The 57,671-nt window shown below is 37.7% G+C and carries 47 protein-coding genes and 1 riboswitch (1 of these 48 running past the window's edge); of the genes, 29 read left to right on the forward strand and 18 right to left on the reverse strand.

Translation table 11 applies throughout. The features are described 5' to 3' along the window. Positions 1 to 564 precede the first annotated feature (564 nt). The 3 genes from dpaL to H5084_RS05085 all read right to left on the reverse strand — a co-directional run bounded on the left by dpaL (position 565) and on the right by H5084_RS05085 (position 2,884). On the reverse strand, positions 565 to 1,737 hold the full coding sequence (dpaL, locus tag H5084_RS05075; RefSeq protein ID WP_182689737.1) for a diaminopropionate ammonia-lyase: 1,173 nt from the start codon (positions 1,735 to 1,737) through the stop codon (positions 565 to 567). A gap of 100 nt (positions 1,738 to 1,837) precedes the next feature. Beyond that, entirely contained in the window at positions 1,838 to 2,218 is a 381-nt protein-coding gene (locus H5084_RS05080) for a RidA family protein (RefSeq protein ID WP_182689738.1), read from the reverse strand. A gap of 9 nt (positions 2,219 to 2,227) precedes the next feature. Next, entirely contained in the window at positions 2,228 to 2,884 is a 657-nt protein-coding gene (locus H5084_RS05085) for a transcriptional regulator (RefSeq protein WP_182689739.1), read from the reverse strand. Positions 2,885 to 3,273: 389 nt separating this feature from the next. Here H5084_RS05085 and H5084_RS05090 point away from each other — a divergent pair, with 389 nt between their 5' ends. The 6 genes from H5084_RS05090 (at position 3,274) to H5084_RS05115 (ending at position 11,714) form a co-directional block, all read left to right on the forward strand. Beyond that, positions 3,274 to 4,422: a M20 aminoacylase family protein gene (locus H5084_RS05090; RefSeq protein WP_182689740.1), complete on the forward strand. Its 1,149-nt coding sequence runs from the start codon at positions 3,274 to 3,276 to the stop codon at positions 4,420 to 4,422. A 334-nt stretch (positions 4,423 to 4,756) separates the two neighbouring features. Continuing rightward, a complete protein-coding gene (locus tag H5084_RS05095; protein WP_182689741.1) occupies positions 4,757 to 5,923 on the forward strand; it encodes a Xaa-Pro peptidase family protein in 1,167 nt (388 codons plus the stop codon). A 642-nt stretch (positions 5,924 to 6,565) separates the two neighbouring features. Further along, positions 6,566 to 7,981, forward strand: a complete 1,416-nt coding sequence (gene uhpT, locus H5084_RS05100) for a hexose-6-phosphate:phosphate antiporter (protein ID WP_259396685.1) — start codon at positions 6,566 to 6,568, stop codon at positions 7,979 to 7,981. A 212-nt stretch (positions 7,982 to 8,193) separates the two neighbouring features. Further along, complete coding sequence (gene uhpA, locus H5084_RS05105; protein ID WP_182689742.1) at positions 8,194 to 8,802, forward strand: transcriptional regulator UhpA; 609 nt, start codon at positions 8,194 to 8,196, stop codon at positions 8,800 to 8,802. Continuing rightward, a complete protein-coding gene (gene uhpB, locus H5084_RS05110; protein WP_182689743.1) occupies positions 8,802 to 10,313 on the forward strand; it encodes a signal transduction histidine-protein kinase/phosphatase UhpB in 1,512 nt (503 codons plus the stop codon). The genes uhpA and uhpB overlap by 1 nt, the downstream gene beginning before the upstream one ends. A gap of 72 nt (positions 10,314 to 10,385) precedes the next feature. Further along, positions 10,386 to 11,714, forward strand: a complete 1,329-nt coding sequence (locus H5084_RS05115; RefSeq protein ID WP_182689744.1) for an MFS transporter — start codon at positions 10,386 to 10,388, stop codon at positions 11,712 to 11,714. 438 nt (positions 11,715 to 12,152) lie between these two features. Here H5084_RS05115 and H5084_RS05120 read toward each other — a convergent pair whose 3' ends face one another. From H5084_RS05120 to phnW, 4 genes are read right to left on the reverse strand one after another with little or no spacing between them, the layout of a single operon-like run. Continuing rightward, the gene (locus H5084_RS05120; protein WP_182689745.1) at positions 12,153 to 12,821 is read right to left on the reverse strand and encodes an HAD family phosphatase; all 669 of its coding nucleotides are present in this window, start codon (positions 12,819 to 12,821) and stop codon (positions 12,153 to 12,155) included. 59 nt (positions 12,822 to 12,880) lie between these two features. Further along, positions 12,881 to 13,747, reverse strand: coding sequence for a phosphonoacetaldehyde hydrolase (gene phnX, locus H5084_RS05125; RefSeq protein WP_182689839.1), 867 nt, complete (start codon positions 13,745 to 13,747; stop codon positions 12,881 to 12,883). A gap of 16 nt (positions 13,748 to 13,763) precedes the next feature. Further along, complete coding sequence (locus H5084_RS05130; protein ID WP_182689746.1) at positions 13,764 to 15,143, reverse strand: aspartate aminotransferase family protein; 1,380 nt, start codon at positions 15,141 to 15,143, stop codon at positions 13,764 to 13,766. Next, on the reverse strand, positions 15,140 to 16,246 hold the full coding sequence (phnW, locus tag H5084_RS05135; RefSeq protein ID WP_182689747.1) for a 2-aminoethylphosphonate--pyruvate transaminase: 1,107 nt from the start codon (positions 16,244 to 16,246) through the stop codon (positions 15,140 to 15,142). Before phnW ends, H5084_RS05130 begins: the two co-directional genes overlap by 4 nt. Positions 16,247 to 16,485: 239 nt before the next feature. Here phnW and H5084_RS05140 point away from each other — a divergent pair, with 239 nt between their 5' ends. From H5084_RS05140 to H5084_RS05165, 6 genes are all read left to right on the forward strand, one after another. Further along, positions 16,486 to 17,493 carry a putative 2-aminoethylphosphonate ABC transporter substrate-binding protein gene (locus H5084_RS05140; RefSeq protein ID WP_182689748.1) on the forward strand — a complete coding sequence of 336 codons (1,008 nt, stop codon included), beginning with the start codon at positions 16,486 to 16,488 and terminating at the stop codon, positions 17,491 to 17,493. A gap of 135 nt (positions 17,494 to 17,628) precedes the next feature. After that, positions 17,629 to 18,747, forward strand: a complete 1,119-nt coding sequence (locus H5084_RS05145; RefSeq protein WP_182689749.1) for a putative 2-aminoethylphosphonate ABC transporter ATP-binding protein — start codon at positions 17,629 to 17,631, stop codon at positions 18,745 to 18,747. 10 nt (positions 18,748 to 18,757) lie between these two features. Further along, positions 18,758 to 20,491: a putative 2-aminoethylphosphonate ABC transporter permease subunit gene (locus H5084_RS05150; RefSeq protein WP_182689750.1), complete on the forward strand. Its 1,734-nt coding sequence runs from the start codon at positions 18,758 to 18,760 to the stop codon at positions 20,489 to 20,491. Positions 20,492 to 20,500: 9 nt separating this feature from the next. Beyond that, positions 20,501 to 21,220, forward strand: a complete 720-nt coding sequence (gene phnR / locus H5084_RS05155; RefSeq protein ID WP_220485901.1) for a phosphonate utilization transcriptional regulator PhnR — start codon at positions 20,501 to 20,503, stop codon at positions 21,218 to 21,220. 100 nt (positions 21,221 to 21,320) lie between these two features. After that, a complete protein-coding gene (locus tag H5084_RS05160) occupies positions 21,321 to 22,241 on the forward strand; it encodes an EamA family transporter (protein WP_182689752.1) in 921 nt (306 codons plus the stop codon). A gap of 245 nt (positions 22,242 to 22,486) precedes the next feature. After that, positions 22,487 to 22,699 carry an FAD-dependent oxidoreductase gene (locus H5084_RS05165; RefSeq protein ID WP_259396687.1) on the forward strand — a complete coding sequence of 71 codons (213 nt, stop codon included), beginning with the start codon at positions 22,487 to 22,489 and terminating at the stop codon, positions 22,697 to 22,699. A gap of 139 nt (positions 22,700 to 22,838) precedes the next feature. Here H5084_RS05165 and H5084_RS05170 read toward each other — a convergent pair whose 3' ends face one another. Beyond that, positions 22,839 to 23,390, reverse strand: coding sequence for a MarR family winged helix-turn-helix transcriptional regulator (locus tag H5084_RS05170; RefSeq protein WP_182689753.1), 552 nt, complete (start codon positions 23,388 to 23,390; stop codon positions 22,839 to 22,841). Positions 23,391 to 23,500: 110 nt separating this feature from the next. Between H5084_RS05170 and H5084_RS05175 the strand changes: the two genes are divergently transcribed. From H5084_RS05175 to H5084_RS05205, 7 genes are all read left to right on the forward strand, one after another. Then, positions 23,501 to 24,247 carry a hypothetical protein gene (locus tag H5084_RS05175; protein ID WP_182689754.1) on the forward strand — a complete coding sequence of 249 codons (747 nt, stop codon included), beginning with the start codon at positions 23,501 to 23,503 and terminating at the stop codon, positions 24,245 to 24,247. A gap of 17 nt (positions 24,248 to 24,264) precedes the next feature. Beyond that, the gene (locus tag H5084_RS05180) at positions 24,265 to 24,510 is read left to right on the forward strand and encodes a DUF2024 family protein (RefSeq protein ID WP_182689755.1); all 246 of its coding nucleotides are present in this window, start codon (positions 24,265 to 24,267) and stop codon (positions 24,508 to 24,510) included. 22 nt (positions 24,511 to 24,532) lie between these two features. Beyond that, positions 24,533 to 24,787, forward strand: a complete 255-nt coding sequence (locus H5084_RS05185; RefSeq protein WP_182689756.1) for a Rho-binding antiterminator — start codon at positions 24,533 to 24,535, stop codon at positions 24,785 to 24,787. Between the two features lie 412 nt (positions 24,788 to 25,199). Next, the gene (locus tag H5084_RS05190; protein WP_182689757.1) at positions 25,200 to 26,198 is read left to right on the forward strand and encodes a hypothetical protein; all 999 of its coding nucleotides are present in this window, start codon (positions 25,200 to 25,202) and stop codon (positions 26,196 to 26,198) included. A gap of 347 nt (positions 26,199 to 26,545) precedes the next feature. Then, positions 26,546 to 28,549, forward strand: a complete 2,004-nt coding sequence (locus H5084_RS05195) for a CocE/NonD family hydrolase (RefSeq protein WP_182689758.1) — start codon at positions 26,546 to 26,548, stop codon at positions 28,547 to 28,549. 137 nt (positions 28,550 to 28,686) lie between these two features. Then, on the forward strand, positions 28,687 to 29,130 hold the full coding sequence (locus tag H5084_RS05200; protein ID WP_182689759.1) for a molecular chaperone TorD family protein: 444 nt from the start codon (positions 28,687 to 28,689) through the stop codon (positions 29,128 to 29,130). Beyond that, on the forward strand, positions 29,087 to 29,662 hold the full coding sequence (locus H5084_RS05205) for a 4Fe-4S binding protein (RefSeq protein WP_182689760.1): 576 nt from the start codon (positions 29,087 to 29,089) through the stop codon (positions 29,660 to 29,662). Before H5084_RS05200 ends, H5084_RS05205 begins: the two co-directional genes overlap by 44 nt. 229 nt (positions 29,663 to 29,891) lie before the next feature. Here H5084_RS05205 and H5084_RS05210 read toward each other — a convergent pair whose 3' ends face one another. After that, positions 29,892 to 31,751: a methyl-accepting chemotaxis protein gene (locus H5084_RS05210; protein WP_182689761.1), complete on the reverse strand. Its 1,860-nt coding sequence runs from the start codon at positions 31,749 to 31,751 to the stop codon at positions 29,892 to 29,894. A 431-nt stretch (positions 31,752 to 32,182) separates the two neighbouring features. Between H5084_RS05210 and H5084_RS05215 the strand changes: the two genes are divergently transcribed. Further along, on the forward strand, positions 32,183 to 35,746 hold the full coding sequence (locus tag H5084_RS05215) for an EAL domain-containing protein (protein ID WP_182689762.1): 3,564 nt from the start codon (positions 32,183 to 32,185) through the stop codon (positions 35,744 to 35,746). Positions 35,747 to 36,071: 325 nt separating this feature from the next. Next, a complete protein-coding gene (locus H5084_RS05220; protein ID WP_182689763.1) occupies positions 36,072 to 36,365 on the forward strand; it encodes a hypothetical protein in 294 nt (97 codons plus the stop codon). A 270-nt stretch (positions 36,366 to 36,635) separates the two neighbouring features. On the opposite strand, the gene H5084_RS05225 is transcribed toward H5084_RS05220, so the two are convergent. From H5084_RS05225 to H5084_RS05260, 8 genes are all read right to left on the reverse strand, one after another. Further along, a complete protein-coding gene (locus H5084_RS05225) occupies positions 36,636 to 36,938 on the reverse strand; it encodes a hypothetical protein (RefSeq protein ID WP_028868745.1) in 303 nt (100 codons plus the stop codon). 122 nt (positions 36,939 to 37,060) lie between these two features. Further along, positions 37,061 to 37,237, reverse strand: a complete 177-nt coding sequence (locus H5084_RS05230; RefSeq protein ID WP_028868744.1) for a DUF1328 domain-containing protein — start codon at positions 37,235 to 37,237, stop codon at positions 37,061 to 37,063. Between the two features lie 1,233 nt (positions 37,238 to 38,470). Continuing rightward, the gene (gene alr / locus H5084_RS05235) at positions 38,471 to 39,553 is read right to left on the reverse strand and encodes an alanine racemase (RefSeq protein ID WP_028868318.1); all 1,083 of its coding nucleotides are present in this window, start codon (positions 39,551 to 39,553) and stop codon (positions 38,471 to 38,473) included. 8 nt (positions 39,554 to 39,561) lie between these two features. Then, positions 39,562 to 40,821, reverse strand: a complete 1,260-nt coding sequence (locus H5084_RS05240; protein WP_182689764.1) for a D-amino acid dehydrogenase — start codon at positions 40,819 to 40,821, stop codon at positions 39,562 to 39,564. Positions 40,822 to 41,075: 254 nt separating this feature from the next. Then, entirely contained in the window at positions 41,076 to 41,945 is an 870-nt protein-coding gene (locus H5084_RS05245; protein WP_182689765.1) for an ABC transporter ATP-binding protein, read from the reverse strand. Beyond that, positions 41,945 to 42,982: an iron ABC transporter permease gene (locus tag H5084_RS05250; protein WP_182689766.1), complete on the reverse strand. Its 1,038-nt coding sequence runs from the start codon at positions 42,980 to 42,982 to the stop codon at positions 41,945 to 41,947. Before H5084_RS05250 ends, H5084_RS05245 begins: the two co-directional genes overlap by 1 nt. After that, the gene (locus H5084_RS05255; protein ID WP_182689767.1) at positions 42,972 to 43,979 is read right to left on the reverse strand and encodes an ABC transporter substrate-binding protein; all 1,008 of its coding nucleotides are present in this window, start codon (positions 43,977 to 43,979) and stop codon (positions 42,972 to 42,974) included. Before H5084_RS05255 ends, H5084_RS05250 begins: the two co-directional genes overlap by 11 nt. Before the next feature lie 89 nt (positions 43,980 to 44,068). After that, a complete protein-coding gene (locus tag H5084_RS05260; RefSeq protein WP_182689768.1) occupies positions 44,069 to 45,895 on the reverse strand; it encodes a TonB-dependent siderophore receptor in 1,827 nt (608 codons plus the stop codon). Between the two features lie 272 nt (positions 45,896 to 46,167). After that, positions 46,168 to 46,367, reverse strand: a riboswitch (cobalamin riboswitch). Between the two features lie 398 nt (positions 46,368 to 46,765). Between H5084_RS05260 and H5084_RS05265 the strand changes: the two genes are divergently transcribed. After that, positions 46,766 to 47,725, forward strand: a complete 960-nt coding sequence (locus H5084_RS05265; protein WP_182689769.1) for a dihydrodipicolinate synthase family protein — start codon at positions 46,766 to 46,768, stop codon at positions 47,723 to 47,725. A 121-nt stretch (positions 47,726 to 47,846) separates the two neighbouring features. After that, positions 47,847 to 48,866 carry an Ldh family oxidoreductase gene (locus tag H5084_RS05270; protein ID WP_182689770.1) on the forward strand — a complete coding sequence of 340 codons (1,020 nt, stop codon included), beginning with the start codon at positions 47,847 to 47,849 and terminating at the stop codon, positions 48,864 to 48,866. 425 nt (positions 48,867 to 49,291) lie between these two features. Here H5084_RS05270 and H5084_RS05275 read toward each other — a convergent pair whose 3' ends face one another. Beyond that, positions 49,292 to 50,041, reverse strand: a complete 750-nt coding sequence (locus tag H5084_RS05275) for an AAA family ATPase (protein ID WP_220485902.1) — start codon at positions 50,039 to 50,041, stop codon at positions 49,292 to 49,294. A 779-nt stretch (positions 50,042 to 50,820) separates the two neighbouring features. Here H5084_RS05275 and dctP point away from each other — a divergent pair. The 6 genes from dctP to wecA form a co-directional block, all read left to right on the forward strand. Next, positions 50,821 to 51,885, forward strand: coding sequence for a TRAP transporter substrate-binding protein DctP (gene dctP / locus H5084_RS05280; RefSeq protein WP_182689771.1), 1,065 nt, complete (start codon positions 50,821 to 50,823; stop codon positions 51,883 to 51,885). A gap of 48 nt (positions 51,886 to 51,933) precedes the next feature. After that, positions 51,934 to 52,467 (forward strand): TRAP transporter small permease subunit, encoded by a 534-nt coding sequence (locus tag H5084_RS05285; protein ID WP_182689772.1) that lies wholly within the window; start codon positions 51,934 to 51,936, stop codon positions 52,465 to 52,467. Then, on the forward strand, positions 52,460 to 53,776 hold the full coding sequence (locus tag H5084_RS05290; protein ID WP_220485903.1) for a TRAP transporter large permease subunit: 1,317 nt from the start codon (positions 52,460 to 52,462) through the stop codon (positions 53,774 to 53,776). The genes H5084_RS05285 and H5084_RS05290 overlap by 8 nt, the downstream gene beginning before the upstream one ends. 701 nt (positions 53,777 to 54,477) lie before the next feature. Next, a complete protein-coding gene (locus tag H5084_RS05295; protein ID WP_182689773.1) occupies positions 54,478 to 55,644 on the forward strand; it encodes a nucleotide sugar dehydrogenase in 1,167 nt (388 codons plus the stop codon). Between the two features lie 70 nt (positions 55,645 to 55,714). Further along, a complete protein-coding gene (gene glmM / locus H5084_RS05300) occupies positions 55,715 to 57,061 on the forward strand; it encodes a phosphoglucosamine mutase (RefSeq protein ID WP_182689774.1) in 1,347 nt (448 codons plus the stop codon). Between the two features lie 212 nt (positions 57,062 to 57,273). Then, positions 57,274 to 57,671: the 5' end (the start) of a UDP-N-acetylglucosamine--undecaprenyl-phosphate N-acetylglucosaminephosphotransferase gene (gene wecA / locus H5084_RS05305; RefSeq protein WP_182689775.1), read on the forward strand. The gene runs 712 nt beyond the window's last position; the window shows 398 of its 1,110 coding nt (coding positions 1–398); its start codon is at positions 57,274 to 57,276; the stop codon falls past the right edge of the window.

Consider the following 57,671-nt stretch of genomic DNA (forward strand, 5'->3'; position numbering starts at 1 on the left):
GAAAGAGTTGTTGCCACTGTGCGCTTGTTCTGTAAGTTTGCATTATCTGATCCGAATTTATTATTGAGCAGATATTTTTAAACAATCAGAAAGTCGATACTAGGTGTGCTTTGCTAGACGCTTACGTTGTAAGCAGCTGTCCTCAATTTTAATATTTATTCTTCGACTTACTAGGCTTAATAAAGCTAGTTCAATATCTGAATCCTTTGTTCAACTTTTTTACAAATACGGAATAAAGTACCAAGAACGAAGAATGGATTCTCTCCCCAAACTATATTAATGACTCATTATATTAGTAAATAATATTGATGAGTAATCCATTGAGCAATGAAGTATAGCGTAGAGTATGCATGGGGTGATTGCCGGAAAAACCAGTTGACGAGAAACCTTAATCTAGCTTGATGATGCTTGTTAGACGGAGGATGTGGATTATAAAGATCAGCAAATAGAAATGCTTCTAACAGTGTTGTTTTACCATGTTTTTACTGGCTAAAGGGGGAAGTAGTGGGAATATACGCTCAGTCACTTAAGTAAAACAACGTATACCCCAAAAATTCAATTCACTTACAATGAATAGTGACCATTCCAAACAATATTTTGGTAGCTAACCGGGTTAGTATCTCCTTCAGTACTAAATACAAGTACTACTGACTCTTCATTTAACCCTAATTCTTTTGCTTGTTCTTTACCCGTTTTTGATTGTGCTAAAGCATAAAGTAAGCCTAGTGTTATAGCGCCTGACTCACCACTAGTGATAGCTTTATCACCTGGAAGTGGATTGGCTAAAACACGCATCCCCGTTGCACTGACATTATCACTAACACTAACAAAGTATTTACTGCAGTCTTTAAGAATGGGCCATGTAACAGGATTTGGTTCTCCGCAAGCAAGACCTGCCATGATGCTATTTAAGTCCCCACTAACGGCTTTTATTTCACCATCAGAGCTTGTGCCAGAAAGGTAAATACAGGCTACATTCTCGGGTTCAACAATAATTGAAGTGATATTGTCAGCGCCTAATGCATCTGCATAATACCCTAAAATCCCTCCGGCCATTGCACCAACACCTGCTTGTAATAAAAGATGAGTTGGTTTTATACCGTCAAGCTGAGTTAGTGCTTCAGCTGCCATTGTCATGTAGCCTTGTGATATCCATGTCGGAATTTGTTCATACCCATCCCAAGCCGTATCTTGTACTAAATCCCAATTATTGTTTTCTGCTGTTTGATTAGCAATCCGTACCGTATCGTCATAATTAACGTCAGTAACGATACACTCTGCGCCTAAACTGCGAATTCTATCAACACTTGCTTGTGCTGCGCCTTTAGGCATGTAAACCACTGCTTTTTGGCCCATTTCTCGAGCTGCCCAAGCGACACCTGTACCGTGATTACCCGCCGTAGCAGTGGTAAAAACCATTGGAGAGTCAAACTTTGACGCAACTGTTTTGAGGTCAATCTCTGAAATAGGGATATTGAGTTTGTCAGCAAGTAACTGACCTAATGCGTAAGAGCCACCAAGTACTTTAAAAGCATTAAGTCCAAAACGATGTGATTCATCTTTAACTAAAATATTTTTTAGTCCAAGTGATTTAGCAAGATCCTCTAACGAGATTAAAGGTGTTGGGGTATATCCTTCAATTTTCTGATGGAATGATTTAGCTTGCTCTGCTATTTCCTGGGTAAATAATTTAGAAGGTTGCGCATTAAAAAATGAGTTTGCACTTATTTTGATCATAGGTTACCTACAGAGATAATAAAAATGAAATTGATAATTAAACAGGCGATGGATATAACACTTTTTTCATACTGACTTAATTCAGTATAAAATTTATTAATTAAATCTTATAGGCAATAGCTTCAACTTCAATTAGTGCATCTTTTGGCAAACGAGCCGCTTCTACACATGAGCGAGCAGGTGCATTTTCAGCAAAGAACTCAGCATAAACTTCATTAAATGCAGTAAAGTCATTCATGTCCGCAATAAAACATGTTGTTTTAATTACTGTATCAGTAGATGCCCCAGCTGCTTCAAGCACAGTTACAAGGTTCTTTAGCACTTGGTAAGACTGCTCCTTGATGCCTCCTTCTACAAATGCCATGGAATCTACATCTAAACCTAGTTGGCCAGATGTAAATACAAGTTCACCAAATGTATTTGCTTGCGAGTAAGGGCCAATGGCTGCTGGTGCTTTTGCTGTATTGATGATTTTTTTCATAATCTTTTCCTAGGATTTAAATTCACGAATGTATTTATAAATTGCATGTTTTGATATTTTGAGTTCAAGAGCAACAAGTTGAGTTGCTTCTTTTAATTCAAAAACACCGTTTTCGAATAATCTACGTGTTATTTCTTTATTTCTTTGTTTAAGCATTACGTCTTTGTCGTTGTCGACATCAATAACGGTTTTCTTAAGAGATTCGTTAATAACATCACTAGCATTGGAGCTAAATAATTCTTGTACAGGAGGGGTATTAACACTTGGTAGAAATGCTTTTAGCACTTCATTAAAAGGCGCGGATAGATTTATATTCATACAAAATAAGCCTATCGGCTGCCCTTTTAAGCCTGTAATTACAAAGGTCGCTGATTTTAGTTCATCACCATTTGCATTTTTGGCAAAATATCCTTCTTGGACTTGGTTTTTATTTTTTTCATATTGCGCAAGCATTTTCAGTCCCAAGTCAGTAATGGGACTGCCGACTTTACGCCCTGTAATACTGCCATTTGAAATTTTAACAACAGAACGCTCTAATTCATCTAGGGAATGAATAACAATTTCACAGTGCTCTCCAATTAAAGAAGCAATGGTATCTGCCAGAGGAAAATAACTTTCTAGCTTTTTTTTATCTTCTTTACTCAGTTTTTTTGAGGTTATGTTCAAAATTATATCATCCGTTTGCTATTTTCAGTTAACAATAGGTTACTGTAAGGTTATCTTACTTTTATAATTATTTTCTGTAAAGCAATTATTTAATGAGCGTATTTTTTCTATTAGTTAGCTATTTTGACGGGAGCAACTTAAATAGAAAGTGCTTTTGTAAATATGTGAACTTGATTGGATGTCAGTTGTTTACTTTGTTTTGTGGCGGGTTTTTGGTTGGGTGACGAAATTGAAATAATAAAGTAGAGCGAAAAAATCTTTTGCTTGATTAAGTCATTTATTCTTGTCATGTTCTGTTTGTTATATTAATGTTAAGTCAACATAATTTAACTGTCTTGTTTGTAAAACAAGGTGATTTTTATTTTCAAATGGATAGCGTGGTATCTCATATGTTAAAAGAACAAATTACACAATGGCGTCACCAAATACACCAAAAACCAGAGTTTGGCTTTGACGAGCATGAAACTTCAGCCTTTGTTGCGCAAAAACTAGAAGAATTTGGAATAGAAGTGCACCGGAACATTGGACAAACAGGTGTAGTTGGTATTTTAAAGTGTGGTAGTAGTAATAAAAGCATTGGATTACGTGCGGATATGGATGCTCTTAAAATCAATGAAAAAAATGAGTTTAAGCACGCATCAAAGAATGAAGGTCTTATGCATGCCTGTGGGCATGATGGTCATACAAGCATGTTGCTCGGTGCTGCGAAGGTACTTTCAGAAAGTAAAATTTTTAATGGCACTATTTATTTTATTTTCCAGCCTTGTGAAGAGCATGGTTTAGGTGCAAAAGCGATGATAGCTGACGGCTTATTCACTCGTTGGAATATCGATGCTGTTTATGCAATGCATAATTTACCGGGAATAGAAGCAGGCTCATTTGCAACTACTTCTGGTTCTATCATGGCCAGTGAAAGTAACTTTGAAATTGAAGTCATTGCAACAGGAGGCCACGCTGCTATGCCATATATGGGGACAGATCCGATTGTTGTTGCCTCACAAATAGTCTGTGCATTACAAACAATTACTTCCCGTAATCTTGATTCTATCAAAGAACCTGCCGTTATTTCAGTTACTGAATTTGCAACAAACGGCACGGTAAACGTGATCCCATCACGAGTCACGATTAAAGGTGACACGCGTAGTTTTACTGATGAAGTATTGAAAAAAATTGAAAAAGCAATTGAACGTGTGACGGCAGGTTGTTGCATGGCTGCAGGTGTTGATTATAAATATGACTTTAATAATTCCTTTTTATCCACAATAAATACCGAAGCTGAAGCCCTAAATGCGGTTGCGGCTGCACAAACTGTGGTCGGAGAAGATAGAGTGAATGGTAGTTGTCATCCGTTTACGATAAGTGAAGACTTTTCATTTATGCAACGCGAAGTACCTAGTTGTTATATTTTGATCGGTAATGGTATTGGTGAAGTCGGCGGCTGTGCATTACATAATGCTTTATATGATTTTAATGATGAAGTGTTATTAATTGGTGTGGAGTTTTGGAAAGTATTGGTTGAGCAACAATTGAAAATATAACCATTATCTTTTGTTGTCACTCTCGGTTGATTGTTTATCTTTATTTTTGTATTAGCACGAGCTTAAAACTAACTCGTACTGCCCCTTGGTCTTGATATACAGTTATGTCTCGTATTTCAACTTTGTAATCAGTTACTTGTTGATTGCGTTTAAAAAGTCCTCTAAACACTAGGGGTATATAGTTTTGAGCATCGATCTATTAATAATTGATGAGTGAGTTAATGATAAATTTTTAGTTATTCATAGAGATATAAACCAGTTCAGGAATATTTCGGATAATAGTTAATATTAAGTGATTTTGTTGTTTTGAAAGTATCTAAAAGGAAGTTTAGTTATGTCTAGTCATCTTGAACGCGGTTTTACATTGGCAGAATTTGAACATAGAACCGCTCGTGCACAGCGAGTGATGCATGAAAAGAAATTGGATGCGATGCTCTTCACAACAGAGCCTAACGTTCGTTATTTTTCTGGGTTTCAAACTCAGTTTTGGCATAGCCCAACACGTCCTTGGTTTCTAGTTATTCCTGCAGAGGGAAAACCCATTGCGGTTATTCCTGAAATTGGTGCGAGCGGTATGGCGGGGACTTGGATTGATAACATTATTACGTGGGCATCACCTTGTCCTGAAGACGATGGTGTTAGCTTATTAGCAAATGTCTTAAATGGTATAGCAAGTAGGTATGGGCGTATTGGCGTTACAATGGGTATTGAGTCACATTTACGTATGCCTATTAATAACTTTTTAGAATTAAGGGGGCGCGTTAAAAAAGAGTTTGTAGATATTTCTTTGGCTACACATGAACTTCGTCAAATTAAATCCCAAGCAGAAATTGAGAAAATACGCGAAATCTGTCGCATTACTAATGTAGGCTTTGCAAACTTACCTAATTACGCTCAAGTGGGAATGTCTGAGAGAGAAATTTGTAAAAGGTTCCGTATTGACCTGTTACAAGAGGGCGCTGATGAGTGCCCATATATCATTAGTGGCTCTGGCGCAGATGGTTACGACAGTATTATTATGGGTCCAACTGATCGTGTTATTCAGGAGGGGGATGTGTTGATTATTGATACTGGTGCTGTTCGAGATGGTTACTTTTCTGACTTTGATCGAAATTGGGCATTTGGACATGTGAGTGAAGAAACTAAAGCAGCCTATCGAGCTACATATGAGGCAACAACCAAAGGTTTTGAAGCTGCTAAACCTGGAGCGACAACGACCGATATATACAATGCGATGTGGAGTGTATTAGAAGCAAATGGGGCATTAGGTAACGATGTTGGACGCCTTGGTCACGGTTTAGGGATAGAGTTAACGGAGCGCCCATCAAATACTGCAACTGATAATAGTGTATTAAAACCGGGTATGGTAATGACGCTTGAACCTGGAATGGTTTACGCCCCTGGTAAGTCAATGGTACATGAAGAGAATATAGTAATCACAGAAGATGGGGCTGAATGGCTAACTCAGCGTGCTGAAGCTGAAATTATTATTATAAATTAATTTGACGTATATGTTCAGTCGCGACGTGTAAGGCTTTTTGTGAATGAAAATTTATTGAGTTTTTGATATTTCAATAAAAACAGTATAGCTGCTTATTTATAATCCTAGCATTTGGAAAAGGATAAGTAGTTATACTCACTAATCTATTTCAACTTTAAGCGTCTAGCTAACTACACCTTTTTTTAACATTCCATTGTAACTTTAGCCATCTAATTAAACATTGATAAACCCTCAACTAAGCTAGGGTGACTCGCATAAGTTTTACCGTGCCAAAACATTCGATCTTTACAACCGTTTGCTCCGTCAGATATAGCCAAAAAAGGGAGAAAAATACTCTTTAACTTTTTTCTTTAAACTGCATTATCTAACGAATACCTATTATTAAACGACTGCTATAAAAAACGACTCATTTCACACTTTTCAAACAAACTAATAAAACTAAGCCTTTTTCCTAATTGCTTTAGGTCGCCTTCTCACGCCCTGTGAAAATGAACACTTTAAAATCTGCCGCATATCTGGTCGGTTATCCTTTTTGTTGTTTAGCAAAAATCAATAATACAGCCAGCTGATATTCACCGGGTACTGACACTGACTGTATTCGGCAACTTATATTTTAGTATTGAACTCAATTAAGGACCCCTTATGTTTAAAATGTTAAAAGTGTTGGAGCAGGTTAGGAAACCTACCATGGACCTCCCCGTGGAAGTACGTCGTAAAATGTGGTTCAAACCATTCATTCAATCATATTTGGTTGTTTTTATTGGTTATATGGCAATGTATTTAACACGTAAAAACTTCAATGTCGCTCAAAATGACATGATTGATACATACGGTTTATCAATGACTGACCTAGGATTAATTGGTTTGGGGTTTTCTATTGCTTATGGCATAGGTAAAACCGTTGTTTCATATTATGCAGATGGGAAAAATACCAAGCAGTTTTTACCTTTTATGTTGATTTTATCTGGGATCATGATGATAGGTTTCAGCATGAGCCTCGGGGGATCAAGTATCAGTATATTCTTAATGATGGCATTTTATGGTCTAAGCGGTTTCTTTCAAAGTACAGGGGGACCATCAAGTTATTCAACTATAACCAAATGGACGCCACGTAATAAGCGAGGATCTTATTTAGGGCTATGGAATATGTCTCACAATGTTGGTGGTGCTGCCGCCGCTGGTGTTGCACTGTTTGGATCTCATTATTTATTCGGTGGCCATGTAATTGGTATGTTTATCTTTCCTGCTGTTATTGCCATCATCGTGGGTTTTATTGGTCTACGTTTCGGGAATGACTCTCCGGAAGCTTACGGATTAGGGCCCGTTGAAGAGCTTTTTGGTGAAGAAATTAGCGATGAAGATATCGATGCTGAAAAAAATGAAATGAGCAAAAAAGAATTGTTTGTTAAATATATACTTAAAAACAAAGTGATTTGGCTACTTTGTTTTGCAAACATTTTCTTATATATCGTACGTATAGGTATTGACCAGTGGTCTTCAGTTTATGCTTACCAAGTACTTGGAATGTCTAAAGAAACGGCAATAACAGGTTTCACGTTATTTGAAGTTGGTGCGCTAGTCGGTACCTTAATGTGGGGATACCTTTCAGATCTTGCAAATGGAAGGCGTGCTCTGGTTGCTTGTGTCTCATTGGTTCTAATTGTCTTTACACTAGAATTTTATCAACATGCTACTAATGAATATATGTATCTTGGTTCGTTATTCGTACTTGGGTTCTTAGTCTTTGGTCCACAGCTTCTGATTGGTGTTGCTGCTGTTGGTTTTGTTCCTAAAAAAGCTATCAGTGTTGCTGATGGTGTAAAAGGTACATTTGCATACTTGATTGGTGATAGTTTTGCAAAATTGGGTTTAGGTCTTATCGCAGATGGAACTCCTATATTTGGATTGACAGGATGGGCTGGTACGTTTGCTGCTCTTAATGCATCGGCAGTAATATGTATTGCATTAATGGTTTGTGTCGCAATTGCTGAAGAGAACAAAATTAGACGTGAAAAACGCATTCAACGTAATCTATATACAGCCAAGGAAGTTCTGTAAAGATTAAAGTATTTAGGTAAAGAAGGAGGCGAAATAAAACTGTTGGTGTTTTGTCTCTTTTATTAAATTAATGTCGCTTCATTCTTAACTTGGATATTATTTAAAGTAATCAAGTTTAGAATGAAAGTGTAAATATATTGAGACGTTGAGTACTATTGCTTACCTTGTAAGAACGATGTAATTTACATTTTATTTTCTTTGGATTTATTCATATGATCAACGTTGCCTTAATTGATGATCACATCATTGTTCGCTCCGGATTTGCACAGCTGCTCTCATTAGAAAACGATGTTGAAGTAACTGGGGAATTTAGCTCTGTTGCAGAGGCCCGTAAAGGCTTGCCAGGCATAAACGCAGATGTCTGTATTATTGATATATCAATGCCAGATGAAAGTGGTCTTTCTTTATTAGAGGTAATGCCGAAAGGGATCGCTTGCATCATGCTTAGCGTACATGACTCTATTGCAATTATAGAAAAAGCACTGGAATCAGGTGCTCGAGGTTATTTGACCAAACGTTGCAACCCTGATGAACTAGTACAGGCTGTTCGAACTGTTGCTAGTGGAGGATGTTATTTGACTCCTGATATTGCTATGAAATTAGTTACTCCAGACGGTCGTCGAAAGTCCATTGAACAGCTTACGAAACGTGAACATCAAATAGGCGAAATGCTGGCATCAGGGTTAGATGTAAAAAGTGTTGCCATACAACTGGGATTGAGTCATAAAACAGTTCATGTACACAGAGCCAATGCAATGGATAAATTGAATGTTAAAAATAATGTTGAACTTGCTAAGTTTTTTACAATTCAAGGCTTATAGTGTCTAGTTATTGGATAAAGTTATTTTGTGGGTGGCTATTGGTCTCCTGCAGTTGGTTTTGTCTTTGGGTACTTTCTTATTATTTTATCCTTAACCTTGAATTGGCTATTCTTTTTTTTCCTTTTGCACTACGTCTCGGGATTACTTTACACACATCAAAGCACTTTTGGCCTGCAATATATGGAGCCGAATTATTACTAATGATGTCATTGGCTATTTTACTTGAGCAGTCACAATGGGGCGCTGTGATTGTTGCTAGTATTTGCAGTATTCCTATTACTTGGTGTGCACAAAAATTTTATTTTGGATCTCAATTACGTCGACTCTATGTAATGGGTGCTGTAATAATATCAATCGCTTTAATTAATTCACTAACCTTTTATTTTTGGTTCGATAACACTTGGATTGTTTTTCTTATCAGTATTACTGGAGGATTAATGTTAGTGCCAAGTTGCTATTTGGTATGGAGTTATCTATTTCAAAACACTTGGATACCCTTAACTGTTAATTTGGTTGCTAAACCTGTAGATATGCGTAGCCGTCATATCGTATTTTATTTATTATTGTTTATTTTAAATATCGTTGTTCAACTTGGCCTACCTGATGATTTACGTCGTTTTGCACCATTTTGTTTAGCAATTCCTATCATACTACTGGCATTTCGATATGGTTGGAAAGGGGCCTTATTGGGAACATTACTCAACAGTGTTGCACTGATAGCCGCGCGTAATGGTACTAACAATATGGAAATTACAGATCTTCTTTTGTCTCTTTCCGCCCAGAGTTTAACTGGTATTTTATTAGGGATAGGGATCCAGCGTCAAAGAGAGCTGAATCATCAATTACGTTACGAATTAGGCAGAAATCACAGTTTATCTCGAGAGCTTATCAAAACTGAGGAATCTATACGTAAAGACATCGCACGTGAACTTCATGATGAAATTGGGCAGAACATTACAGCAATTCGCACTCAGGCAAACATTATCAAACGTGTTGAGAATACCTTAGTCGGAGAGCGTTGTGCATCAATAATAGAAAATCTTTCGTTGAATATCTATGACACAACCAAAGGGTTACTTACTCGTTTACGCCCCAAAACATTAGATGACCTTGGTTTACAAGAGGCAATACATCAATTAATACGGGAACTTGAATGTGAATTAAATGGGCTGATAGTCACTATTATTTGGAATGATTCAGTAAAACAAGGTATTGAGCTTAGCGATGCGACTAATGTCACTCTTTATCGAATTTGTCAGGAAGCATTGAATAATATGATTAAATACGCTCAAGCAACCGAGGCAACTGTCGAACTTACTATTAATCATGAAGTACATTTAACCATCAAAGACAACGGTATTGGCTTCAAACAAGAAGATACTTTAAGTGGGTTTGGGTTAAGAGGGATGCGAGAGCGAGTACAGGTGTTAGGAGGGAAGTTTATACTGACGACTCAATCTGAGAGCCTTATATCGGGAACTGAGCTTAAGGTTGTTTTGCCGATGTTGTAACTCACATGAATAAACTTGCTTATTTATTCCTTTATTAGACCTTTACTCATTGCAACATTAAGATTTAATTTTATGATTTCTTTTTTAAAGTCAGAACAAAATGATCAAATAATAAATGACCCCGAACAGGTAGATGCTCTTTACAAATATTGGCGTTTCCACATCATGTTTACTATGTATATTGGCTATGCGATGTTTTACTTTACGCGTAAAAGCTTTAATTATGCAATGCCGGCAATGATTATAGATCTCGGATTAGATAAAGCTGATATTGGTATGATGGGGACCTTGTTTTACCTTACTTATGGATGCTCAAAATTTTTATCAGGTATCGTGTCTGATGGATCTAACCCCCGTTATTTCATGGGGATTGGTCTTATTATGACAGGTATTATTAATATTTTATTTGGTTTTTCTAGTAGCGTACTGATGTTAACCACATTATGGATATTTAACGCATTTTTCCAAGGATGGGGGTGGCCATCTTGCTCAAAGCTTTTGACTACATGGTACTCCCGCTCTGAGCGAGGTTTCTGGTGGGCTTTGTGGAATACTGCGCATAATGTAGGAGGGGCATTAATTCCATTGTTAGTTGGTTATGTTACTCTACATTACAGTTGGCGTTATGGATTTATCATACCTGGGATGTTAGCGGTATTCACTGGATTTTTTCTTTGTTGGCGTTTACGTGACAAACCTGTATCACTAGGGCTCCCCTCAGTTGGACACTGGCGTAAAGATACATTAGAGCTTACCCATGAAAATGAAGGTATCGGGTTAAGCCACAAAGAAATATTACAAAAATATGTATTGAATAATAAATATATATGGTTGCTAGCGTGTAGCTATGTTTTAGTTTATATCGTGCGTACCGCTATTAACGATTGGGGGAATTTATATTTAACAGAGGAACATAATTACGACTTAATTACAGCTAATAGTGCTTTATCACTTTTTGAAATTGGTGGGTTTGCCGGTTCTCTGGTCGCTGGTTGGGGATCTGATAAAGTATTTGGAGGTAACCGTGGGCCAATGAATTTAATATTTTCTATCGGTATATTTTTAGCCGTAGCTGCATTATGGTTAATGCCTCTTACTGGTTTTATTTTACAAGCAGGTTGTTTTTTTGCGGTAGGTTTTTTTGTTTTTGGGCCTCAAATGTTAATTGGTATGGCAGCAGCTGAATGCTCGCATAAAGACTCGGCAGGCGCCGCTACAGGGTTTGTCGGTTTATTTGCTTATATGGGAGCTGCACTTGCAGGTTACCCGTTAGCACTTATTATGGAGCAATATCATTGGACTGGATTTTTTGTCATCATTTCTTGTGCCGCAGCTGCTATCGGTCTTCTTTTATTACCTTTTTTAAAGGCTCAGTCATCAAGTAATCTGGAAATATATTAACCCTTATCATTGATATAATAGTTAGAGAGGTCAAATTGGCGCAGTATTGCCGTATAAATTTAGATGACTTTTCTTTCAATGAGACTCTTTTGTGAGGAGTAAAACGAGATCTGCAATGATACTGTGATTCAGTGATATGTAATGAATCGGTCATTTTCTCGCTCAGTTTAGGTACAAGCAGGCTGATGAATAAGCCTATACTCTCATGGGAACTTTCTGCTCTTTTGTTGAGTGGATAGGGATAGTTACGCCCATAACTTAGGTTAAGGCATATGCTGCTATAGAGTGTTTACAACTCGACTTTCTACCTTGGCTCGGGGTACCTGTCGTCTTATAAAATACTATTTATTTTGCATTGGAGTGCAACATTAGTTGACCACAATATGGTGGAGTCTACTGTTAATTTCAATGTGTCCCCACCCTGTCAAAAGAGCTTTATTAATCTCCAATCCAACTAAGGTGTTGCCAGTTATTTTGCCTTGCTTTACTTGCTAGCATGGCACAAGGGTTAACTACATTAACAATATCAGCAAACTCGCATAAGCTTAAATCGTTAATAGAATCAGTATAAAAATGTAAGGTTTGATACTGATTAATTTGATTTTTCAACCATGCTTTTAGGCGTATCACTTTACCATTTTGATAACTTGCTACGCCTTTTATTTGAGCGCTATAGAAGTTGTTGTTTGTCTCTAAATCTATCGCCAAATGATGTTTAATGTTTAAATGTTTCGCTATTTCTGAGACTAAGAAGTTAACCGTTGCAGAGATGATGATGATCTCTTTACCTTGACCTTGTAACTGATTTATAAGTTGGCGTGCTTGCGGGAATATTCTTGGGGTAATATCGTTTTCGACAAATTTTTTAACAAGCTTCTCTATTTTTATAACGGGTATATTTGTAAGAGGAGCTATACAGAAATTAAGGTATTGCTGCATATTCAACTTACCTTCGCTATATAGTTTCATCAGGCGTTTATCTTCTTCTAAAAAGCTCGCATTTAATATAAAACCTTCTTTTACCAAAAATTGATGCCATAGCATCGCGCTATCACCATTTAATAGAGTTTCATCGAGATCGAAGATATAAAGCTCATTATTGTTCATTGTATAAACCTATTGTTTTTTTGTTAAATTAGGGGAAGAACTCCCCCATCAATACTCAGTTATGGGCGTTCGCCTGTTCTTAATCGTTGTTCAATTTCTGCTACGATAGCGGGCAAATCATTAATCGTATCAATCAGAAAGTGTGGGTTTGATTTTTGCATTACTAAGCGTGCTTTATCACGTGCATTTTCTAGTGTTGCTGGGCAAGCATCTTGGAACTGCTGCGCTGTTAAACCTGCTTCATTACCAGAGAGCAATAACCCCACTGTCCACATACCTGCATTACGGCCTTCATCAATACCAGGTGTTGAATCATCGACTTTAATACAGTTAGCCACGTTGCTAACCCCTAACTCAATAACATTTTTTAATGCCATATGTGGAGCAGGGCGTCCGCCGTGGGTTAAATCGTCAGTAGCCACCACACAATCTGGTTGGTAGCCATGTTGAGCCGCAGCTGGAATTAAAATATCCATCACCGCACGAGGATAACCACTGCATGAACCAATTTTAATGCCTTGCTTTTTTAGGTCATTCACTACATTAACCGCGTTTAAAATAGGCTCTACGTGGTCAACAACTTTTGCTTTTTGTAGAGGAATAAAGCGCTCATAAATTAAGTCGATATCTTTATCTAGCATAGCTTGGCCAAATTTTTCAAACCAACGTTGTGCCACGCTGTCTAATTGACCCACGGCTTTAATATGGTCCCACTTTCCTAGGCCCATTGGCACACGCGCTTCTGCTAAAGTAATATCAAAATCATATTCTGTTTTAAAGGCTTCCACAAAAATAGTGGTTGGTGCAAAAGATCCAAAATCGACAATCGTGCCAGCCCAATCAAAAATAACGGCTTCTACTGCTGATTGGCTCTGTACTGGCTTGGCTGTTGCGTTCTGTTTTAGATTATTTGTTACGTTAGGCATTGCGTTAGACATTGCGTTAGACATAGTTAAATTCCTTGCTGATCTTGTTAAGTGCAGTTGCAAAAATAGTAAGTGCTTGGTTAAGTTGTTTTCGAGTAATTATCAGCGGTGGACTCAGCTGAATAACATTACCCTGTGAGACTTTAAAGCTCAGACCTTGTGTTAGGCATTCATAGAGCATGGCTTCTGCTTCATCAAAGGCACGGGTTTTATGTTGTTGTGAGCTCACCAGTTCAACACCCCACAACAAACCGATACCGCGGACATCACCGATGATTGAAAATTGCTCTTTTAGCTTAAGGAGTCGTTGCTTTATAAAGGCACTGTCGTCTTGGACTTTACTCAGTAGGTTTTCTTGCTCAATAACGTGCATCGTCGCAAGTGCAGCTGCACAACCAATAGGGCTTTTTTCATGGGTGTAATGGCCTAATGATATTTGTGTCGCAGTATTGTATTTATCTTTAGTGACCATCGCTGCCATCGGCACTAAACCACCACCTAAACCTTTACCGATACATAAAATATCAGGTTCAATATCAAAGGCTTGATGGGTAAACCAGTAGCCGCTTCGACCCATGCCATTAGGAATATCATCAATGATCAGTAATACATTATGTTTATCGCAAATTTCACGAACGCGTTTCCAGTAAGTTTTACTGGGTACTTGTACGTCGGTATTACGTACCGCTTCTGCGATAAATACACCAATACCGCCTTCTTTTTCAATTACATACTCAAGGTAATCTGCATAATGTACATCACTTCCGTCGGGTGATGTCAGGGCTCCACGATAAGTAACAGGAGGTGGAATACGTTCAATACCCGCCATTAATGGACCCATACCTTCACGAAAGCAGGCTTCTCCACCAACTGAAATTGCATCCAGAGACGCGCCATGAAATGAATCCCATAACGACACTACTTTGTAATTACCTGTGATGTAGCGTGCCAGTTTGAGAGCCATACCAATCACTGATGTGCCACCGGGTGCAAATAACACGCGGTTAAGCTCACCACCACAAATTTCTGCTAGTTTTTCAGCGCATTCAATCGCGGTCTCGTTGGTAAAACGTCTTGGTGAAAAGGGCAGGTTGGCTATTTGCTCAACCACTTTTTGTGTCACAACAGGGTGCCCGTAACCGAGCTGGTGGACATTGTTACCATGAAAATCCATATAGCTATGGCCACTACTATCGGTAATAGTAATACCGTCAGCTGCTTGTAAACTATTCATACAAGGTGTCGACATTGACTGATGTAAAAACACATTGGCATCACGCTCAAGCAATAATTTTGTTTGGCTATGCTGTCGCTGTTGTTGCCACTTTTCTCGTGCTTCGGTGGTGTTAACATCACCTTCGCAACGTAAATGTTTGCTCTCAATGGCGATACTCATGCCACTTCTTCCCAATACATAACGCTTTTAATGGCTGCAATTAATCGGGTGATATCCTCAGGATAAACCTCTCCAATATTGCCAATTCTAAAGCACTCAGCATTACTGACTTTACCCGGATAGATAACAAAACCTTCAGCTTTTAAGCGCTCATAAAAGGTTTTGAAATTATATTGAGGTTCTGTTGGTGAATAAAAAGAAGTAATAATGGGGGAGTGTTGGTGGTCAGGTAATAATGTTTCAAAACCTAATTTACGCATGCCTTTGACCAGTGTTAATTGGTTAGTTTGGTAACGTATTTGGCGTTGTTTGATGCCACCCTCTTGTTCTAGCTCTAATAGGGCTTGATAAAAAGCCCGCACGGTATGGGTTGGTGAGGTGAAGCGCCACTTACCATTATTTTCTTGCATACATAACCATTGCGCGTGTAAATCTAAAGAAAGCGAACGTGCTTGGCCTTTACAGCGTTCGAGTTGATTCTGTTTTGCAATCACAAAACCAAAGCCGGGTACGCCTTGAATACACTTATTAGCAGAGCTGATCATAAAGTCGATATCTAACTCACCAATATCCATTTCAATGCCTCCAAAACTCGACATTGCATCGACAATCACTACTTTGTTATGGGCTTTGGCTATTTTACAAAATGCTTCAATCGGATTTAACATACCAGTGGTTGTTTCGCAGTGCACCATTGCAACATGTGTGATGGCAGTGTCTTCAATTAAAACTTCCTCAAGCAACTGTAAGTTAGCTTGTTCAGTTTCATCTTGTCTAATGGTGGTGCTATCAATGTGCAAATAATCAGTTATTTCAGCAATACGTGCTCCGTATGCGCCATTATCAATGACTAATAACTTATCTTGTTTGCCTAATGCGCTACCAATTGTTGCTTCGACCGAAGCGGTGCCAGAGCCTTGCATCAATACACTGGTGTAATTATTTTTATTCGTCGCTAGCTTCACTAACTTGGCGCGGATCACCTGCACAATCTCTTTGTTGTATTGATCATCCCAGGTACACCAATCATTAAGCATTGCTTGGCGAACGGTTTCTGACGTTGATAAAGGGCCGGGCGTAAGTAATAGGTAATCGTTTTTCATGTTTATTCCTAATTGGTGTAGACCAGAGTTTGCGGTTACTTTAACGGCACAAATTTAATCGGTAAATAGCAAAAGGGCAGGTTTAACAAAAGATTCATATTCAGAATATTTAGGTTTTTAAATAGAGGGTGATGTAAAAAAAGATACATAAAAGCGTAATGATTTTGTCATAAAGTGACGGTAAGGTTTGCCCCGTACAACTGGTACAGACCAAAAATAAATGTTAAATGGAGATTAATATGAAAGCTCGTTTTATGAAAACTGCCCTGGTAACTGCGTTAACCTTTTGTGCTGCAACTAGCTATGCACAACAGGAAGTAACAGTTTATACCGCCTTTGAAACGGATATTTTAGCTAAATACAAAAACGCATTTGAGCAAGAAAACCCGGATATATCGATTAAATGGGTACGTGATTCAACGGGCATCATGACCGCTAAATTACTGGCTGAAAAAAATAATCCACGTGCAGAAGTCGTATGGGGATTAGCGGGTTCTTCAATGGCGCTACTAAAGAGTGAAGGGATCCTAAAAAATTACACACCACAAGGATTAGATAAGCTTAATAATGATCTTAATGATCCACAAACGAGCCAAGCTTGGTTCGGTAACGATGCTTATTTTAATGCCATTTGTTTTAATAACATTGTGGCAAAGCAGCTTAATTTACCAAAACCTACTTCGTGGGATGATTTAACAAAACCTATTTATAAAGGCCATATTGCGATGCCAAATCCTGCCTCTTCAGGCACTGGCTATATGCAAGTATCGGCATGGTTGCAGAATATGGGTGAAGACAATGCATGGAATTACATGCAAAAACTAGACACTAATATTGCCCACTATACACATTCAGGATCAAAGCCATGCGTACAAGCGGGCATGGGGGAAGTGGCTATCGGTATTTCCATGGCGAGTCGTGGTGCTAAGTTGAAAACGCAAGGTGCACCACTCTCTCTCATTACACCAGAAGGCATTGGCTGGGAGTCTGAAGCCGTTGGGTTAGTTAAAGTTTCTGATGCCGCTAAACGTGTTGTTGATTGGTCTATCTCGAAAAATGCTAATGAGTTATACATCGAAATGTACCCGGTTGTTGCTCATAAAGAGGTGGCCTCAGTGATGACAAACTTCCCAAATGTAAAACAGGTGATGGCAAAAATGGATTTTGCGCGTATGGGTGATGAGCGTGCTGAAGTATTGAATAAATGGTCTAGCAAGTTTGATAGCAAGTCTGAACCAAAAAGCTAAATTAGTTTGAGGTAAGCAGGATTTTCCTGCTTATTTTCATGACTATGCGTACTTGCGTGTTCTCTTCGATAATCAGTTGAGTGCGCATTGTCATGAACAACGTTTTTATATTCTTACCAATCGTAGGTTCTTATTATGCAAACATATCTCCGTATCGATAATGTGGTAAAACAGTTTGGGCAATTCACTGCATTACAAAATATCTCATTCAGCATCAAACAAGGAGAGTTTGTGTGTTTTTTAGGGCCGTCAGGTTGTGGTAAAACAACACTATTACGTGGCATCGCAGGATTAGAACCAGTGACATCGGGATCTATTTTCCAAGCGGTTAAAGAGATAACTCATCTACCACCAGAGCAACGAGATTTTGGTATTGTATTTCAATCTTATGCGTTATTCCCCAACTTAACTGTGCAAGAGAATATTGCGATTGGTCTAAGCAATCAGGGTGTTTCAGCGCTTGAATGTAATCAGTTAGTCGATGAATGGCTTAAAATGATTGGTTTGCAAAGTGAAGCGAATAAATACCCGAACCAACTTTCAGGTGGACAGCAACAGCGTGTTGCACTGGCGCGTGCATTGGCATTATCACCGGGGTTATTACTGCTTGATGAACCTCTATCAGCATTAGATGCAAAGGTACGTACGCACCTTCGAGAAGAAATTTGTCAGTTACAACGAAAATTAGGTATTACCACTGTCATGGTGACGCACGATCAGGAAGAAGCATTAGCGATGGCCGACCGTATCGTAGTGATGAATAACGGCGTGATTGAGCAAATTGGTACACCGCAAGAAATCTATGAAAAGCCCGCGAGTCGTTTTGTCGCAGACTTTGTGGGCACGATGAACTTTATCCCCACTTCTATGATTGATAATAACTTAATGCGTATTGGGGAAGATTTATTAAGAGTGCCTGAGTCATTAAAAGGGGTAACTATGTCAGGTTCTATGATCGACCTTGCCGTGCGTCCAGAAAGCTTATATTTCTGCGCGCTAGAAAATGCGAACGATTTGAATAATCAGGATAATAGTATTGCCGTTAATATTGAATCGATTGAGTTTCAGGGGGCATACTGCCAGGTTGAATGTCGTTTATGGGATGATTTAGCTGCACCAAGGATCTATGTCAATGTACCGATTCGTGAAGCGCGAAAACTGAACCTATCGTTACAAGATTCTCGCCGTATCGGTTTTGATGTCACACAGTTACATGCTTACCCACCAATCCGTAAAGCAGCGAACGCTGCTTAGGAGCGAATAGATGAATGCTATTTCAATGTCACGGCCGCAGCCTCACAAACCAGTTCAAAAACCGTCCATGTTTTATTTTTTGAAAAAATTAAGCCGAGAACAGCTTCTTTTATTAATAAGCCTGAGCATCGTAGCGACGGTATTAGTTATTTTTGTTGTTGCACCTTTGTGGGCTATGTTACGTAGTAGTGTATTAGACAGTGATGGACTGTTTGTTGGTTTGGCGAACTTTAGCGATTATTTTGAATCGGCATCTGTTTGGCGTTCATTAACTAATACCCTGACATTAGGTCTTACGGTGATGTTTGTTGTGGGAACATTGGCCTTCTTCTATGCCTACGCGTTAACGCGCTCTTGTATGCCGTATAAAAGCGTATTTAAAGTGTTAGGCATGGCACCTATTTTAGCGCCGTCTTTATTACCTGCGATTAGCTTTATTTATCTTTTTGGTACACAGGGTGTTGCGAAAGAGATGTTATTGGGGCATTCAGTTTATGGTTTTATCGGTATTACATTAGGGTTGATATTCTGGACGTTCCCGCATGCTTTAATGATTTTAAGTACTTCCTTACGTACCTCTGATGCACGTCTTTATGAAAGTGCCAGAGCGTTAAAAACCAGTTCATTTAAAACCTTTTTTGTAGTGACTTTACCAGCCGCAAAATACGGGCTTATTAGTACTTTAATTGTTATTTTTACCTTAGTCGTCTGTGACTTTGGTGTCGCAAAAGTGATTGGTGGTAGCTATAACGTATTAGCGACGGATATTTTTAAACAGGTTATCGGACAGCAGAACTTTTCAATGGCCGCCGTCACTAGTTTATTGTTATTACTCCCTGCTTTATTGGCCTTTGTGGTGGATCGCTGGGTGCAGAAGAAACAACAAAATTTGTTTGATAGTCGTTCGGTGCCTTATCAACCGTCACCAGAACCAATACGAGATCGACTATGTTTTGTTTATTGCGCCATTATCTCTATTGCCGTGTTAGTGGTATTAGGTATGGCTGTCTACGGATCATTAGTGACTTTTTGGCCTTGGAACAAAGCGTTATCGTTTAACAATTACAATTTTGCAGAGATGAGCACCTACGGCTGGAGCCCATTTTGGAATTCAATAGAGCTGGCAAGTTGGACTGCATTGTTAGGTACCGTATTAATTTTTGTAGGGGCTTATGGTATGGAGAAAGGGCGTGCTTTTACACCGCTGCGCCGTTTTTTACAGATGTTAAGTGTCTTGCCAATGGCCGTACCGGGTATGGTGTTAGGCTTAGGTTATATCTTCTTTTTTAATGATGTGAATAACCCGCTCAATTTCTTATACGGCTCAATGTTATTATTAGTGCTCAATACGGTGATCCATTATTATACAGTAGGGCATATGACCGCGATTGCAGCATTGAAACAACTACCGGCTGAATTAGAAGCGAGCGCAGCTTCCATAAAACTGCCACAATATAAACTGTTTTGGAAAGTGACATTACCCGTATGTTTACCCGCTGTTTTTGATATTGTAGCTTATCTGTTTATTAATGCATTAACCACCACATCGGCGGTGGTATTCTTATATTCAACCGATACTATTCCAGCATCAGTATCAGTATTAAATATGGATGATGCGGGTCAAACAGGCTCAGCAGCAGCGATGGCGGTGATGATCATGATAGCGGCTATGTTAGCGAAACTGGCACACCTGTTATTCGATAAACTGTTTGAGGGTTCAACTCAGGCATGGCGTAAACGTTAAAAGGAAAGAATGTCTGTGCAGTATTTAAAAATTAAAGAGATATTGGTTGAGCAAATCGAAACGGGTTTGTTGCAGGCAAGGCAAAAATTACCCTCTGAACGTAAAATGGCTGAAGCATTTTCCACCACACGAGTGACGTTACGTGAAGCGCTGGGATCATTAGAAGCGGAAGCGCGACTATATCGAGAAGATCGGCGTGGCTGGTTTGTTTGCCCTGAGCCATTACGATACGACCCAAGATTAACGCTTAATTTTGTAGAGATGGCAAAACAGCAGGGGCGTGAGGCTTTAACAGAGTTGATACTGGCAAAACAAACCTTAGCCACTAAAAAAACAGCAAAGCTATTACAAGTGCCGATGTTAACTGAGCTTTATCAATTAGAGCGAGTGCGTTATTTAGAGCAAAGGCCGGTTGTTTACGTGGTTAATTATATTAAAGCGGAGTATTTCAAAAATTTGCTCGACCATGACTATGTTCAATCACTCACAACCACGTATCAGCAACATTATTCGGTAAGCTATCGACGTACTCGCTATCGAGTCAGTACCACCTGTCTGTTTGGCGAGGTAGCCCTAGCATTACGCGCTACTTCCGGTAGCCCGGCCATGCTAGTTGAACGAACCAATTATGATCAACTGGGGCGACTGATTGATTGCGATTTAGAATATTGGCGACACGATGCAATTTGTATTGAGTCGGTTGCAGAGTTAATGGAATCGCCTTCTTAACTGTTCACCTAGCCGTTTAATCTTCCCTATTTTATTGCTTTCAATGCACCTTTTACGCGGTGCATTGCCTTCCTTGTTGCTACCATATAAGGTTTGTTTCATGTCTGTTTGGGCCATTGTACTCGTTATTATTTCTGCATTTTTACACGCCAGCTGGAACATCTTAGGAAAAACCAATAAAGTCTCAGTGCAAGCTTTTTTCTTTATGAGTGCATTTTGCATGGCCTTGTTATTATCGCCTTATTTGATTTGGTTTTATGTCATTGCTGGTAGCCAAAACTTTAGGGCTGAGTTTTGGGGGTTATTAGCCTTGAGTGGTGTGTTGCAAATTATCTATTTATTAGGATTAGGCTTTGCTTATAAAAAAGCTGATATCGGATTGGTTTATCCTATGGCACGGGCGTTGCCGGTGTTGATGGTGGGGGGGATCGCACTTTCATTAGACCAGTCTATTTCATCGGTACAATGGTTAGGTTTTTCGCTCATTACTGGTGGTTGTTTATTAGTACCATTAACACGCTTACGAGAGTTGAGTCTCTGCAATTATTATAATATTGGCATAGTGTGGGCCATGATTGCTGCTGTAGGCACCGCGGGTTATTCGATTATTGATAAACTTGCGCTGTCAGAGCTTTCTTCGCAACTTTTTTCTCCTTCCTCACCACAAGAGACAATCCATCAACAGCCTGAGATTGCTATATTTTATCTGGGCATACAGTTCTGGGCAATCGCACTACCACTGGGCTTAGGTTTTTTAGTAACAGGGCAAGCACAACAATTTAAGCAATCATGGCATGTAAAAACACCCGCTTTTATTGCTGGTTTCATCATGGCGCTTACCTATGGCTTAGTTTTGTATGCAATGCTATTAACCGACAATGTGAGCTTAGTGGTTGCGCTAAGGCAAGTCAGTATTGTGTTTGGTTTATTACTTGCCGTGGTGGTGCTAAAAGAAAAACTATACCCAGCACGACTCGTTGGCTGTGCGTTAATTCTCAGCGGGTTACTTATTGCTTTGTAAGAATGGCGTTAAAAACACTGTCATAAATAGTTAAGTGTTAATTATTTATGACAGTGAACGTCTGAAAATCTGACGCTTAGAGTTAATAATCGCGACTTAATGTTCGCTAGAAGGCTTATAGACTAAGTACCTTATTCGCACTTAGCACTATTTAAGCAATGAGCATGAATGCCACAAAAAAACACTGCTCGTATTAGTTAAAAAATGCATTAGCAAAAGAACAACGTAGTGAAGCGCTTCCTTTATTGAAAAATATAGAAACCGACGTGTTGATCGCTGGTGGAGGCTATACCGGTTTATGGACTGCAATATTACATAAACAACAAGCGTCCAATAAAAAAGTTACTATCATCGAAAAAGGTTTGTGCGGCAGCGGTGCATCGGGGGCAAGTGGTGGTTGTTTGTTAACTTGGTCAAGCAAATACCCAACCCTCAAGAAACTCTTCGGAGAGCAATAAGCTAAGTGGTTAGTTAAAGAATCTGAACAAGTGATTTTTGAGATAGAGAGATTCAGCATGTTTTTATAAAAACAGAACTGTACCACTACAAACCCTGCTATTATAACACTTGCCCAGAATTATTTATTATCACCAAGTATTAAACAAACTCTCTACAAATTAATGTCGTATCTTCTGTCGTTAAGGTTTCTTTAGTTAACCCACACAAAAAGCCTTCAGAAGTTCTTTGATTAAATTTGCAATTTATACAAACACCAAATGCTGTTCGTCCAGTGGACTTTTGGTAGTTTTTCAATATCTCAGACAAGAATTTTGCAGTTTCATTTTGTTGTTCGTTTGTCAGTTCATTAACAGACTCTGTAAACTTCTTAGGTGGGCAGGTCGTAGATAAAAAAGCCTTACCTTTTTCTGTCACTTTTAAATGAGTGATGCGTTTATCATTGCTATCCTTTTCTCTAATAATCAATGCTTTACTTTCTAATATTTTTAAAGATTGTGAAACTGTCCCTTTAGTCAACCCTAAAAAATCGGTGACCGCTAGTGTGGTGTCCGAATATTTATTACAAGTTGATAGGTAATACAAAGCTTCCTGTTGTATAGGCTGTAAGCCCAAGCTTTGCCCTTCAAAGCGAGTTTCTTGCCGCAGTAAGTTTGCTATGCGTTCAATTAAATTAAATAAGTCATCATTCATTTTTATATAGTATCGAGTCAAAACATACTTGACAAGTAAAGTTTCACTGTGTACAAATAAATATAGTTTCGATGCGAAACCATATTTATTTGGATCTTTGGAGGATACTCATGAAAAACACGAATTTATTTATTATTTCAGCATTAAGCGCCTCACTATTAACAAGTAATGCCTATGCACACAACAAAAGTCATGGCCATATACAAGCACCTAAATCACCTGACGTTGCAACAGAATTTGATATTATTCATACCAAAGTCACAACTGAAGGCTCGCACTTAGTATTTCAACAAGCCGTAACAGGGAAAGTAGGTACAAAACAACCACAAGCAAATAGAAAATTAGCAGGTGCCAACGTATTTAGTTATGTTTGGCCCACATCCTTAAATAGTTCTGCTGTTGGTTTTCAAGCCGACCAAGGGATCTTAGCGCTAGCTTTAACCGTTCATCCTGACTTTGACGATACACCTTTATATGATGAAGATAACGATGGTAATAAAACCAATGATGGTGATAAATGGCATAGTCATTGGGTTGTTTTAGTACCTGATAATGCCTGTGGAGAAGGGGCTTTAAAAGTAAAAGATATCGAAAAAGGAACCTCACCTATTCTTCCTGCAACATGGCCAAATTTGCCTCTATTTATCGATAGTCCTGGATTCGATTTTACATTAGAAAAATCAGAAGTATTAGTGAGAGTACCGCTTTCAGCAATTGGTTTTAATGAAAGCTTTTCGTTTGACGGCGTCACTGCAGGCCTAAGAATCAATCAACAAGTACATGCGCCTTTACTTTGTGTAACCGATGTTTTTGATATCGCCTCTGGTGATTTAAGTTTACCCGGTAAAAGCCAATAAATTAGTAGGAGGAAATGATGAATATCCATATATATGATACTCATGTGCATACAGATTCAGGGGAATACGTTCATTTTGATGTGTTAGTCAATGATGAAAACATTAATAACGTGAAACAATATGCAGAAAGTTATTTAGCTAGTTTAGGTATCTCCATTGATAATATATCTCAGAGCCGTTGTGATTTTTGCCATAGTGAAATAGCTAACCCAGAGGTTCAACTGAATATATTAGAGCAAGGTTATAGTATTATTCAATTGTAATTTTTTATTAGAGAGGTGAACAATGACAAGTCACATATCTTGTGACGCTCATGATTATTTTGAAATTGTATGTATGCGTCGTAGCCTAATAAAGGTTACGACCTACAACAATCAAGAATACAAAGGAGTGCCATATTCAATAGATATTATTGAGCGAAAAGAAAGACTTAAAATAGAAACATATAAGGGTTCAGAGAGCATATTGCTAATTGACATCATAAAGCTAGAAGCGATAGGTAATAAAGTAACAGCTCATAATTTTTGTGTTGAGTGGTAGTTTGAGCGCTGATTTTATATTCTATTGTTTCAAGCCATATCAATTTATAGTAAATACTTAACGTCGTAAAACTTTAATAAACTGCTTTTTCGCACCTCGATAGTAAAATTGATATCCCAGAAGTGTGAATATAGTGCTAAATATTCATTTACCCGAAACTTCAATATAAGGGATCGTCCACAAACAATAAATCAATAATGCAATGACACCTAGCATCGAAGCACTGTATTTACTGTCGCTAGTTTCTTGACTACCATTATTTTATTGCTTCTAAACGTTAATTGATGCTACAAAAAATTCTTAAAGATAAGGTCAATCAGCCGGATAAAAGATATAAAAAATGTAATGCACAGACTTCAATGTCAACCCATTGCGCCAAAAGTTGTCGCTTTAGGTGCTTGACAGAAATAAAGTGTTTGATAGTGTTTATATTATATTATTAATCGGTATTTATATTTCTATGACTACATCTAAAAGCACACCACTACTTCTTCGATATTATATTGATTTGTTTGAAAAAGTGAGTGCAGAACAACCCGATTTTTTGAAACGTGCAATAATTGAAAACTCTGTAAATGATTTTTTATTAGTCCCAGACTTTATAGTCGATAAGATAGCCAAAAAAAGTTTCGAAATATATCAAGATATGCCAGAGTTGGCAGTTTCAAGTGGATTAACCGTACATAAAGACTACGCTAACAATTTTTTTATTTGGCTAATGGCATCTTCGGGCATTGAAGAACTTTTACTAAGATCCAACCTTTCCAATCCAATGGGTGCTTTAAGTATTACTTACTCTAATAGTAAAAAAGTAGTCATTGAAATACCAATACCGTATATAAATAGTAGAAATATGATTGAATGCGAGATAGCATTTTATTTCTCCTCAATGATGGGGACTCTTAAAGCTATACTGCCTGAAGCCGCTTTTCACTTAGCTATAACTTTTAGTAGAGATAATAAAAATCAACTATTAGAGTCTATTCCTAATTGCCAAGTTATTTATAATTCAGATAAAAACCAAGTGATAATTTTTCAAACTGATCCACTGCATACTTCTTTTATCACCACTAATTCTGTACTGAGTAACTTATTAACTGATAGTTCAGTCATTCAAGAATTAGTACTGAAACCAGATATTACTTTCAATGTGCATGAAATTGTTAAGCATTCGATGCATCAAACCAATCTTTCAATTCATGATATAGCCCACACGCTATGTTTGAGCACTAGAACCTTGCAAAGAAGATTAAAAGAAAAAGATCAAAGTTTCCAAAATATTCTTAACTATGAAAGAAAAAATAAAGCAATTGAGCTCATGAAAGATAAAGAACTTTCTCGCTCAACTATAGTAGAAATGGTTGGTATTCAAAATTTGAGTTCGCTATATCGTATTGTAGGTAGATCATAATATTATCGCTTGTTCAGCTTTTGCATATCCGCATTAATTTTCACTAAAACTAAGCTTACCTCAAAAAATATGTTTACGCTGCATATGCAACTAACATCCAAATACCATCTTTCTAGCTAAATTTTCATCGTGATATTTCATTATTTCTAAGCACTATGCTTTTAGAGCATATCGCTTTTTATTGTACTTTTTCAAAATTACCTTTAGTTGTTTTGTTCAAATAAAAGTAGCCAATTTTCATGCATGCGACAAATATTGTCGTTTTGGGTTATTGCTGAGAATTTGGGTTTTCTGTATTAATTAGAATAGAAAACACAATTAATATAACAATGAGAGGTACTTTGCACATGCTGTACAATAAAACATTAGCAAATTTTTCTATTTGTATAGGAATTAGTTTAACTTTGGTGGGGTGTAATAATGATAATAACGAACCTACTACACCAATAGATGATACAAACTCACAATTAATTCGTTCTGATGCCTACCCCGGCATTACTTGTGAAGAATTAAGTATTCCCATGCGAGACGGCATATTAACAACCGGTTTTGTTTATCGGCCAGATGAAGATACTAGCCAGCAATACCCTACAATTATAACTCGCTCGCCTTACTCAAGAAGTGGTTACGGTCAAGAGTGTTTTCTAGAAAACGATTTAACTTTGACGGACGGTACATTATTTGCCCAAAGTGGTTACGCCTTTATTATACAAAGTGTGCGAGGAACTTATACCTCAGATGGAGAGGTTGATGTTCTGCGTCAAGAAAAAAATGATGGTTATGATTCCGTTGAATGGGCAGCTGGTCAAGAATGGTCTAATGGTAATGTCGGCATAAAAGGAGGCTCCTATTTAGGGGTGACTACTTGGCAAACGACTATTTCTGCTCCGCCATCATTAAAAGCGGCTTCTATCGCTATTACAGCTGAAGATTATCATCGAGAATGGGTATACGATCAGGGGATACCTCATCACAGTTTCAATATCAGTTGGCTTGAAGCTGCTTTTACTACAGATGAAATAATTCGTCAAGAGACGGCAAAGGGTACCTCAGAAGAAATTATTACACAAATGGTAGCTGACCGTCAGACATTAGCCTTTACTAAAATGTGGAGTGATTGGGTTTGGCAACTACCGTTAACCTCTTTTACTGAATTTGATGAATTTCATAACACCTATCAAACATGGCTTGAGCACCCTGACTATGATGAATTCTGGCAAGAAATAGATGTTGGTGCCAATATAGAACAAGTTAATTTTCCTGTTCTAATTCTTGGTGCTTGGTACGACATTTTTGCCGATGGTACTGTGGCGAGTTATAACTCGATGAAAAGCCGTGCTGGCTCTATCGAAGCAAGAGATGAAACTAAGTTATTGATCGGCATATTTGGCCATTCAACTGACCATTCAACCCCCTCTTTTGGCATTGATACAATTTTAAGTGCTCTGGCTCCCACTGTTACTAGACCTTATGATATGGACTACTTTGACCGTTATCTCAAGAGTATTGAAAATGGTTATGATGAACAACCAAACGTAACATTAACCGTAATGGTACCGCCAGATGCAGGACAACAAGGCAGTAACTTTGTTATTGAGGCTCCTGACTACCCATTGGCGAATACCGAATACCGCTCCTTTTATTTAAACAGCGATGGTAATGCAAATGATCGTGCGGGAAGTGGTGGGTTAAGCCTATTTGGCGAAAATCGTAATGCAGACATTTCTACTAGTGAAGCTGTTGACACGGCTAGTTTCGCCGCTGATTTATTTAGTTATGACCCATTAAACCCAGTACCAACAATGGGAGGAAATTTATGTTGTGGTACAGACCTTACCGGTGGGCCAAAATCGGGCGCGGTTGAGCAAGCTGAAGTAGAAATACGAGATGATGTTTTGGTTTATACTTCTGCACCACTTATTGAGCCATTGGTTGTTATCGGGCCGGTATCGGTTGAATTATTTGCAAAATCTAGTGCAATGAATACTGATTTCATGGCTAAGTTGGTTGATGTTAGACCAGACGGCTCTACTCACAACATACTTGATGGTGCTGTAAGAGCAAGTCTTCGTAATGGTTCAAAAAGCCAACCATCGTTGATTGAGCCAAATAAAACCTATAAATATAGTATTAACCTTGGTGATACAGGTACTGTTTTCCCTGTTGGACATAGAATCCGATTACAAGTAACGTCTTCAAACTTTCCTAAGTTTGCTCGTAACCTTAATACCGGAGCTTCTAATGAAACAACATCCGAAACTATGGTAGCTAATCAAGTAATTTTGCATGATGTAATAAATGCTTCACGGCTAATATTGCCTATTGCTGAAGGCATTGATATTCCAAATTAGTATTCAAGTATAGGTAAAGGTCCATCGGTTTTACCAGCGGGCTTTTTCTTTCGTCTTCTTACTTCAAATTAGTTGAGAGGAAATATATCTTTTGCACATCAATAAATCATGCAAATACAATCACGTCAACGACTGTTATGGTGGCAATTTTCCCATTAAGTAATATTGATGTTATCTCGTTGTTCGAGGGGAGAGAAGTGATGCATGCTCCACCTTGGGGATCGGTTTATCTTGATAAAGAAGAGGTGATTTTTGGGGATTCAACATTACGTTACAGAGCATTCTTAGTTAAACAAGGTATTACCCTTGATACTGGAATGCGAGAGCCTGAAGATCAAATAGGTTTAATACTGATGGCAATGAGTCAATTGGTTGAAAATAATAAGGATATCGAAGAGGTAAAAACGCTTTTACGGGAACATTTATTTCCTTGGTGTTATCGTTACTTTGATTTATTTGAGCAACATGCAGAAAGTAAAAGCTACCAATTGCTTGCGCAAATAGCCCGAAGATGGTGTCAAAGTTTACAACAAGAGCTTGACATTACAGCACCTAAATGGCCACTTTACCGCTATGCCTGAAAAAGATGAACGCTACTATAAGGCTTATTTAGCGTATAATACAATAAGCCGAAGAAGCCTACTTAGGGCGTTCATTCCCCGCCTTGCAGAAGAGCCTAAAATCTCTAGCCGCACTGTTCCACGTCCGCCAAGTGCTCTAAATGAAGCTGAATTTCAATCAATGTGTACTGGCTGTGGTGATTGTGCATTGGTATGTCCCGAGCAAATCATCCTTATCGAAAACAAGCATGCACAGTTGTCCTTAAACTATGGATATTGTAGCCAATGTGGCGAGTGTGAAAATGCTTGTAAAACAGGAGCCTTGAGTAATAAGGTGAAAGATACTTTATTGCGTCCTACGTACTCGAATTATTGTCAAAATAGGTACAATGGATATTGTGATTTATGCGTTGAGAAATGCCCAAGTGGAGCAATTTCTATTACTGAAAATAGTAAGCCAATACTCCTTGAGTCATCTTGTGATGGCTGCGGGCGTTGTAAGCAAGCCTGTCCTTTTTCCTCTGTTGAATTAGCGCTTAGCTTTCAACCATAACGGGAAGTATAACTCTGACAAATTATTTGGATTAAAAATACAGCTGCGCAGATACCTTTATTGCCATATTTTATAGTCAGTTAAGCCTTTTTATATCGATCTTTATAATTAAGTTTTCACGTTCGTTCAGTCTCTAAAGTAGAAAATTAATTATTTTGATAATCGGCTTAAAATATAGATTGATTGGTAGATTAAGAAGCGGGTAGAGATACCCGCTTATCATGAGAAGTTAAACAATAAATCTGTCTATTTCACTTTTTAATTCACGTGCTTGTTGCGCTAACCCATCACTCATTTGGGTATTTTCTTTACATGACTCACTGGTTAAATCTGTAATATCCCGAATAGAGACAACATGACGATTTACTTCATTAGCGACGGCACTTTGCTCTTGAATAGCGGCTGCTATTGCGGCGTTCATATCCATGATACTTAGTACGTCTTCGGTTATCTGCTCTAAAAGTTGGCCCGCTTGTCCTGCTTGATGGCTACTTTCTTTTCCTTCTGCGCGACATTCTGTCATGAGCGACACAATATTGCTGGTACGACTTTGCAGTACGGTTATCATACTTTCAATTTTTTTAGTCGACTCTTGCGTTCGACTGGCCAAGGTACGCACTTCGTCAGCCACCACGGCAAAGCCTCTACCTTGTTCACCCGCTCTTGCCGCTTCAATCGCTGCATTGAGTGCCAGTAAGTTAGTTTGCTCCGCAATCCCACGGATAACATCTATCACGCCGCCAATGGTTACGCTGTCTTCTGCTAATTGATTGACCACTAACTCAGACTCTATTAACTTATCACTTAACACTGATATTTGAGTGATTGTAGTGTCTACCCCTTGTTTACCTTTATTCGCGTTATGGTTAGTTTGTTGTGCTTTATCTGCAGCATTATTGGTATTGCTTGCAATCTCCTCTATGGTGGCCACCATTTCAGTCACAGCGGTAGATACCATGTCAGTTTCCTGCATCTGTGAATCAACACCACTGTTTGTTTGGTGAATATTGTTAGTTAATGAGTCAGAGGCTTGATCAACACTATCAGCTGATCGTTTTACCGATAAAACCAAACGATGAAAATTACTGATCATATGGTTAAAAGCGTCCGCCATCTCAGATAGTTCATCTTTGTTTTTTGACTCAATTAAAATAGTCAGGTTATTAGTGTCTGCCACTTCTACCATCGATTTTTTAATCCGTGAGAGACTAGAAGTAATACTGCGAGTAATAAACCAAGCAATACCTGTTGCCATCAAGATAGAAATAATAAAGACAATATAAGTTAGTTGTTTAATAAAGGATTTATAATCTTGCGTGGCTTCCTGCATTTCAACGATTAATGAGGATAAATATTGATCAACTTGATGGATGGTTGAACGCATCTCTTTTTGTAAACCTGTTTGCGAGTCTAGCCCTAATATTTTTTGTTCTTTAACGAGGTTGAAAAATGCGGTTTTATAAGCGGCCATTGCACTGACTATGGCTGTTCGCTTTTCTTGTTCAAAATAGTCCCTTTCAAGGATCAACATAAACTTATCGTAATTGCTTTGAAATGTTGCTACATATTTTTCATCAAGGCGTAACATAAAGTCTTTTTCATTACGTCGTAAGCTCAACATCATACTCATCGCTTCGAAATGATCGTTACCTAATGCCGTTTCTACATCGTGTACTGATCCTCGCAATTCGCCATACAAACCTGTCTTGGGCGTTAAGCCTATTTTTTGTTGTAAATTCACAATGGCTGTAAATGTTGATTGATAGTCGTTTAGAATCGCTTTTAAGTTGATTGGACCATTTTGGTCTATATCGATGGTTTCTAAATTAGCAGTTAAGTGGTTAAGATCGTACGCTAATATTTTCATTCTTTTATTAAAGCTATCAACATATTTTAAGTCTTTACGTGCTAAAAAATCTTTCTCATTACGTCTTAACTGTAAAATATCAGCCTCTATTTTTCCTATATCTTGCGCCATAGAAACATTTTTTTCTAAGGACTCCGATGTAAAAATTACTAATGACAGCATGGCAATCATGCTAACCATTACAATGAGTGTGTTGAGTATTAACTTGTGTTTGATGAGCATTGATAGTCCTTATCCTAAAAAATTTCTTTTAGTGTAGACTGCAATTGAAGTAGTGCCAGAACATAGCTGAAATTGTTGAACTTTGTTGCTGGTATAGCTGGGGGATAACACGCGAAGAATGAAAAATTATTTTATCTTCGCTTATCTAAAGTGTCACCTGCACTATCAGCAGTTATTCATTAAGTATTGATACAAATAGGTGACTTTCCCTATCGGATACCTTTTTTGATGGGGCTCTTCAAGGCTGTGCTAATAGGGGGATATGAACAAGTGATCCCGACTTTAACTATCAACATTATTATTCTTGCCACTAAAAATGATGGCAATGTATCTATTGATGTTTAAAATACCTTATCCAAGATACCTTTCTAAAATAAACGTATTCAATAATTTCCGTACGAGAAATTCTTTCATAAAAGAGACATTTATAAATGCTTCGCAAACTATTTACTTGTTGTTTATTACTGGTTTTTTCCTCTCCTCTTATCGCGGAAGAAAAAGTGGTTTTACAGTTAAAATGGGAGCATCAATTTCAGTTTGCTGGATATTATGCGGCTAAATGGCAAGGTTTTTATGAAGAAGCTGGGATTGATGTCGAGATACGTGCTTCTGTAAAGGCAGATAAAAGTATCATCACGCCAAGTGATGAGATTAAACAAGGCCAGGCGCAATTTGCAATTGGTGGTTTAGATATTCTACTGGTTAAAGATAATGACCTTAATCCAGTTATTCTGGCTTCACTGTTTCAACATAGCCCGACGGCCATTCTTTCGCTACAACATATCGATATTAGTAGTCTCAGGAAGCTCTCTCAATTACGTATTGCCGTTACTGAATCAGATTTTGCTAAAGCTGAAATAGCGGCGCTGTTTCGCTCTCATGGATATGATTTCACAAAAATAAAATTTGTTGATCAACCCGTTACCATCGATACACTATTAAACAATGAAGCAGATGCGATTGTTACCTATGCAATTTCCGCTGAATTCTCAGCAAAAGAGAAAGCGGTCAAACTTAATAAAGTTAAACCAGAAGATTTAGGGTTAGACTTCTATGGCGACTCTTTGTACACCTCATTTGAATATGCAAATAGTCATCCTGATATTGTGAATAAATTTACCAAAGCGAGCATGAAAGGGTGGCGTTATGCCATTGAGCATAAAGAAGAAGTTGCAAAACGGATAGCTAATGAGTTTCCCCGCTATTTAGTCAAATACAATGATATTTATCAATATAACCTCTTCTTCGCTGAACATATCGATCAACTACTTAATTATGCTGAAAAGCCATTAGGAGATATTAATAAAGAACGTTGGTTTAATATGAATGAACGAATTCGTTCCTTAGGACTGATCCGTTCAGATTTAAATGATAGCCATTTTAGTGTTCAACAAGAAGAGGTTACCCCATTTTTAGATAGCTTTATTTTTTATCTACTCAGTATTATCATACTGCTTTTTGTTATCTTTTTTCTTTGGACTCGCGAGCTTAAAATATTAACCCTGTTAGCGGTCATATTGTTGATCGTGCTTTTTGAAATGCAATTTGAAGCCATATTTATTAAAGAGGAAAAGCGGGCCGTGAAAGAGAATGCGACCCAGGTGATTAATACTATCAGTGCAAAGCTACAAGGGGAGTTACAGAATAACCTATCTCTGTTGACTGGTTTTGCCTCTTACATATCTGCCACCCCGGAACTCACCAATGAAGACTTTGCTCGTTATGCGCAACCCCTCTTTCAAAAAGATCCGATGCTAATAAGCTTTGCAGCTGCAAAAGATTTGGTCATTAATTATGTTTTTCCGCTTAAAGGAAATGAAAAGGCAATGGGGCTAAATTATAAAAATACCCCAGATCAAATAGAAATGGTTGAACAATTAGTGAATACCGGACAGGTTCAGATGATTGGTCCCGTTAACTTGGTACAGGGAGGCAAAGCCTTCATTGGTCGAGCTCCCGTTTTCTTACCTGGCGGGACATTATGGGGGATTATTTCAGCGCCGATTGATGCAGCTCTATTATTTAAATTTATAGAAAAGGAAAGCACTCGTCATCATTTAAACATTGCGATTAGAAGTTACGATTTACAAGGTGAAGCGGGACCTGTTTTCTTCGGAAAATCGGCTGTTTTTGATACACAGAAGAAGTTAGCATCATCAAGGATTGCAGTAGGCGGGCATTCTTGGCACATAGCTGCGACTCCCGTATTAGTCGACAATGAGTTACCTACTAACATCTATTTATTGCGTTTTTATTTTATTGTCAGCGCATTTATATTTAGTTTGTTTATCTGGTTCAGATTTAAACAAACATCGAAACAAAAAATGTTAGAGCTAAAGTTAAAAGATGACAAAAGGTTATTAGAGTCAGTTGGACGAGTTGCTAAAATTGGTGGTTGGGAACTGGATAATAAATTGAATTTTATAAAATGGTCTGAGCAATCTTCTTTAGTAATAGGTGAGCCCCAAACATTTTTACCTGCTACGTTAGGCGATCTAAAACAATATATTTCAGCTGAAGATTACCGCTTATGGGAAACAAAAATAAAAACCGGACCAAAAGTACCTAAAGCCTTTTCTATTAAAATAGAATTTACTACAAAAAATAATAAATCAATGTGGCTTAAAATAGTCTCAGATGGAAAAGCAACCGACAGCTCATCTTGTGTAACTGGGACTATTCAGGATATAACTGAAAAAATATTAAACGTAAAAATTATTGAATATCAAGCTTCTCACGATAGCTTGACTCACCTACCTAATCGCCGCACTTACCAAGACCGGTTGGAGCTCGCAATAGAAAGTGCCTTTCGCAGTAAAAAAAGAATCGCGATTTTATTTATCGACTTAGATCGTTTTAAACCCATCAATGATAATCTCGGACATCATGCTGGTGATTTGGTTTTGATTGAATCTGCTACTCGATTAAAAAAACTCATTAGATCATCTGATACGGTTTCACGCATAAGCGGCGATGAGTTTGCACTTATTCTCAATGATGTTGAACATTACAAACATGCGCTTACGGTCGCTGATAAAATTTCCCAAAAAATGCAGGAGCCCTATCAACTGAGCAATGCTGATGTTCATTTGAGTGCCAGTATCGGCATTGCAATATACCCTGACGATGCAAACAATGCAGATGAATTATTAAAAAAAGCAGATCAGGCGATGTATGAGGTAAAAGCAAACGGCAGAAATGGATACCAATTCTATACCCAAGAGATGCAACAAAAATCAGAGTACCGCCATCAGCTTCGCAATAAGTTGATCACGGCGCTTAAAACAAAGGAGATACAACCTTATTTTCAACCCATTATAGAGCTAAACACCAAACAAATTAGAAAATGCGAAACATTGGCTAGATGGCAACAGGAAAATGGTGATTTTATTGCTCCTATTGAATTTATCAGTTTGGCGGAAGAGACCGGATTAATTAACCAAATTGATTTATTTATGTTAGAGGAATCTAGCAAGTACTTAATAGAAATGAACACGGCTATTGAATTGTCCATTAATGTATCGCCAAGGTTATTTCATACTAAAGATAATGCACTACAGAATTGGCTTGCAGCGATCAAAGAGATCAGTAAATCAGTGAGCCTTACTATTGAGATCACCGAGCGTCTTTTGACAGAAGATTCCGAAAAAGTACTTACTATTCTCAATCAATGTAAAAAAATGGGGATTAAAGTCGCTATTGATGATTTCGGTACGGGTTACTCATCCTTAAATTATTTGATTAACTTTCCAATTGATCAAATTAAGATAGATAGAAGCTTTATTAAAAATATTGGTATCGATAGCGCATCTGAAATATTAATTGAAACTATTTTGACGATGGCAAATCGACTTGGCATTAAAGTTGTTGCAGAAGGAATTGAAACACAAGATCAATTAACTTATCTACATAAGCACCACTGTGATTTCGGGCAGGGGTATTTGCTTGGTAAGCCAATGAATAGAGAAAATTTTCATTCTTTACTTAAAAAATAGTTCGTTTATTAAGCACTAAACTCATCTCGGTGATAGGGTTTTTGTGGTGCCATGAATTATGATTTTTATCTTTAAGTTATAAGTTTCCAACTAGGGTCGTTTAAATATTTATAGTGCTTTATTGCATATCTCAGGCGTATTAATAAAGAGTAAAAAGAGAATTTAAAAGGAGGAAATAGCCTTTAATGCCTCCTTTTGTTGAATAAAATCTAACAAAAGGTTTACATTAGTTGATAATAGTATTTAATTAGGGTTAATTTTTGACTTTTATGTAAATTTACTAACTCTTTATGCATATTTTAAACCTGAATGTTAAGGCTAACTTATGAATCGCTGGTATGATAAACGTCCCAAGTTAGGGACAAATCTAGATAAGTTTAAAGGAATGAAACAAGAGGTTAGAGAGCCTATTCTTAATGATATCATTGAGTTGGTAAAACAAAGTCAACCAAGCCTGATGACAATAGAAAAAGCATTTGATTTCCGATTAAATTGTTCTCGGTTACGCTGGTACGAACATGATCCCCATTGTTGGCTTGTTTTTAATGTATTAGAAATAGCCAAAATATCAACCTTAGAATCTGTTGAAGAGCTATTAGCTTCTAGAATGAGTGCATAAAAAACAGAGTAAATTCAACTGGGTGACTTCGAATGGAATACATCACCTATTAACCTTTTCATGTGCTGATAATTGCCAGTAACATTTGCTTGAATAGCTGATAGCGAAAAACGCATATTGTTCTTTTGCGAGTACAATATGCGCTTGTATGTTTAGGCTAGCAGATTAAAGTCGCCTTATTTTATATAATATTTGAACTCTTTATCCTTGACACATTAGATACTAACTTTATGCGAGCCGTTATATTTATTCGTATATCTAATCAAAGGATTAACAATCTGTATCTTTTGCACCCAATTCATTTTTAACGTCTTCACAAGTATCTTCAATGGCATTACCAGTGTCAGTTGCTGCATCTTCTATTGTATCGCCTGCGTCATTTGCAGCATCTTTACTATCTGATACGATTGAGCTGATATTGTCACCGGTTGTTTCTGCCATGCTTTTTGCTTCTTCAGTGGTTTCATCAAGATGCTCTCCAGCAGTTTTCTCGTTATTTTCGCTACATGCTGCTAAGCCTAAAGTCGCTGCTAGCGTTAACATTAATAGTGATTTCTTTTTGTTGAAGTTCATAGTGCTTCTCCGTTAATAATAAAATGTTTAATATGCTGTTTACTAATCTAAATTGTTACTTATTACTTATTTGTAATACATGCCTGCTGAATAAATGGCGTTATATAAGTTTAAGTGCCGATTTAAAGTTTTGGTGTTCGTCCTCTTAATGCATTTGCTATTAAAGAGATGACCAATAACACGATAAATACAAAGAATATTATTTTAGCAACCCCAGCTGCTGCACCTGCTATACCCGCAAAACCCAAAACACCTGCAATGATAGCGACGATAAAAAAAGTAAATGCCCAACCTAACATATGATTCTCCTTTTTATTTTTAGTTTGTTAAATGATGTTTATAGTAAGAGTATTGCTAGAGTTGTGCCAGTTTTTAAGTTATTGATTTTGTTTGTTTTATTTTTTGTTTCTAATGTTTGTATGAATATTTTTAGTAAAATTTACAAGGGGGGATGTAAAGTTTTCATGGGGACGGGGACTAGTTGGAGCTCGTCTGCGCTCGTCGTAGCAGTTTGATGATTGTTAACGTTGATTTCGCCCTTGCGGCGACCCTACTTTCTTTTGTCAGAAAAGAAAGTAGGCAAAGAAACTGACACCGGATCGTTTTCTGCTCTAAATAATAAATGGCTTTTATAGCGCACCGGCTCTTGCGGCACATCCATGTGCCAAACGAGCCTAATCCAAACATCCTGTTTGGCTTTGCTAAAAGCCATTGATGATTTGGGAAAACTTTACGGCGGGCATGTTGTAGTCACATTGAGTGATTTTTTATTACGGCAGTTAGGGTATTATTTTTTGTATGAGTTTGCTTTGGGTTTTAGCTCGTCGAGGCAGCTTGGCTTCTATTAACAGTGTTTTCGCCTTGTCGGCGACACGTCTTTCTCTTATCAGAAGATAAAGGCGGCAAAGAGACTGACACCAATGTATTTTCAGATCCAAGCAATAAACTCCTTTTACAAGGTACTGGTTCATACTGCACATTCATGTGCTAAATGAACTTAAGCCAAACGTCCTATTTTTTTGCTACAAGGAATCGATGACTTAGGAAAACTTTAGAGTGGCAATGTTATAGATACATTGAGTAATAATTTATTGTGGCAGTGTGGGCATTATTTTTTGTCGTATTATGGTTCCACATCTCTACGTGGGGATGCTAGCGTATGCTTTAGTGTGGTGAGTTTGTGTGGTTTTTAGCTCGCCTTCGCTCGTCGAGTCAGTTTGATCATTATTAACATGGATTTGGTTTTATCGACGGCTTACTTGCTTTAGACGAATAGGCTGTGAATTGATATTTGAAGTTTGTTGGATAAGGGCTGCTACGTTAAATATTAATTAACTATAAATTAAGTCTTTGTAAATCAAATTTTTAAAATAATTTGAGAATAGAGGAGTTTACGAGTTAGCGGTTGTTTTGTTTTTAATGACACCTATTTGACGGCGTATGATGGTAATCAAATAGGTGTTGATAAGTTATAATTAATCTTAAAAAATAGCCGCTTTTAAGTAACTATTGAAGTTAAATAATGGCCACTATTAATCGATATATGACTTACTGACTCGACGGGTTAGACCGCAAAATAAGGTGTAGGAGATGGTATCTGCACATTCTGCAACTTGATTTACGGTAATGTTCTCACCCCAAAGTTCGACATCAAACCCAATACAGCTTTCTTGCTCAAACATTGATAAGTCTACCATCAACATATCCATAGAAACTCGGCCTAATATTTGGCTTTGTTTACCATTGATTAATACCGGCGTTCCAGTTTTAGCATGTCTGGGGTAACCATCTGCATAACCAATTGACACTGTGCCTATTTTAGTTGTTTTATCCGCTGTCCACAGGGCGTTATAACCGACGCTTTCGTCTTTACTGATGGTACGCTCCGAGATCACTTTTGCTTGAAAAGTCATTGCTGGTGCTAATGGCTTTTCTAACTTACTTTCATCAATAGGTGATGCGCCATAAATAACAATACCAGGACGTACCCATTGGCTTCTGTTGGGGATAGCTTTTCTCAACACTGCCGGTGAATTAGCGATACTGACTTCTCCGGGTAAATCACCAATTGTCTCTATAAATAATTTAGTTTGTTGCTCAGTTAGTGATGACGTTAAATCATCCGCCGATGAAAAGTGACTCATATGGACAATATTATTCACTTGACTCATGGCTGCTAATTGTTGAAAAGCATCTGCATACTCTTCAGGTAAAAAGCCTAAGCGATGCATACCAGAGTCCATTTTTAACCAAGCGTTAATCGGCTGGCTAAGTGTTGCTTGTTTTAAGGCATCTAACTGATACTGATGATGTATTGCGCACCAGATGTTATTTTCACTGATGTAGCTGAGTTCATCAGCGGTAAAGAAACCTTCGAGCAATAAAATAGGTTTTTTAATCCCTGCATCACGTAATTCTTTGGCTTCTTCAATACAGGCGACACCAAATGCATCGGCAACATCGGCTAACGCATTGGCTACTTCAATCGCGCCGTGTCCGTATGCATTAGCTTTGATTGTTGCAATCGCTTTAGCTGGAGCAGCAAGCGATTTTGCATATAAATAATTTTGTTTAATCGCACTTAATTTAATAACTGCTGTTGCTGATCTAGCCATGATTTCTCCTAACGTGCGTAACGATCTACTGATAAACCTTCACTATCAATATCCGGCGTTTGACTATTGATAACATCACTCACAAATTTCGCTGAACCGACTGACATTGTCCAGCCTAAAGTGCCGTGACCTGTGTTCAAGAATAAGTTATCAATCTTTGTTTTACCTAAAATTGGTGTGCCATCTGGTGTCATCGGTCTTAAGCCCGTCCAGAATTCGCCTTTTTGTAAATCACCGGCATGAGGAAATAAATCCGCTATAGAAAACTCGATATTTTTACGACGCTTTTCTAATAATGCTAAGTTATAAGAAGTGATTTCAGCTGTGCCACCTACACGAATACGTTCACCCAAACGTGTGATCGCTACTTTATAAGTTTCATCCATGATAGTTGATTCAGGTGCTGCAGAGTAATCTTCTATCGGCAGGCTCAATGAATACCCTTTAATCGGATAAACAGGCACTCTTATACCTACATTTGCCAGCATATGTGTTGAGTATGACCCCAGAGCCATTAAATATGCATCTGCTGTCATTTCACCTTTACTGGTTGAAACACTGGTGATTTGATCGCCTTGTTTATTGATTTTTTCAATCTTAGTATCCATGACAAACTTAACACCTAATTGTTCACACTTTTTCGCTAATTCAGTAACAAATTTGTGGCAATCACCTGTTTCATCATTAGGCAGTTGAATACCACCAACAATTTTGTGGATAGTATGTTTAAGTGCTGGTTCGTAGGCTAAGCAATCATCCGCTGTCAGTATTTTATGTTCAACGCCACATTCAGCGAGTACTTCAATATCTTTTTTAGAGCTTTTTACTTGGCTAGCGGTACGGAATACTTGTAATGTGCCTTTTGTACGATGGTCATATTCTATATCAATTTCTTTTCTCAGTGTACGTAAACAGTCGCGGCTGTATTCGGCTACTCTCATCATTCTAGATTTATTGATGTGGTAATCTTTAGTATTGCAATTGGCGATCATTTTAGTCATCCAACTTAATGTCTCGGTATCGAGATCTTTAATACTGATTTTTAGTGGAGCAAGTTCTTGCATCAACCATTTCATTGCTTTAACTGGAATGCCTGGCGCTGCCCAAGGTGCTGAATATCCAGGAGATATTTGACCTGCATTGGCAAAACTTGTTTCATTTGCAACACTTGACTGCCTGTCAACCACTGTTACATCATGGCCTGACTTAGCTAAATACCAAGCGCTCGTTACACCTATTACACCAGAACCTAATATTAAAACTTTCATCTTTTATCCTAAAATGATCATGTATGAGAAAATGCATCATAAATGATATTCGCAATTATTAATGATTGTATTTAGTTTACTTTCAGTATAAAAAACTAAAAAAAAGAAGAATTCAGAGTTTTAAACTGAATAGGCTCTTTAAATTTATGGTTATTGTTGTTGCTGTGATCAAGTGCACATATTTTACCTATAAAAATCAATTGTTTAAACTCTCATTTTAGCATTTTAGAAGAACTAGCTTTAGGGTAAAGTAGTCACTTTCGTGCAATAGGCGCTATGTTGTGTAATTGTATTGATTGCTTTTGAGGAATGATATCGGCTTTAATATTGAAGCAATCCTTTAAGTTTTTTTGGCTCAGCACGTGGGCTGGTGAACCATCGGCGACGATGCAAATATCATCTTGTTGATCTTTACCCAATAAAATTAAGCGTGAGCAATAACGTGCGGCTAAGTTGAGATCATGGATGGCTGTGATTGCTAGTTTACCCTGCAGGGTTAATGACTGGATCAAGTCTAGGGTTTCAAACTGATGGCAGATATCTAAACTTGCGATAGGCTCATCCAACAAGATACATTCACATTGTTGCGCCAAAGCACGGGCAATAATGACGCGTTGTTTTTCACCACCTGATAGCTGGTTCACTTTACGATCTTGTAGATGCACTGTATCTGTAATACTTAGTACTTCTTTTACAATGCTTTGGTCATTGTTTGTTGCAAGCTGAAAAGGCCCTAAATAAGGATTTCTGCCCATCATCACAATTTCTTCAACAGTAAATGCAAAGGGCAGATCAATGGATTGTGGCACAAATGCAATTTGCTTGGCTATTTCTCGTCGCTTTAGCTTTTTGAGTGTTTGTCCGTTAACTTCAACACTACCTTTATTTGCCGACAGTAAACCAAGTAATAGTTTAAGAAGTGTGCTTTTCCCTGCTCCATTAGCGCCAATTAAGCCAATAAATTCGCCCGAATAACAGCTTATGTTGATGTTTGAAAGTTGTGTGTTGTTATCATAGGCAAAACATAGATCTTGGGTTGATAAGAGTACTGGTTTTGCTCCTTGAGGTAATACAGGCGTCTGTTTGGTTGTTTGCGCTAATACGGGGGATTTTTGCTGAGTCATTAGTTTATCTCCACACGTTGTTTAATGAGCAGAAATAAGAAAAACGGCGCGCCAAGACCGGCAGTTATCACCCCTAATGGAATTGCAGATCCTTTAAAAAACAGTGATAAGAATAAATCTGCACTGATCAAGGTGATTGCACCACCGAATAAACAGGCGGGTAATAAGTATCGATGTGACGGCCCGAGTATCAAGCGTAATATATGTGGCACCACTAAACCAATGAAACCGATCCCTCCCACCACAGAAACAGAAGCGCCTACCATTGCAGTACTAATGATCAATAAATTACGACGAGTACGCTTAACATCGACACCAACGGATAAAGCGTGTTGTTCTCCAAGTAATAGTAGGTCCAGAGATTTATTGTAAAACAGTAATAATATGAAACCACTACAGATGATTGGCAGGATGATAAAAACATGATCCCATGTTCTGCCGTCTAATCCGCCCATGGTCCAATAGATAATCATACGCGCGACATCCCAGTTACTCAGTGATAACCCTAATAATAAAGAGATGGCGGCGACATTTAATGCGCTGATAGCAACCCCGGCAAGCAATAAGGTGGCGATATTCGTTTGCCCTTGGTTAGATGCGATACGGTAGACAATACTTAATGATATACCGGCTCCGATAAATGCAAACAGTGGAATTGCCCATGCAGAAAATAAAGAAAATCCGAAGTAGATGGCAATCACCGCACCTAATGAAGCACCTGATGATACGCCTAATACAGAAGGGGAAGCGAGTGGATTACGAAACATTCCCTGCATTATTAATCCGCATAGGGCTAAGCTGGCGCCGGCAAACATTGCAATGATAACGCGTGGTAAGCGAACGTCAACAATGATGCTTTGTTGCCACTTCATAATGTGTTCGGGTAAATTATTAGCGAGCTGTGCATTGAGTATTTCGATCACCGTGTTGATCTTCAGATCAACAGGGCCTTGCAATATAGCCAGTAGCGCTAAAACTAAAAATAAAGCCGCTAATAATCCGATAAAGAGCTGTTTAGTGAGGGGGCTATTGAGCATGATTGTTCTCATCATATTGGCTAATATTGGGATGGAGAATAGAAGCAATGGCTTCTACGCCTTTGATTCTATGTTGTGAAACACTACGTAGCCAGGTGCCAGGTACTGCATAGACTTGTTTGTTTAGGACGGCGGGTACATTTGCCCAGGCTTTTTTGTTGATTAGAATATCTGCGGGACTTGCTTGTCCTTGCGATTGATTAAATACCCAATCATTCATAATGATCACATCGGGCTGCAGTGAGATGGCTAACTCTTCACTGATTTTATGTTCGCCATCGGGTATTTGCCCTTGTGCGACGTTTATCCCGCCTGAAATATTGATAGCTTCATCCATTAAAGCGTTTCCACCTACGCTATAACCATTTAAATCATAATATAGCACGCGTGGTTTTTGCAGCGTGCTGACTTGCTGTTTGATGAAGCTTAGCCGAGCACGTAAGTCTTTGATGATCGAGTTTGCTTGTGATTGGCTATCGGTGACTGCTGCAACTAGCTCAATATTATTAATGATATCGTTAAACGTATTAAATTCACTGAGGCGCACAACCGCGATATCTGTCCTTAATAAATAGCGTACTGTTTCTGGGTTGCTATAGGACGCAACGAACACTAAGTCTGGTTGTCTTGACAAAATGGACTCTATTTCAGTTTGAGCGCGTATAATACTCGGATCATAAAAGTCTACAATATTGGATAAGCTAGGGTAATCTACGTAACTGCTTACCCCGACTAAACGCTGCTGATGAACTAAATCTGAGAGAATATGATCGGTTGCAAGAGTGGTTGATATTAAACGTTGAGGCGGCGCTGCTAGTGTATATTGAATACCACTTGGGTCATGTAATATTAGCGGAAAGCGATCACCTTCCACGTGAGTGGTAAAATTAGTTTGTGTGGGATTTAATAACGCAAATAATTGACCCTGCTTTATATTAGTAAATACTGCCAATACAATGATAAGGAGAATAAAAATAACGAGTTTTTTGTTGTTCATTTTTATCTCCTTAATTTAGGCGGTTATTCTCAACCATTCATTACTGAGTCGCTGAGCATTAAATGATTGTTAATTAATTGACCGTCGGATCACAGTTGTGCACCTATCGTAAATTGCACGGTTCTGCCTTCCGCATTATACCCATTATGGAGTTGCTTATCATTGTCAGTAATATTATTTACATTTACACCAAGATTAATATACTGATTTAATTGATAGGTCATTGCTAAGCTGAGCAGATGAACTTCTTTTAACTCGTCAGAGGATGTAGTGCGTTTACCTACGTAGGTGTAGGTCAATTTAGGTTTAAGCTTGTTGGTGACATAATATTCAAAGCTTGAAGAGCCAGACCATTTTGGTACGTTGTTTAATTGATCATTAGTGTCTTGGTCAATACTTTCAGAGTAAGCTGCTGTAATATCAAAGGCATAGGCAGTGGCATTATACTGCGCATAAAGCTCCACACCTTTTACTTTAACTTCACCGATGTTAAATGGAGACCAATCCCAAGATCCTACTGAAATAGGAGCCCATTGAATTTTATTATCTAATGAACCTGTATAGAAATTAAGCTTTAATGGAATGTAAGCATGCTGAGTATCGAAATCATGTGTTAATGAAAGTTCTAAAATTTGACCTTCTTCTGACTCTAAATCTGGATTGCCGCTGCTTGGCCAATATAAGTCATTATAAGAAGGTGCTGTGAAAGACGTTTTGTAGTTGATACTGGCTATTTCAAATAATGAAAATCCTGCAGAGTAGGTTAGGGCATCACCAAAATCAGAATAATGATCATGACGAATACCGCCTGAAATACTCAAATAATCTACCAGATAGTGGCTGAATGCCAAGTAAACTGCACCTTGATCACGGTCATTACCATTCTCATTTGATTTGTACGTGGACTGGATGAACTCACCTCCAAAATTAACTGTTAAATCTTGCCATTCGCCTTTTAAATGCAGTTGGAATAAGTTTTCTCGTGTTGAATAATGATCAACATTGCTTGCACTCGGATGGCCGGCCTTTAAATCTACCTCTGCTGTTGATAGCGTAAATTCAGATGATAGGTTTTGTGTATATTGTTGAATATACTTACCGGTAATTTGTAATGTATCTTGTGATGTTTTAGCTTTACCTACTGTGGGGTATGACTCATAGATTTCTAAGTCAGAGATTGCATTATTGATAGCGATTGAGAAGCGATTTTTCTCAGTAACATAAGCTGCATAACTATTCATCGAGTAACTGTCATAACCAAAGTCATCATCTGAATCTTCAATAAAATCGTACCCATCTGACTGATCTCTATCGAAAGAGGTCATGAATTGAAAATTATTCCAATTATTAGCATAAGCACCACCAACTCGCTGAGTATTGTTAGATCCAGCACTGATATTAAGTTGCGCATCTGCCATTTCACCTGTTTTAGTGATGATATTTATCACACCGGTTAAGGAGCTTGAACCGTACAAAGAAGCTTGTGCACCGCGAATAACTTCAATTAATGCAATAGATTCCATGGGAATAGCTGGAATGTTTTGGCTGCCAAGGGTTGACGTAGGAAACGGCACACCATTTAATAAATACAATGTATATTTATCAGAAAGACCACGGTGATAATTGCTGGCATTATGTTTGGCGGTTCCCGAATTGGTATGAACAAATCCTGGCGTATTTTCCGCAATTAATTGATCTAAAGTTTTATTAATATCACTGTCACTAGGCACGATGCTGACAATATTCTCACCACTATAGTTTTGCGTGGTTGCATTAGGTGCACTAAACCCTTTGGTAATTAAAATATTTTTACGTGGGCTAGTTTGTGATGATGTTATTTCGTCATCTGCCAATGAGTTTGCACTGCATAGACTTAATGTCATAACAGCTATCGAAGTATAGCGAAGTGTGAACATGTTTCTTCCTTGGGTTTAGTAATGGAGAAAGTTGGTCACGCAGTGATAGCAGAAGAGATATAGGGCAAGAGCATTAAAAAATTTATTGATAGCATGGTAATACTATTAATAACAACAGCATTACCTAACAATAATATTTAACAATACCGTTTTAGATCATCATTCAACATAACAGTCACTGAGCAGCAAAAACTTTCTTTGGCTCGTCACCATTACGCCCATCTATTATTAATAAATGCGATTTTACGTTCCATAACGGCCGACCCGCAGTATGGACAGTGACGTTATTACGCTGGTATCTGGCTGGGTGATAATCGCTATTCAAATAAATAGCGAGTCATACCTTCACAGTTGCGGGGGCAGCGCATGATTTATTCAACCCATCAGAAATCGAGTGCTGAACATGCTTCCCATTTAAGTTTACTAGATTATTAATTTCATAATAACAAACACGTAATAATAGGGGCGATTATAGGGGGATGACATAACCTGTCAATTATTGCGAGGTGTTTTATTGGTCTTATTTTTTACTAAATGTTGGCTTTCAAATAACTCACATCGCTAGCTAATAAGTGCTTAGATCATACGTGGAACTTATGAACGAGGCATGCTTAAAGGTATTAAATTAGCCTTAATCTAAATTTTGAGTATCTATTGACGCATACAGTAGTATCTTGTATCTTTAATATTGCATACAATATACAATATTCTAAATGCGAATTGCAAAGTAGCTATTTGGTATTAGTCATTAGAAATAGATAGCTTAAGTCCTAATTATTTAAGTAAAAGATTGAGACTATTTTGAGCTTTGCTGAAACTTAAATTATTTTAAAAATTTAAATAATAAACTCATTAACAAAGGATTAAAAAATGAAGAAAGATATTTTTTATGGCGTAATACCTGCTCTTATGACCCCTTGTAAAGAAGATCGAAAACCTGATTTTGATGCTCTGGTAAAGAAAGGCCTGGAAATGATATCGGCTGGAATGTCTGCTGTTGTTTATTGTGGTTCTATGGGGGATTGGCCTTTATTGACTGACGCTGAGCGTATGGAAGGTGTTGAGCGTCTTGTTGATGCTGGTGTACCAGTTATGGTGGGAACTGGAGCTATCAATACCAAATCAGCTGTAGCCCATGCTGCTCATGCTGAGAAAGTCGGAGCTGCAGGGTTAATGGTGATCCCTCGTGTTCTATCCCGAGGTTCAGTCATCACGGCACAAAAAAATCACTTTAAAGCGATTTTATCTGCGGCTCCATCAATACCAGCTATCATTTATAATAGTCCTGTATATGGCTTTGAAACTAAAGCTGATTTATTTTTCTCTCTTCGAGAAGAACACAAAAATCTGATTGGTTTTAAAGAGTTTGGTACTAAAGAAGCTATGCGTTATGCAGCTGAAAATATTACTTCTAAAGATGAAGAAGTTTTATTGATGGTGGGTGTTGACACAAGGGTTTTTCATGGTTTCGTAAATTGTGGTGCTACAGGTTCAATTACTGGAATAGGAACTGCGCTTCCAAAAGAGGTTCTTTTACTTACTCGGTTGTCTATGTTGGCAGCAGAAGGGCATATAGAAGCTCGTATTCGAGCACAAGAACTTGAAGAGGCGATTGCAGTCTTAGCTAGTTTTGATGAAGGTCCTGAACTTGTTCTATTTTTTAAATACCTCTTAGTATTGAATGGAGAAAAAGAATATGACCTCCATTTTAATGAATCAGATAAACTAAATGCTGAGCAGCGCGGATATTGTGAAAAACAGTATAAGTTATTTAAACAATGGTTTGCTCAATGGGTCAAACAAGGTGGAGTTATTGCTGAATGCCGTTAAAAGCTAATCTAATATATTAACTTTTTGGAGTATGGCTTGAGACCCTAGTGCTTAAGCCTTAGACCAACTCTACATACTAAGTTCGATGATTTAAAGTGACCCCTATAAACTTGGAGGAAATATGAGTGATAATGTTAGTTTAAGCTTGACTAATATTCGCCAACTCAGTGAACAGATATTAAGACACAATGGTTTTAATCAAGATCACGCCAGAGCTATTGCGGATATTATCTATACATGTCAACGAGACGATTGCCACTCGCATGGCCTTTATCGACTACTTATGTGTGTGGAAAGTATTAAATCAGGGCGTGTGAAAGGTGACGCGATACCAACCATCAGCGATGTCAGCTCTTCTATTGTTAAGGTGAATGCAAACCACGGTATTTCGCTACTCGCCTTGCACGCCGCTCTTCCTTTACTTATAGATAAAACAAAAAAAAATGGTATCGCTGCATTAGCAATTAATCGTTGCTATCATTTTTCAGCATTATGGCCCGAGGTGGAAAAATTGTCTGAAGCTGGATTGGTTGCTATTGCTATGGTGCCTAGTCATGCCTGGGTGGCACCCGCTGGAGGTACTAAGGGCTTATTAGGAACTAACCCATTGGCATTTAGTTGGCCTCGTAATGGCAAGCATCCATTTACCTTTGATTTTGCAACTAGCCAGTTTTCTAGAGGAGAGATCGAGTTATATCGACGAGCTGGAAGATCATTACCTGATGGTGTCGCAATAGACAAAAATGGAAACCCAACGATTGATGCTGAAGAGGCGATTGATGGTGCTATGTTGACATTTGGTGGATATAAAGGTTCCGCGCTATCTATCATGATTGAGTTATTAGCAGGTCCTTTAATAGACGATCTTACTAGTAAAGAAAGCATGGCTTTTGCAAAGGGCATACCAGAAGCTCCGTTTCATGGAGAGATCTTAATTGCTTTAGACCCTAACTTGTTAAGTGGAGGAAATGTAATTGTAAATGATGAAAGAGCTGAACGTCTATTTGCTGATATTGTAGCTCAGGGAGCTCGCCTGCCTTCACAAAGACGCTATGCTGCAAGGGAACGGAATATTAAAAACAATACCGTGTCAATTCCTAAAGATCTACATGATGATCTTTTGAAATTACTTGAAAATTAGTAAATTCAGTTAGGTGCATTTATAAAATATCAATTTAAATAATCTTTAATTTGCTAATGTCGAATTATTCAAGATCCCAATTATTGGTTTAATTATCCTGTGCTTTGTAAAAAATCCTAGTTTATTAAATGCTAGGATTTTTTATTGGGGCTTCTTAAGTACTAATTTTGATCAATAATTGGATCTGAATATTGTTGAAAAATGTCTTATTTTTAGTTTGAGGGTTTATTAATCAAGCTATTCTTTGACTGATACTTGGTCACGATGATAAACGAAAATTTACTGGAAAATATTTAACAGCAGTGCCACTTAATTGCATTTACCTAAGCCAATCAATTACATTTAACTATGCCACAAACCTGACCTTTTTTATGTATTAAAAAGCCGTTTCATAAGGACAGATTTTTACCATTTGGAGACATTCATTAATCTTTAAAAAGCTCATTCAACATACGTTCAGGGTTTAACAAAAAAGATTTTGTAATAGCATAATGTTCTGTATCTTCATAATTTGTTAGTTCCAATCCATTGTTAGTAACTTGATAAATTTGTGCATCAGGATATGCCAATATTATTGGAGAGTGAGTCGCTATAATAAATTGAGAGTTAGATTTACATAATTGATTCATTCTCGCTAATAATGTCAACTGACGAGTTGGTGATAGTGCGGCCTCTGGCTCATCTAGTATGTACAGTCCATTACCTGAAAACCTATTAACAATAAGTGAAATAAACGATTCCCCATGAGATTGTTCATGTAATGACTTACCACCATATGACTCAATAACTTTAGGTCCCATACTCGGTTCTTTATCAAGATCTTCAATATTAGTTGCTAAGTTAAAGAAACTCTCAGCTCTTAGGAAGAATCCGTCCTTAGGTGTTTTGTACGATTTGCTCAACCTTAAAAATTCAAAAAGTTTCGAATGTGATTCGCGCGTACCAAAATTGAAATTTTTAGTTCCACCTTCAGGATTAAAACCAAATGCGGTTGCTATTGCTTCAATTAATGTAGACTTACCACTACCATTTTCACCAATAATAAATGTCACAGGTTTAATGAATTCAAGAGAGTTAAATCCCTTCATTGATAAGGTATTAAATGGGTAACATGTAAAGTCTGGGCACTTATCTGGCTTTAAATAAACTTTTTGTAAGTACGGAAAATCTTGCAAAATGGAATCCTATTAAGTTCACTGTTGGCTCAGAGAAGACATTAATTTTTTCAACTCGTTATGTCAACTAAGTGCACAAAGTGATCATATTTATTAGTGGCAAACCTAATGTTATTCAGTGGTCGCAGTAAATGTTATTAGGTGACAGTATTAGATGATAATGACTGGTAATTCTGATGCAATTAGGTGGCACAACTGATGTAATTGTCCAATATCTTAAAGTTTATCTATTTTAGATCCTTTTAAGTGTTTTAGACCCGAGTCAAAATAGTTTTCTCTTGAACGCGGCTTACTACTATATAGGGTATGAGCCGAAGATGTAGACAAACCCAATTAACGATAAGCATTATCGATCCTACCGTCTAGGACCTAGAAGGCGATAATATTTTATCGGCCGCTACCTGCTGCTTTATCTTTTGAGATGACTTTTAATGACGAGTTTACTTATTTGAAATTTCCATTTTTATATCAATAAGATAGTTAATATAATGACTAAAAATAATCAATCAAGTTTAGTCTTTTTGATGTTCGGTAAACTATCAAAAATATGAGTTAGGTTTTGAGCAGATAGAATTTTCGAGATTAATAAAAATAATAATAATAGTAATAGTAATAGTAATAAGTATCGTTAAGTGATCCCCATCATGTTAATGCTTAAATGTATCCTTTTATTTTGCTATTGTATATTGTATACAATATATTGTATTTAAGGGGTGCGTTGTAAAATGTGTTTACTCCTAAATATTTATTAATAACTTTGCAATTCTATGGAGATAAAAATGGAAATTTTAAAAACATTAGTTGCTTCTGCAATTTTAGGAGGAGCCCTTCTTTCTCCTTTAGCGAGTGCCGCTGAAATCACTTGGAAAGTCCCATCTTCAGTGCCTGAGGGATCTTTCTTTTACAATAACTTTCTTAAACGTTTTGCTAGTCATGTGGATGAGTTAACAGACAGCCAAATAAAAATAAGACCTTTCGGTGCAGGTGTTGTTGTCCCTGCATTCAAGGTTTACGAAGCAGTTCAAGATGGCATTGTGGAAGCAGGGCATTCAACGCCTAGTTACCTTGTTAACCAAGATCCTACAAATGCTATTTTTGCAGGTTTTCCTGGAGGCATGTCCCCAGAAACAATGCTGGCTTGGCTGTATGAAGATGGCGGGGTTAAAATGTTACAAGATTACCGTAAAGAAAAAATGGGACTACATAGCTTGATTATTGGTGTTGGAACCTCCGAAGTTCTTGCTCATGCCAATAAACCAATTCGAAAAATTGAAGATTTTGCTAATTTAAAATACCGCACTTCCGGTGCGTGGGCTGGTGTCCTTAAAGAGTATCTAAAAGGTGTACCAACGGTCGTTCCACCTGGTGAAACATATACTTTATTGCAACGTAAAGGGGTTGATGCGGTGGAATGGGCAACACCAGGATCAAATTTATCAGAGGGTTTTCATGAAGTTGCACCTTACATTATAGTGCCTGGTATTCATCAACCAACTTTCCTGTGGGAGATTGTAATAAAGACCAAGGTTTGGGATGGCTTATCAAAGGAGTTGCAAACTAAACTGGAGTCTGCTGCTCGCCTTACTACTATGGAGGCTTTTTTACATTTTGCTAATGCAGACATTAAAGCCATGGATACTTACCGTAATTTTGGCAGTGAAATTATCTCGCTAGATGAATCTGTGATTTCTGAAATTCGTAGTTATGGACATAAATGGATGGAAGAACGATCAAAAGAACAAACAGGTAACGGCAACAAAAAAATGGCATCAATTCTTGAACAATACTTATCTTACCAGAAAGCTTGGAGTCGCAACTCAAGTATCTTTGTACGTGATAAATAATACCATCAAAAAATGAGCGCCTCTCGGCGCTCTTATGAGGCTAATAACATGAATAATATACTCAAATTTTCTAACTTGGTTTCTGTATGGCTCGGCCGAACTGCGATGGTATTAACCTGTTTATTAGTTTGTTCAATGCTCTATGAAGTCGTTGCTCGTTATGCTTTTGAAGCCCCCACTCTGTGGGCTTTCGATATTTCCTACATGCTTAATGGTAGCATCTTTCTACTCGCTGGCGCTTATTCTCTTAATCATGAAGCGCATGTGCGAATAGATTTTCTTTCTAGTCAACTTCCTATCCGTTTTCAACAAAAACTCAATGCGATTGTTTATGCGTTTATTGCTGGTCCCTTTTTTGCAGCATTCTCTTGGGTTGCAACAAAAAAAGCTTATATAGCATTTGTTACTGGTGAATTAGAAAGTGTTAGCCCTTGGGCTCCCCTGGTATGGCCTTTTTATGCAGTATTGGCTATTGGTTTAATTGCTTGTACTTTTCAGCTTTATATTGAAGCTATAAAGTTTTTACTCGGTACTAAGGTTCCCGGCCATACTACAGATACAGGAGTTTCATCGCATGATTGAGCTAATCCCTATCTTGATGTTCATTACACTTTTCATCTTTGTTTTTGCTGGTATACCAGTTGCTTTATCGTTGATCATAATTTCCTGTGGATTCGGTTTGTTAATATTTGGAGATAGTTTATTTTTACAACTTTATGGCTCGATATTGCATACTGCTTCTAATTTTACACTTTCAGCTATCCCATTATTTATTCTCATGGGGGCATTGTTAGAGCAAACTGGATTAGCGCTTCGTTTATTTAAGGCTCTGCAATTATGGATGGGGAAATATCCTGGTGGTTTAGCCGTTGCTACTATAAGCATGTGTGCTATTTTTGCTGCTGCTTCGGGAGTTGTTGGTGCTGTTGAAATTGTTGTCGGTATGATGGCACTACCTGCAATGGCAAAATATAAATATGATCAAGGTTTAATGGCTGGAACGGTATGTGCTGGAGGTTCTCTTGGTACAATTATTCCCCCATCCATTGTTGTGGTCGTTTATGCATCGATGGCCCAGCTATCAATAGGTCAATTATTTGCTGCTAGTTTATTGCCTGGGCTTATAATGGTTGTTTTGTTTATTTTATATATATTGATAATTTGTCGTGTAAATAAAAAGCTAGGTCCAGCATCAACTGAATCAAACGCCGTGCCTCTTAAAGAGAAAATGCAAGTTACTCTATCTGCAATTATCCCACCAATGTTATTAATCGCAGCGGTACTTGGATCGTTATTGTTAGGCATAGCTTCTCCAACTGAAGCTGCTGCTGTGGGAGCTGCAGGTGCTGCATTATTATCTTTAGCTTTTCGAGAGCTAACACTAGAAAAATTTATTAATGCTCTCAAAAATACGATAAAAATCACTGCCATGATAATGCTAATTGTTATGGGAGGAACTATGTTTACAAGTATTTTTGCAGTATCTGGTGGAGGGTGGATGATTACAGAATGGGTTAATGAATTAGATATGAGCCCTTATGGTTTAATCTTTCTATTAATGGCAGTGGTTTTTGTTGCAGGTTTTGTGTTGGACTGGATTTCAGTTGTATTGATTTTTGTACCAATCTTTACACCACTGGTAAAAACAGCAGGAGTTGATCCAGTTTGGTTTGCTGTTATGTTTATGGTTGTTATTCAGACATCTTATTTGACTCCTCCAATGGCACCATCTATTTTCTATTTGAAATCTATCGCACCCAAAAGCATGACATATAGCCATATGTATAAGGGGGTAATGCCATTTGTTTTAATTCAATTATTAGTTTTAGTCATTGTTGTTTTAATACCAAGCGTAGCGACATACTTACCTAGTTTAATTACGTCTGGTTAATTTGTAGATACACCGTTATATGGATAAATAAAAAAGGGGAATTTATTATAAATAGATTTTCCTTTTTTTAGTTTTAAGCTTGTATTTAAGAGCCTACTTATAAATAAATAATTAGTCATAGAGCCCTGGCATAACCGATACACTACTTAGTTAACATTTCTAATGGTCGCGAGTAGTTTAAAGGCAATAAATCAAGAGTTAAATATTGAATTTTCAACACTAATGCTTAGTAATTTTATTATTTGGTAATAAAAAGTAGCCATAGTTGATGTGACAAAAAGACTGGTCATTTAATTCGATCAAAATCCACCTTAAAATGGTGTTGATTGTTGTTTATTAAAAAGTCTTTTTTATAATTTTTTGCGTAGCTTGTGTTTATTTTGTATTCACGCCTTCACCTGATAGTTTGGTTTCTGTCTTCCATGGTTTAGGATTATCCTTTTGATGATTGGCCTTATTATTTTTGCGTTTGTAGCCAATAAATTAGTATTTTGCTATAAAAAATTTTACAATAAACCTTAAATTGACATTTTTGTTGAGATAATCAGCACAATATTTTTTATCGTCTTATGCTACTTAGCAATTTCACTTTCATTCATCGCTAATATTTATAGGCTAGCTAGTTTATGCCTAAATAGGCATTTATATCTGTTTTAAGACATTCATTTTATGAATGTCTTTTTTGTAGGAATTATTAAAATATGAAAATTGCCATCGCCGGTACCGGTTATGTAGGTCTTTCAAATGCAATGCTTTTAGCACAACACAACGAAGTGATTGCCGTTGATATTGTTGCGGAAAAAATCGCCTTGTTGAACAATAAGCAGTCGCCCATTGCTGATGTTGAGATAGAAGATTTTTTACAAAATAAACCTCTTAACTTTACTGCGACACTGGATAAGCAAGCGGCTTATGAAAATGCTGAATTTGTTATCATTGCTACGCCAACCGATTACGATGTTGCTACTAACTATTTTAATACTTCTTCAGTAGAAGCAGTGATTAAAGATGTGATGAGCATTAACCCTGACGCTATCATGATTATTAAGTCGACGGTTCCTGTGGGTTACACGCAAGGCATTAAGCAAACAATGGGGTGTAATAATATACTATTCTCTCCTGAGTTTTTACGTGAAGGGCGCGCTTTATATGATAATTTATATCCTTCTCGTATCATAGTCGGTGAACAAAGTGAGCGTGCTAAAGTATTTGCAAGTTTATTAGTACAAGGCGCGATAAAAGAAAATATCGATGTGTTATTTACTGACTCAACCGAAGCTGAAGCAGTAAAACTTTTTTCTAATACCTACCTTGCTTTACGTGTGGCTTATTTCAATGAACTGGATACTTATGCGGAATCGCATGGATTAAACTCACGTCAGATTATTGAGGGGGTAAGTTTAGATCCGCGTATTGGCAATCACTATAATAACCCTTCCTTTGGTTATGGTGGATATTGTTTACCAAAAGATACTAAACAGCTGCGTGCTAACTTTGCTGCCGTCCCCAATAATTTGATCGGCGCGATCGTTGACGCCAATACCACCCGTAAAGATTTTGTTGCAGATTCGATTATCGCTAAAAACCCTAAAGTAGTGGGTATTTATAGGCTGATCATGAAATCTGGATCTGATAATTTCCGTGCATCTTCAATTCAAGGGATCATGAAACGCATTAAAGCTAAAGGTATTGAGGTAGTTATTTATGAGCCTGTTTTTGAGGAAGATGCCTTTTTCAATTCTACGGTTTATAAAGATTTAGCTGAATTTAAAAATATCGCAGATGTGATTGTCTCTAACCGCATGAGTGATGAGTTAGATGATGTGGCTGACAAAGTTTATACGCGAGATTTATTTGGATCTGATTAAAGACTGCTGACTTTTTGTATCTAATGTATTTAAACCAACTTACTATTAAACCGAATAATGGATTATAACAATGACTAGAAAATATTTTGGCACTGATGGTGTCCGTGGCAAGGTAGGAGAGTACCCAATTACTCCTGATTTTGCGTTGAAGCTTGGCTGGGCTGCGGGAAGAGTATTATCTCGTCTTGGCACAAAGAAAGTGATTATAGGTAAGGATACGCGTATTTCTGGCTATATGCTTGAGTCTGCTTTAGAAGCTGGTTTATCTGCTGCGGGCATTAGCGCGGTATTAACGGGCCCGTTGCCAACACCTGCAGTGGCTTATTTAACTAAGACATTCCGCGCGGAAGCTGGCGTAGTGATCAGTGCATCACATAATCCCTATTACGATAATGGGATCAAATTCTTTTCAGCGTCAGGTGAGAAATTGTCAGATGAGATTGAATTAGCGATTGAAGCGGAACTAGATAAGCCAATGGGCTGTGTCAGTTCTGAATTGTTAGGGAAAGCATCGAGAATGCAAGGTGCTGCGGATCGTTATATTGAGTTCTGTAAAGGCACATTCCCTTCTGCATTATCATTATCTGGACTTAAATTAGTTGTTGATTGCGCGAATGGTGCTGCATACCACATTGCACCCTCTGTTTTTGATGAACTCGGTGCTGAGGTTATTGCTATCGGGAACAAACCTGATGGTTTTAATATCAACGATAAATGTGGGGCAACATCACTTGGTTTATTACAAAAAACGGTACTTGAAAACAATGCTGATTTGGGTATAGCGCTTGATGGTGATAGTGATCGGATCATGATGGTTGATAGCCAAGGTAATATTGCTGATGGTGATCAGTTGCTTTATATCTTAGCAAAACAAGCACTCATTAATGGGCAACTTAAAGGTGGCGTAGTAGGTACCTTGATGTCAAATATGGGGCTTGAAGTGGCTCTTGCTAAACTAGGCATTCCGTTTGTACGCGCTGGCGTTGGCGATCGCTACGTGATGGAGCAGTTATTACAACGTCAATGGTGGTTAGGTGGAGAAAACTCTGGGCACGTTATTTGCCGTCATTTAGTGACCACTGGTGATGCTATTGTTGCCGCATTGCAAGTCTTGGCCGTTATCAAGCAAAGTGAAAAAACACTTGAACAATTACTTGTTGATATGCCGATGATGCCGCAAATCTTAATTAACGTGCGCTTTGCGGGTGATAATCAACCTTTAGAAAGTGATCTAGTGAAAACAGCGGTTCTTGAAGCTGAAAAAGCTTTATTGGTGGGTAGTGATACACCTAAAGGACGTATTTTACTGCGTAAATCAGGTACTGAACCGTTGATTCGAGTGATGGTTGAAGCGGAGTTGCAAACGTTAGCGGAAACATGGGCTAATCATATTGCTGATGCTGTTAAAGCTGTATAAAATTTTTGCTTATTTTTTTAATTGATTTTGTTTTATTCAATAAACAATGATTTTAGTTTTTTAAAGTGAATGCCTTAAATTAAAGTTGTCGATTTAAGATCATTGTTTATATGAGTGATGGTCTTTTTCTTTACCTTAAAATGACTTTTTTGTGGTGATTTTTGATTAAGTCGGTATCATGTCACGTTATTTTTCTTTTTAGGCTAGTTTTTATGATAAATATCTCAATTGATTTAGCATTTATATTTGTTTTCTCAATGACAACGCTATTTGCTTTGCGAAAGTTTGCTAGGCATATAGGTTTAGTTGATAAGCCGAATGAACGTAAGTTCCATAAAGGCACTATCCCTCTGGTTGGAGGTTTATCTATTTGTCTCTCCATATTATACTTTTTATACAACAACCCAGAAATACTGCCTTATTCACATATCTATGCACTTTGTATGACTATTTTAGTTGCTGTTGGGGGCGCAGATGACCGATGGGATATCAGTTTTAGATTACGTTTAATAGTACAAGCTAGTTTAGCCTTATTAATGATTCACTTTGCTGGAGCATTGCTTACAAACCTTGGTAATATGTTTGGTTTTGGTGAGATATTGTTGCCAAG

This window comes from Psychromonas sp. SR45-3, assembly GCF_014163575.1.
Classification (GTDB): Bacteria; Pseudomonadota; Gammaproteobacteria; order Enterobacterales; family Psychromonadaceae; genus Psychromonas; species Psychromonas arctica.

What these genes read in the sequence shown, in the direction of transcription:
- dpaL (WP_182689737.1), bottom strand. Translation starts at nt 1,737, where the DNA reads ATGATCAAAATAAGTGCAAACTCATTTTTTAATGCGCAACCTTCTAAA.
- H5084_RS05080 (WP_182689738.1), bottom strand. Translation starts at nt 2,218, where the DNA reads ATGAAAAAAATCATCAATACAGCAAAAGCACCAGCAGCCATTGGCCCT.
- H5084_RS05090 (WP_182689740.1), top strand. Translation starts at nt 3,274, where the DNA reads ATGTTAAAAGAACAAATTACACAATGGCGTCACCAAATACACCAAAAA.
- H5084_RS05095 (WP_182689741.1), top strand. Translation starts at nt 4,757, where the DNA reads ATGTCTAGTCATCTTGAACGCGGTTTTACATTGGCAGAATTTGAACAT.
- uhpT (WP_259396685.1), top strand. Translation starts at nt 6,566, where the DNA reads ATGTTTAAAATGTTAAAAGTGTTGGAGCAGGTTAGGAAACCTACCATG.
- uhpA (WP_182689742.1), top strand. Translation starts at nt 8,194, where the DNA reads ATGATCAACGTTGCCTTAATTGATGATCACATCATTGTTCGCTCCGGA.
- H5084_RS05115 (WP_182689744.1), top strand. Translation starts at nt 10,386, where the DNA reads ATGATTTCTTTTTTAAAGTCAGAACAAAATGATCAAATAATAAATGAC.
- H5084_RS05120 (WP_182689745.1), bottom strand. Translation starts at nt 12,821, where the DNA reads ATGAACAATAATGAGCTTTATATCTTCGATCTCGATGAAACTCTATTA.
- phnX (WP_182689839.1), bottom strand. Translation starts at nt 13,747, where the DNA reads ATGCCTAACGTAACAAATAATCTAAAACAGAACGCAACAGCCAAGCCA.
- H5084_RS05130 (WP_182689746.1), bottom strand. Translation starts at nt 15,143, where the DNA reads ATGAGTATCGCCATTGAGAGCAAACATTTACGTTGCGAAGGTGATGTT.
- phnW (WP_182689747.1), bottom strand. Translation starts at nt 16,246, where the DNA reads ATGAAAAACGATTACCTATTACTTACGCCCGGCCCTTTATCAACGTCA.
- H5084_RS05140 (WP_182689748.1), top strand. Translation starts at nt 16,486, where the DNA reads ATGAAAGCTCGTTTTATGAAAACTGCCCTGGTAACTGCGTTAACCTTT.
- H5084_RS05145 (WP_182689749.1), top strand. Translation starts at nt 17,629, where the DNA reads ATGCAAACATATCTCCGTATCGATAATGTGGTAAAACAGTTTGGGCAA.
- H5084_RS05150 (WP_182689750.1), top strand. Translation starts at nt 18,758, where the DNA reads ATGAATGCTATTTCAATGTCACGGCCGCAGCCTCACAAACCAGTTCAA.
- phnR (WP_220485901.1), top strand. Translation starts at nt 20,501, where the DNA reads ATGTCTGTGCAGTATTTAAAAATTAAAGAGATATTGGTTGAGCAAATC.
- H5084_RS05160 (WP_182689752.1), top strand. Translation starts at nt 21,321, where the DNA reads ATGTCTGTTTGGGCCATTGTACTCGTTATTATTTCTGCATTTTTACAC.
- H5084_RS05170 (WP_182689753.1), bottom strand. Translation starts at nt 23,390, where the DNA reads ATGAATGATGACTTATTTAATTTAATTGAACGCATAGCAAACTTACTG.
- H5084_RS05175 (WP_182689754.1), top strand. Translation starts at nt 23,501, where the DNA reads ATGAAAAACACGAATTTATTTATTATTTCAGCATTAAGCGCCTCACTA.
- H5084_RS05180 (WP_182689755.1), top strand. Translation starts at nt 24,265, where the DNA reads ATGAATATCCATATATATGATACTCATGTGCATACAGATTCAGGGGAA.
- H5084_RS05185 (WP_182689756.1), top strand. Translation starts at nt 24,533, where the DNA reads ATGACAAGTCACATATCTTGTGACGCTCATGATTATTTTGAAATTGTA.
- H5084_RS05195 (WP_182689758.1), top strand. Translation starts at nt 26,546, where the DNA reads ATGCTGTACAATAAAACATTAGCAAATTTTTCTATTTGTATAGGAATT.
- H5084_RS05200 (WP_182689759.1), top strand. Translation starts at nt 28,687, where the DNA reads ATGGTGGCAATTTTCCCATTAAGTAATATTGATGTTATCTCGTTGTTC.
- H5084_RS05210 (WP_182689761.1), bottom strand. Translation starts at nt 31,751, where the DNA reads ATGCTCATCAAACACAAGTTAATACTCAACACACTCATTGTAATGGTT.
- H5084_RS05215 (WP_182689762.1), top strand. Translation starts at nt 32,183, where the DNA reads ATGCTTCGCAAACTATTTACTTGTTGTTTATTACTGGTTTTTTCCTCT.
- H5084_RS05220 (WP_182689763.1), top strand. Translation starts at nt 36,072, where the DNA reads ATGAATCGCTGGTATGATAAACGTCCCAAGTTAGGGACAAATCTAGAT.
- H5084_RS05225 (WP_028868745.1), bottom strand. Translation starts at nt 36,938, where the DNA reads ATGAACTTCAACAAAAAGAAATCACTATTAATGTTAACGCTAGCAGCG.
- H5084_RS05230 (WP_028868744.1), bottom strand. Translation starts at nt 37,237, where the DNA reads ATGTTAGGTTGGGCATTTACTTTTTTTATCGTCGCTATCATTGCAGGT.
- alr (WP_028868318.1), bottom strand. Translation starts at nt 39,553, where the DNA reads ATGGCTAGATCAGCAACAGCAGTTATTAAATTAAGTGCGATTAAACAA.
- H5084_RS05240 (WP_182689764.1), bottom strand. Translation starts at nt 40,821, where the DNA reads ATGAAAGTTTTAATATTAGGTTCTGGTGTAATAGGTGTAACGAGCGCT.
- H5084_RS05245 (WP_182689765.1), bottom strand. Translation starts at nt 41,945, where the DNA reads ATGACTCAGCAAAAATCCCCCGTATTAGCGCAAACAACCAAACAGACG.
- H5084_RS05250 (WP_182689766.1), bottom strand. Translation starts at nt 42,982, where the DNA reads ATGCTCAATAGCCCCCTCACTAAACAGCTCTTTATCGGATTATTAGCG.
- H5084_RS05255 (WP_182689767.1), bottom strand. Translation starts at nt 43,979, where the DNA reads ATGAACAACAAAAAACTCGTTATTTTTATTCTCCTTATCATTGTATTG.
- H5084_RS05260 (WP_182689768.1), bottom strand. Translation starts at nt 45,895, where the DNA reads ATGTTCACACTTCGCTATACTTCGATAGCTGTTATGACATTAAGTCTA.
- H5084_RS05265 (WP_182689769.1), top strand. Translation starts at nt 46,766, where the DNA reads ATGAAGAAAGATATTTTTTATGGCGTAATACCTGCTCTTATGACCCCT.
- H5084_RS05270 (WP_182689770.1), top strand. Translation starts at nt 47,847, where the DNA reads ATGAGTGATAATGTTAGTTTAAGCTTGACTAATATTCGCCAACTCAGT.
- dctP (WP_182689771.1), top strand. Translation starts at nt 50,821, where the DNA reads ATGGAAATTTTAAAAACATTAGTTGCTTCTGCAATTTTAGGAGGAGCC.
- H5084_RS05285 (WP_182689772.1), top strand. Translation starts at nt 51,934, where the DNA reads ATGAATAATATACTCAAATTTTCTAACTTGGTTTCTGTATGGCTCGGC.
- H5084_RS05290 (WP_220485903.1), top strand. Translation starts at nt 52,460, where the DNA reads ATGATTGAGCTAATCCCTATCTTGATGTTCATTACACTTTTCATCTTT.
- H5084_RS05295 (WP_182689773.1), top strand. Translation starts at nt 54,478, where the DNA reads ATGAAAATTGCCATCGCCGGTACCGGTTATGTAGGTCTTTCAAATGCA.
- glmM (WP_182689774.1), top strand. Translation starts at nt 55,715, where the DNA reads ATGACTAGAAAATATTTTGGCACTGATGGTGTCCGTGGCAAGGTAGGA.